55 protein-coding genes (2 of these 55 cut by a window edge) are annotated in these 56,233 nt (G+C 64.3%); 27 read left to right on the forward strand and 28 right to left on the reverse strand.

Going from position 1 to position 56,233, the window contains the following annotated elements; translation table 11 throughout:
• Positions 1-580 carry the 3' end of a PLP-dependent aminotransferase family protein gene (locus tag AAN986_RS02785; protein WP_016449285.1) on the forward strand. It extends 872 nt beyond the left edge of the window, so the window shows 580 of its 1,452 coding nt (coding positions 873-1,452); the start codon falls outside the window, past its left edge; the stop codon is at positions 578-580.
• Between the two features lie 213 nt (positions 581-793).
• On the opposite strand, the gene AAN986_RS02790 is transcribed toward AAN986_RS02785, so the two are convergent.
• The 9 genes from AAN986_RS02790 to motA all read right to left on the reverse strand — a co-directional run bounded on the left by AAN986_RS02790 (position 794) and on the right by motA (position 10,536).
• A complete protein-coding gene (locus tag AAN986_RS02790) occupies positions 794-1,507 on the reverse strand; it encodes an RNA polymerase sigma factor FliA (protein WP_012202528.1) in 714 nt (237 codons plus the stop codon).
• A gap of 5 nt (positions 1,508-1,512) precedes the next feature.
• Complete coding sequence (locus AAN986_RS02795) at positions 1,513-2,394, reverse strand: hypothetical protein (RefSeq protein WP_016449286.1); 882 nt, start codon at positions 2,392-2,394, stop codon at positions 1,513-1,515.
• Positions 2,387-4,000 (reverse strand): flagellar biosynthesis protein FlhF, encoded by a 1,614-nt coding sequence (flhF, locus tag AAN986_RS02800; RefSeq protein ID WP_016449287.1) that lies wholly within the window; start codon positions 3,998-4,000, stop codon positions 2,387-2,389. The genes AAN986_RS02795 and flhF overlap by 8 nt, the downstream gene beginning before the upstream one ends.
• Positions 3,997-6,096 carry a flagellar biosynthesis protein FlhA gene (flhA, locus tag AAN986_RS02805; RefSeq protein ID WP_016454350.1) on the reverse strand — a complete coding sequence of 700 codons (2,100 nt, stop codon included), beginning with the start codon at positions 6,094-6,096 and terminating at the stop codon, positions 3,997-3,999. The genes flhF and flhA overlap by 4 nt, the downstream gene beginning before the upstream one ends.
• Positions 6,093-7,265 (reverse strand): EscU/YscU/HrcU family type III secretion system export apparatus switch protein, encoded by a 1,173-nt coding sequence (locus AAN986_RS02810; protein WP_016449289.1) that lies wholly within the window; start codon positions 7,263-7,265, stop codon positions 6,093-6,095. The genes flhA and AAN986_RS02810 overlap by 4 nt, the downstream gene beginning before the upstream one ends.
• Before the next feature lie 200 nt (positions 7,266-7,465).
• Positions 7,466-8,080: a protein phosphatase CheZ gene (locus AAN986_RS02815; RefSeq protein ID WP_016449290.1), complete on the reverse strand. Its 615-nt coding sequence runs from the start codon at positions 8,078-8,080 to the stop codon at positions 7,466-7,468.
• A 10-nt stretch (positions 8,081-8,090) separates the two neighbouring features.
• Complete coding sequence (gene cheY, locus AAN986_RS02820; protein ID WP_012202534.1) at positions 8,091-8,477, reverse strand: chemotaxis response regulator CheY; 387 nt, start codon at positions 8,475-8,477, stop codon at positions 8,091-8,093.
• Between the two features lie 124 nt (positions 8,478-8,601).
• Positions 8,602-9,651 carry a flagellar motor protein MotB gene (gene motB / locus AAN986_RS02825; RefSeq protein ID WP_047219440.1) on the reverse strand — a complete coding sequence of 350 codons (1,050 nt, stop codon included), beginning with the start codon at positions 9,649-9,651 and terminating at the stop codon, positions 8,602-8,604.
• Between the two features lie 24 nt (positions 9,652-9,675).
• The gene (motA, locus tag AAN986_RS02830; RefSeq protein ID WP_047219439.1) at positions 9,676-10,536 is read right to left on the reverse strand and encodes a flagellar motor stator protein MotA; all 861 of its coding nucleotides are present in this window, start codon (positions 10,534-10,536) and stop codon (positions 9,676-9,678) included.
• 318 nt (positions 10,537-10,854) lie between these two features.
• Here motA and AAN986_RS02835 point away from each other — a divergent pair, with 318 nt between their 5' ends.
• Together AAN986_RS02835 and AAN986_RS02840 are read left to right on the forward strand one after the other, a co-directional pair.
• Positions 10,855-12,501, forward strand: coding sequence for a CDC27 family protein (locus tag AAN986_RS02835; RefSeq protein ID WP_047219438.1), 1,647 nt, complete (start codon positions 10,855-10,857; stop codon positions 12,499-12,501).
• 5 nt (positions 12,502-12,506) lie between these two features.
• A complete protein-coding gene (locus AAN986_RS02840) occupies positions 12,507-13,733 on the forward strand; it encodes a DegT/DnrJ/EryC1/StrS family aminotransferase (RefSeq protein WP_082138153.1) in 1,227 nt (408 codons plus the stop codon).
• Between the two features lie 176 nt (positions 13,734-13,909).
• Here AAN986_RS02840 and AAN986_RS02845 read toward each other — a convergent pair whose 3' ends face one another.
• The 4 genes from AAN986_RS02845 to AAN986_RS02860 all read right to left on the reverse strand — a co-directional run bounded on the left by AAN986_RS02845 (position 13,910) and on the right by AAN986_RS02860 (position 19,235).
• Positions 13,910-16,033 (reverse strand): FkbM family methyltransferase, encoded by a 2,124-nt coding sequence (locus AAN986_RS02845; RefSeq protein WP_349335565.1) that lies wholly within the window; start codon positions 16,031-16,033, stop codon positions 13,910-13,912.
• Positions 16,034-16,112: 79 nt separating this feature from the next.
• A complete protein-coding gene (locus AAN986_RS02850; RefSeq protein WP_047219436.1) occupies positions 16,113-16,838 on the reverse strand; it encodes a class I SAM-dependent methyltransferase in 726 nt (241 codons plus the stop codon).
• 11 nt (positions 16,839-16,849) lie between these two features.
• Complete coding sequence (locus AAN986_RS02855; RefSeq protein WP_047219435.1) at positions 16,850-17,866, reverse strand: ATP-grasp domain-containing protein; 1,017 nt, start codon at positions 17,864-17,866, stop codon at positions 16,850-16,852.
• A 115-nt stretch (positions 17,867-17,981) separates the two neighbouring features.
• Positions 17,982-19,235, reverse strand: coding sequence for a flagellin (locus AAN986_RS02860; protein WP_047219434.1), 1,254 nt, complete (start codon positions 19,233-19,235; stop codon positions 17,982-17,984).
• A gap of 379 nt (positions 19,236-19,614) precedes the next feature.
• Here AAN986_RS02860 and AAN986_RS02865 point away from each other — a divergent pair, with 379 nt between their 5' ends.
• The 7 genes from AAN986_RS02865 to AAN986_RS02895 all read left to right on the forward strand — a co-directional run bounded on the left by AAN986_RS02865 (position 19,615) and on the right by AAN986_RS02895 (position 27,486).
• On the forward strand, positions 19,615-20,784 hold the full coding sequence (locus AAN986_RS02865; protein ID WP_349335566.1) for a flagellin: 1,170 nt from the start codon (positions 19,615-19,617) through the stop codon (positions 20,782-20,784).
• A 203-nt stretch (positions 20,785-20,987) separates the two neighbouring features.
• On the forward strand, positions 20,988-22,157 hold the full coding sequence (locus AAN986_RS02870; protein WP_349335567.1) for a flagellin: 1,170 nt from the start codon (positions 20,988-20,990) through the stop codon (positions 22,155-22,157).
• Between the two features lie 323 nt (positions 22,158-22,480).
• Positions 22,481-23,641, forward strand: a complete 1,161-nt coding sequence (locus AAN986_RS02875; RefSeq protein WP_349335568.1) for a flagellin — start codon at positions 22,481-22,483, stop codon at positions 23,639-23,641.
• Between the two features lie 203 nt (positions 23,642-23,844).
• Positions 23,845-25,005 carry a flagellin gene (locus AAN986_RS02880; RefSeq protein WP_349335724.1) on the forward strand — a complete coding sequence of 387 codons (1,161 nt, stop codon included), beginning with the start codon at positions 23,845-23,847 and terminating at the stop codon, positions 25,003-25,005.
• A 312-nt stretch (positions 25,006-25,317) separates the two neighbouring features.
• Positions 25,318-26,694 carry a flagellar filament capping protein FliD gene (gene fliD, locus AAN986_RS02885; protein ID WP_047219518.1) on the forward strand — a complete coding sequence of 459 codons (1,377 nt, stop codon included), beginning with the start codon at positions 25,318-25,320 and terminating at the stop codon, positions 26,692-26,694.
• A 66-nt stretch (positions 26,695-26,760) separates the two neighbouring features.
• Positions 26,761-27,174 carry a flagellar export chaperone FliS gene (fliS, locus tag AAN986_RS02890; RefSeq protein WP_047219519.1) on the forward strand — a complete coding sequence of 138 codons (414 nt, stop codon included), beginning with the start codon at positions 26,761-26,763 and terminating at the stop codon, positions 27,172-27,174.
• Between the two features lie 12 nt (positions 27,175-27,186).
• Positions 27,187-27,486 (forward strand): flagellar protein FliT, encoded by a 300-nt coding sequence (locus tag AAN986_RS02895; protein WP_047219520.1) that lies wholly within the window; start codon positions 27,187-27,189, stop codon positions 27,484-27,486.
• Positions 27,487-27,642: 156 nt separating this feature from the next.
• On the opposite strand, the gene AAN986_RS02900 is transcribed toward AAN986_RS02895, so the two are convergent.
• The 12 genes from AAN986_RS02900 to flgB all read right to left on the reverse strand — a co-directional run bounded on the left by AAN986_RS02900 (position 27,643) and on the right by flgB (position 39,645).
• Positions 27,643-28,935, reverse strand: coding sequence for an HDOD domain-containing protein (locus AAN986_RS02900; protein ID WP_016449306.1), 1,293 nt, complete (start codon positions 28,933-28,935; stop codon positions 27,643-27,645).
• Between the two features lie 21 nt (positions 28,936-28,956).
• On the reverse strand, positions 28,957-30,153 hold the full coding sequence (flgL, locus tag AAN986_RS02905) for a flagellar hook-associated protein FlgL (protein ID WP_047219521.1): 1,197 nt from the start codon (positions 30,151-30,153) through the stop codon (positions 28,957-28,959).
• Between the two features lie 19 nt (positions 30,154-30,172).
• Positions 30,173-32,149 carry a flagellar hook-associated protein FlgK gene (gene flgK / locus AAN986_RS02910; protein WP_047219522.1) on the reverse strand — a complete coding sequence of 659 codons (1,977 nt, stop codon included), beginning with the start codon at positions 32,147-32,149 and terminating at the stop codon, positions 30,173-30,175.
• Between the two features lie 14 nt (positions 32,150-32,163).
• The gene (gene flgJ, locus AAN986_RS02915) at positions 32,164-33,144 is read right to left on the reverse strand and encodes a flagellar assembly peptidoglycan hydrolase FlgJ (RefSeq protein ID WP_016449309.1); all 981 of its coding nucleotides are present in this window, start codon (positions 33,142-33,144) and stop codon (positions 32,164-32,166) included.
• Positions 33,141-34,289, reverse strand: coding sequence for a flagellar basal body P-ring protein FlgI (locus tag AAN986_RS02920; RefSeq protein WP_016449310.1), 1,149 nt, complete (start codon positions 34,287-34,289; stop codon positions 33,141-33,143). The genes flgJ and AAN986_RS02920 overlap by 4 nt, the downstream gene beginning before the upstream one ends.
• A 20-nt stretch (positions 34,290-34,309) precedes the next feature.
• Positions 34,310-35,017, reverse strand: coding sequence for a flagellar basal body L-ring protein FlgH (locus AAN986_RS02925; protein WP_012202559.1), 708 nt, complete (start codon positions 35,015-35,017; stop codon positions 34,310-34,312).
• A gap of 201 nt (positions 35,018-35,218) precedes the next feature.
• Positions 35,219-36,001: a flagellar basal-body rod protein FlgG gene (flgG, locus tag AAN986_RS02930; protein ID WP_012202560.1), complete on the reverse strand. Its 783-nt coding sequence runs from the start codon at positions 35,999-36,001 to the stop codon at positions 35,219-35,221.
• Positions 36,002-36,023: 22 nt separating this feature from the next.
• Positions 36,024-36,764: a flagellar basal body rod protein FlgF gene (locus tag AAN986_RS02935; protein WP_016449311.1), complete on the reverse strand. Its 741-nt coding sequence runs from the start codon at positions 36,762-36,764 to the stop codon at positions 36,024-36,026.
• 29 nt (positions 36,765-36,793) lie between these two features.
• Complete coding sequence (gene flgE, locus AAN986_RS02940) at positions 36,794-38,059, reverse strand: flagellar hook protein FlgE (RefSeq protein ID WP_016449312.1); 1,266 nt, start codon at positions 38,057-38,059, stop codon at positions 36,794-36,796.
• A 40-nt stretch (positions 38,060-38,099) separates the two neighbouring features.
• Entirely contained in the window at positions 38,100-38,762 is a 663-nt protein-coding gene (locus tag AAN986_RS02945; RefSeq protein WP_016449313.1) for a flagellar hook capping FlgD N-terminal domain-containing protein, read from the reverse strand.
• Between the two features lie 34 nt (positions 38,763-38,796).
• Positions 38,797-39,201, reverse strand: coding sequence for a flagellar basal body rod protein FlgC (gene flgC / locus AAN986_RS02950; RefSeq protein ID WP_016449314.1), 405 nt, complete (start codon positions 39,199-39,201; stop codon positions 38,797-38,799).
• 30 nt (positions 39,202-39,231) lie between these two features.
• Positions 39,232-39,645, reverse strand: a complete 414-nt coding sequence (gene flgB, locus AAN986_RS02955; protein ID WP_013800365.1) for a flagellar basal body rod protein FlgB — start codon at positions 39,643-39,645, stop codon at positions 39,232-39,234.
• Between the two features lie 234 nt (positions 39,646-39,879).
• On the opposite strand from flgB, the gene flgA reads away from it, so the two are divergent.
• The 3 genes from flgA to AAN986_RS02970 all read left to right on the forward strand — a co-directional run bounded on the left by flgA (position 39,880) and on the right by AAN986_RS02970 (position 41,491).
• Positions 39,880-40,644: a flagellar basal body P-ring formation chaperone FlgA gene (gene flgA, locus AAN986_RS02960; protein ID WP_016449315.1), complete on the forward strand. Its 765-nt coding sequence runs from the start codon at positions 39,880-39,882 to the stop codon at positions 40,642-40,644.
• A 78-nt stretch (positions 40,645-40,722) separates the two neighbouring features.
• Positions 40,723-41,043, forward strand: coding sequence for a flagellar biosynthesis anti-sigma factor FlgM (flgM, locus tag AAN986_RS02965; protein ID WP_016449316.1), 321 nt, complete (start codon positions 40,723-40,725; stop codon positions 41,041-41,043).
• 76 nt (positions 41,044-41,119) lie between these two features.
• Complete coding sequence (locus AAN986_RS02970; protein ID WP_016449317.1) at positions 41,120-41,491, forward strand: hypothetical protein; 372 nt, start codon at positions 41,120-41,122, stop codon at positions 41,489-41,491.
• Positions 41,492-41,879: 388 nt separating this feature from the next.
• Here AAN986_RS02970 and fliE read toward each other — a convergent pair whose 3' ends face one another.
• The gene (gene fliE / locus AAN986_RS02975) at positions 41,880-42,197 is read right to left on the reverse strand and encodes a flagellar hook-basal body complex protein FliE (RefSeq protein ID WP_016449318.1); all 318 of its coding nucleotides are present in this window, start codon (positions 42,195-42,197) and stop codon (positions 41,880-41,882) included.
• A gap of 177 nt (positions 42,198-42,374) precedes the next feature.
• On the opposite strand from fliE, the gene fliF reads away from it, so the two are divergent.
• From fliF to fliR, 13 genes are all read left to right on the forward strand, one after another.
• On the forward strand, positions 42,375-44,075 hold the full coding sequence (fliF, locus tag AAN986_RS02980) for a flagellar basal-body MS-ring/collar protein FliF (protein ID WP_026062017.1): 1,701 nt from the start codon (positions 42,375-42,377) through the stop codon (positions 44,073-44,075).
• Positions 44,076-44,101: 26 nt separating this feature from the next.
• Positions 44,102-45,097 carry a flagellar motor switch protein FliG gene (fliG, locus tag AAN986_RS02985; protein WP_012202571.1) on the forward strand — a complete coding sequence of 332 codons (996 nt, stop codon included), beginning with the start codon at positions 44,102-44,104 and terminating at the stop codon, positions 45,095-45,097.
• A complete protein-coding gene (locus AAN986_RS02990; RefSeq protein ID WP_016454330.1) occupies positions 45,090-45,980 on the forward strand; it encodes a FliH/SctL family protein in 891 nt (296 codons plus the stop codon). Before fliG ends, AAN986_RS02990 begins: the two co-directional genes overlap by 8 nt.
• Positions 45,970-47,388, forward strand: coding sequence for a flagellar protein export ATPase FliI (fliI, locus tag AAN986_RS02995; RefSeq protein ID WP_016449321.1), 1,419 nt, complete (start codon positions 45,970-45,972; stop codon positions 47,386-47,388). Before AAN986_RS02990 ends, fliI begins: the two co-directional genes overlap by 11 nt.
• A 56-nt stretch (positions 47,389-47,444) precedes the next feature.
• Positions 47,445-47,909 (forward strand): flagellar export protein FliJ, encoded by a 465-nt coding sequence (fliJ, locus tag AAN986_RS03000; RefSeq protein ID WP_016449322.1) that lies wholly within the window; start codon positions 47,445-47,447, stop codon positions 47,907-47,909.
• A gap of 3 nt (positions 47,910-47,912) precedes the next feature.
• Entirely contained in the window at positions 47,913-49,388 is a 1,476-nt protein-coding gene (locus AAN986_RS03005) for a flagellar hook-length control protein FliK (protein WP_016454328.1), read from the forward strand.
• Between the two features lie 254 nt (positions 49,389-49,642).
• Complete coding sequence (locus tag AAN986_RS03010) at positions 49,643-50,215, forward strand: flagellar basal body-associated FliL family protein (protein WP_016449324.1); 573 nt, start codon at positions 49,643-49,645, stop codon at positions 50,213-50,215.
• 18 nt (positions 50,216-50,233) lie between these two features.
• Entirely contained in the window at positions 50,234-51,238 is a 1,005-nt protein-coding gene (gene fliM / locus AAN986_RS03015) for a flagellar motor switch protein FliM (RefSeq protein ID WP_016449325.1), read from the forward strand.
• Complete coding sequence (gene fliN, locus AAN986_RS03020) at positions 51,228-51,659, forward strand: flagellar motor switch protein FliN (RefSeq protein WP_016449326.1); 432 nt, start codon at positions 51,228-51,230, stop codon at positions 51,657-51,659. Before fliM ends, fliN begins: the two co-directional genes overlap by 11 nt.
• 10 nt (positions 51,660-51,669) lie before the next feature.
• Entirely contained in the window at positions 51,670-52,005 is a 336-nt protein-coding gene (locus AAN986_RS03025) for a flagellar biosynthetic protein FliO (RefSeq protein WP_012202579.1), read from the forward strand.
• The gene (gene fliP / locus AAN986_RS03030; RefSeq protein WP_016449327.1) at positions 51,998-52,783 is read left to right on the forward strand and encodes a flagellar type III secretion system pore protein FliP; all 786 of its coding nucleotides are present in this window, start codon (positions 51,998-52,000) and stop codon (positions 52,781-52,783) included. The genes AAN986_RS03025 and fliP overlap by 8 nt, the downstream gene beginning before the upstream one ends.
• Before the next feature lie 24 nt (positions 52,784-52,807).
• Positions 52,808-53,077 (forward strand): flagellar biosynthesis protein FliQ, encoded by a 270-nt coding sequence (gene fliQ, locus AAN986_RS03035; protein ID WP_012202581.1) that lies wholly within the window; start codon positions 52,808-52,810, stop codon positions 53,075-53,077.
• 29 nt (positions 53,078-53,106) lie between these two features.
• Positions 53,107-53,877 (forward strand): flagellar biosynthetic protein FliR, encoded by a 771-nt coding sequence (fliR, locus tag AAN986_RS03040; RefSeq protein WP_012202582.1) that lies wholly within the window; start codon positions 53,107-53,109, stop codon positions 53,875-53,877.
• A gap of 48 nt (positions 53,878-53,925) precedes the next feature.
• Here fliR and AAN986_RS03045 read toward each other — a convergent pair whose 3' ends face one another.
• Both AAN986_RS03045 and AAN986_RS03050 read right to left on the reverse strand, forming a co-directional pair.
• Entirely contained in the window at positions 53,926-54,555 is a 630-nt protein-coding gene (locus AAN986_RS03045; RefSeq protein ID WP_016449328.1) for a response regulator transcription factor, read from the reverse strand.
• A gap of 39 nt (positions 54,556-54,594) precedes the next feature.
• Positions 54,595-55,743, reverse strand: coding sequence for a response regulator (locus AAN986_RS03050; protein WP_349335569.1), 1,149 nt, complete (start codon positions 55,741-55,743; stop codon positions 54,595-54,597).
• Between the two features lie 119 nt (positions 55,744-55,862).
• On the opposite strand from AAN986_RS03050, the gene AAN986_RS03055 reads away from it, so the two are divergent.
• Positions 55,863-56,233, forward strand: the 5' portion of a protein-coding gene (locus tag AAN986_RS03055) for a hypothetical protein (protein ID WP_016449330.1). It continues 76 nt past the right edge of the window; only the first 371 of its 447 coding nucleotides appear in the window; the start codon lies at positions 55,863-55,865; its stop codon lies beyond the right edge, outside the window.

Raw genomic sequence — 56,233 nt, forward strand, 5'->3', positions numbered from 1 at the left:
GCGATTCGGCTTCTACGTGGTGGAGGACGATACCTATGGCGAGATCGCGCCCGACCACGCCGCACGCATGACCGTGCTGGACCGCCTGGGCCACAGCATCTACGTGAGCGGCTTCGCCAAGCTGCTGGCACCCAACTGGCGCGTGGGCTATCTGGCGCCGCCGCCTGCGCTGGTGGAGCGCCTGGTGGACACCAAGCTGCTGTCCACGCTGACCACCCCCGCACTGACGGAACGCGCCCTGGCCCACTGCATGGACCAGGGCCAGCTGCGCCGCCATGCCGAGCGCCTGCGCCAGCACCTGGCCCAGGCCCGCATGCGCAGCGTGGCACTGGCCCAGCAGGCCGGAGCCCGCTTCGCGGCCGAGCCGGCCGGCATGTTCGGCTGGGTGGACACCGGCGTGGACACCGAAACCCTGGCCCAGCGCCTGCTGGACGCCGGCTACTTCATCGCCCCCGGCTCCATGTTCCACGCCGGCCGCCAGCCCAGCACCTGCATGCGCATCAACTTCGCCACCACGCAGGAACCCGCCTTTTGGCGCATCTTCGAACGCGAAGTCCAGGCCATGCGCGGCAGCGCATAGAAAAGGGAATGGGGCAGGGAAGGGAGACGTCGGAGAAGATCGGCATCGCCCCGCAAATCCAGATCAGACCAGGCGCACGGCGCCAAAAACCGACGAGGCCCAAAGCGAGGGACACCGAGCAAGGGCCGCCCCGCCGCGAGGGTGTCGTCCCCCTCCCCCGCGAAGCGGGTAGAGAGGGGGAAGGCGCGTCAGCGCCTCAGGGGGTGCCCCCAGTCAATGCGCCCGCATCTTCGTACGCAGGCGCGCAATCGCCTGGCTGTGCAGTTGGCACACACGCGATTCGGTCACGCCCAGCACGGCGGCGATTTCCTTGAGGTTCATGTCGTGCTCGTAGTACATGCCCATGATGTACTGCTCGCGCTCGGGCAGGGCCTTGATGGCTTCGACCAGGGCCACGCGCAGGCGGTGGTCGCGCAGCAGCGCAAAGGGGTCGGCGCCGCTGTCGGCCACGTGGCGTTCGAGGAAGTCCTCGCCCTCGTCGCCGCCTGACATGTCTTCCAGGTAGACCAGTTGCGTGCCGCGCACCTTGCCCAGCAGCGACTGGTAGTCGTCCAGGTCCATGCCCAGCTCGTCGGCGATCTCGGACTCCAGCGGGGTGCGTCCCAGGCGCTGCTCCAGGCGGTGCAGCGCGTGCTCTATGTCCTTCTGGCTCTTGCGCGAGCTGCGGCTCATCCAGTCGCCCTCGCGCAGTTCATCGAGCATGGCGCCGCGGATGCGCTGGCTGGCGAAGGTCTCGAATTGCACGCCCTGCTCGCTCTCGAAGCGGGACAGGGCTTCGGCCAGGCCGATCATTCCGACCTGTATCAGATCATCAAGCTCCACATTGGGAGGCAGCTTGGCGATCATGTGCAGCGCGATCCGGCGTACCAGGGGTACGTGCCGACGGATCAGTGCATCGCGGTCGAGTTGGCCTTTGGCGGTGTACATGGCAGTCAGTGGCTCCAGGCATGGGATGCAGGCAGCGGTGCGTAGCCGGCGGCCAGGTCCTGGCCGCCATGCGGCAATACGCTGCCCGCATGGTTGAGCAACTGCAGCGCCAGGCGCTGCAGGTCCGGTGCATGGTGCAGGCGCACGGGCAGCAGCCCGGGCGCGTGGCCCAGATGGCGCTGTGCGCAGCGCAGCAGCGCGTCGATCTGTGACTGGCGCCGTTGCGCATCCTCGGCCTGGCTGCGGGCACCGGTCTGTCCGCGGCGCCAATCGTAGCTGGTCACATCCACGGGGTCAGCGCCGGGCAGCAGCGGCGCCAGCAGGCAGCGCAGGCCGGCATGCACGGCCAGCTGCTTGAGCTGGCGGTAGCAGCCCAGCACGCGGGGGCCGTGTTCGGGCAGCACCATCAGCGGGTGCACGGCCTGGCCGGGCAGATTGCGGGCCAGCGTGTCGGCATCGGCATACAGCATGACGATGGCATAGCCGCGCACATGGCGCTGCAGCCATTGCATGGGCGTCATGCCGGCTTGCCGTGCCTGCAGGGGCAGCAGCTCCAGGCCCTGGCGGGCAGGCAGCACGGCCACCGAGCTGTGGCGGGGGTCGGGGTGCAGGCCGGTACGGGCCTGCCAGGCGCTTTGCTGCAGCAGCTGGGCCAGGCCAGGCGCGTCGGCCGCCTCGCCCTGGCTGGCATCGAGCACAAGGACAGGCATGCCCAGGCGCTGCAGGCTGGCGCAGACCGGCCACAGCAGAGATTGCTCGGACTGACCTTCAGGGTCGGCCGCCGTGTCGCGCAGCATGGCCAGCACCCGCAGGCTGGACGGTGCTGCGGCGCCGGGCTGGCCGTGCAGGCCCAGGCCCTGGTGCAGCTGGGGGAAGGTCTCAAGCATGGCTGACCTCGCTGTCCATGGTGCTGGGGCTGGACGGGGTGAAGAAGAAGTCCAGGTCCAGCGCCTTGGGATCGAAGGCCGAGCGGGTGGAGGCGCGCATGGAGGCGGAGACCAGCTGCTGCGCATCGGCGCGCTCCCAGTCTTCGGGCACGCGCTGGCCGTTGGTCACGCCGCGCAGCTGCATCTGGTGGCGGATCAGCGTGTCCACCGAGGGGCCCAGCTTCACGGCCTCGTCCACCTTGGTGAGGATGGCCTGGCTGGAGCCGCGTGCCTTGAAGGCCTGCATCACATCGTCCAGCGCATCGCCCTGGCCGGCCGCGTTCACGGCCAGCAGCTTTTGCACGCCGGGCAGGTCCAGCAGGTCCAGGATTTCGTCCTTGCGCGGATCGCGCGGGGCCACGCCCGTGGTGTCGATCAGCACCAGCTGCTTGTTGGCCAGCAGGCCCAGCAGGTCCTGCAGCGCGGCGCGGTCATGGGCCAGGTGGGCGACCATGCCCAGCATGCGGCCGTAGGAGCGCAGCTGGTCGTGGGCGCCGACGCGGTAGGTGTCCAGGGTGATCAGGCCGACGCTGGAGGCGCCGTACTTGGCCGCGCACAGGGCCGCCAGCTTGGCCGTGGTCGTGGTCTTTCCCACGCCGGTGGAGCCCACCAGGGCGAAGACGCCGCCTTGCTCGTACAGCGGCTCCTGGCCGGCGTCGGTGCGCAGATTGCGTTCCAGCACCTGCATCAGCCAGCGCACGGCGTCGCCGGCGGACAGGTCCTGGGGCATGTGCTCGACCAGGGCGCGGGCCAGCACGGGGGAGTAGCCCGCGCGGATCAGCTTGTGCGTGAGATTGGCGTGGATGGGGTTCTGGCGCGTCTGGCCCAGCCAGGTCAGGGTGTTGAAGCGCTCTTCGATCAGGTCGCGCACGGACTGCAGCTCATCGCGCAGCGCCTGGGAGGCCATGGCTGGAGCGGGTTCGCTGCGCAGGGGCTCGCGCAGCGGCGCCTCGGCGCTGGCGCGCAGCGGATTGTGGCGGGCCACGGAAGGCGCGGGCTGTGCCTTGAACGGCTGCTGTGCGGCCATGGGGGCGGCGGCCGGCGCTTCGCGCAGGGCGTCGCCCAGGCTGCGGCGCTGGGCAAAGCTGGGCAGGGGCTCGTCGACGCCGGCCTCGTGACGGCGGCGCAGCATGCGTTCGCGCACGTAGTCCTGGAAGGACAGGGTGCTCATGGCCAGTTGCTCGGTGTCTTCCTGCACGCTCTGGCGCAGGCCGGCGGGCTCGGCACCATCTGCCGACAGCGAGGCTGCCAGCGAAGCCGCCTGTGAGGGCGCCGGCGAAGCCTGCTGTGCCGTGCGCGGCTGGGTATGTGCCTGGATCAGCTGGGCCTGCAGCTGGGGACGCAGGCCCGTGGTCTCCTCGGCCGAGCGGCGCTCGATGGCTTGCTGCAGCGGCGTGCTGCTGGCGGCGGCCTTGCTGTGCTCCAGCGTGTCCTCGGCCGTGGCCATGACCTCGACGCCGTCGGGCGTGCTGCGGTTGGACAGGATCAGGGTGCCCGCTCCGAAAGCCATGCGCGCCTTGGCCAGGGCCTCGCGGGAGGTAGGGGCGTAGAAGCGTTTGATGTTCATGCGGATGCACCTTTAAGAATCGAGCCGATGCGGATGGTGTGCGTCTCGGGGATCTCGCTGTGGGCGAGAACCTGCAGACGCGGCGCCACGCGGCGCACCAGGCGGGCAATGGAGTTGCGGATGGAATCGGGGACCAGCAGGCAGGCAGGCAGGCCCAGCTCTTCTTGCTGGTTGGCCATGTCGGCCGCCTTCTGGGTGAGGATCTCGGCCACGCCGGGATCCAGTGAGGGGGCGCCGGGGTTGGACAGGGCCTGCACCAGCAGGCGCTCGAGTCCGGGCTCGATGGCGATGACGTTCAGCTCGCGGGTCGGGCCGTAGATCTGCTGGACGATGGACGGCGACAGCGCAATGCGCACGCGGCGGGCCAGCTCGACGGGGTCCTGGGTGGTCGAGGAGTGCTCGGCCAGCGTCTCGATGATGGTGCGGATGTCGCGGACGTGCACCGAGTCTTCCAGCAGCAGCTGGAGCACTTTCTGGAACGTCGTGATGGACACCATTTTCGGAATGACTTCTTCGATCAACTTGGGAGCCAGCTTGGCCACATGCTCCACCAACTGCTGCGTCTCGGTACGGCTGATCAGCTTGGCGGCATGCACTTGCATCAAGTGTGACAAATGGGTGGCCATCACGGTTTCCGAATCAACCACGGTAAAGCCTGCCATTTGTGCCGCTTCCTTCTGGCGTTCGTCGATCCAGTGGGCGGGCAGGCCGAAGGCCGGGTCGGTGGTCTGGGTGCCGATCAGCGGGGTGCTGATGCCGCCCGGATTGATGGCCAGGAACATGCCGGGGAAGGCCTCGCCCTCGCCCACCATCACGCCGCGCAGGGTGATGCGGTAGGCGCTGGGCTTGAGCTCCAGGTTGTCGCGCACATGCACGGCCGGGGGCAGAAAGCCCACTTCCTGTGCGAACTTGCGGCGCACGCCCTTGATGCGGGTCAGCAGGTCGCCCTGGCGGCCCTTGTCCACCAGGGTGATCAGGCGGTAGCCCAGCTCCAGGCCCAGCAGGTCCACGGGCTGCAGGTCGTCCCAGGTGGCTTCGCCGTCGCTGGGCGCGGCCACGGGGGCGGGGGCCTGGGTTTGCTGGGCGGCGCGTTCCTGCTGGCGGCGCGAGAGCATCCAGGCCAGCCAGCCCAGCAGTGCGCCCGTGCTCAGGAACACGACGTGGGGCATGCCCGGAATGACACCCAGCAGGCCCAGCACACCGGCCGTGATGCCCAGCACCTTGGGCGACATGAACAGCTGCTGCGCGATCTGCTGGCCCATGTCGGTTTCCTTGCCCACGCGCGAGATCACCATGGCCGCGGCCACCGAGATCAGCAGGCCGGGGATCTGTGCGACCAGCGCATCGCCCACGGCCAGCAGGATGTAGCTGTCGGCGGCCTGGCCGGCCGACAGGCCGTGCTGGATCATGCCGATGGCGAAGCCGCCGATGATGTTGATCACCAGGATCAGGATGCCGGCGACCGCGTCGCCGCGCACGAACTTGCTGGCACCGTCCATGGAGCCGAAGAAGTTGGCTTCCTCCTGCACCTCGGCGCGGCGGCGCTTGGCTTCCTTTTCGTCGATCAGGCCGGCGTTCAGGTCGGCATCCACGGCCATTTGCTTGCCGGGCATGGCGTCCAGGGTGAAGCGGGCCGAGACTTCGGCGATACGCTCGGCACCCTTGGTGATCACCACGAAGTTGATCACCACCAGGATGGCGAACACGATCAGGCCGACCGCGAAGTTGCCGCCGATCAGGAAGTGGCCGAAGGCCTCGATCACCGCACCGGCCGCTCCGGGGCCGGTGTGGCCTTCCAGCAGCACCACGCGGGTGGAGGCCACGTTCAGCGACAGGCGCATCAGCGTGGTCAGCAGCAGCACCGAGGGGAAGGCCGCAAAGTCCAGCGGCCGGATCATGTAGGCCGCCACCATCATCACCATCAGCGCCACGGCAATGTTCAGCGTGAAGAACGTGTCCAGCAGCCACGGCGGAATCGGCAGCACCATCAGCGCCAGGATGGCCACCACCAGCAGCGGCGCCATCAGGCCCTGGGCGAACCTGGTGTTCTCGCCCGACCACATCGATTGCAGGGATTGGAGCGGATTCGTCGTCATGGAGCAGTACCTTCAGTGGTCGCGGCGGCGGGCGCGCGGCGGCCCTGGTGCGGATCGAGTTCGGCGGGCACGGCGGGTTCGCCGAGATCGCCAGGCATGGGGCCTTCGCCGCGCAGCGCGGCCTTCAGGCGGTAGACATAGGCCAGGACCTGGGCCACGGCCGTGTACAGCGCGGCGGGAATGGCCTGGTCCAGGTCGGCGTGCGCGTACAGGGCGCGCGCCAGCATCGGGGATTCGAGCACCGGTATCTTGTGGGCGCCCGCGACCTCGCGGATCTTCAGCGCCACCAGGTCCGTGCCCTTGGAGATGACCTGCGGGGCGGCCATGGTCTTTTCGTCGTAGCGCAGCGCCACGGCATAGTGCGTGGGGTTGGTGACCACGAAGTCGGCGCGCGGCACGGCGTTGACGCTGGCACGGTCGGCGATCTCGCGCTGCTTCTGGCGGATCTTGCTCTTGATCTGCGGGTTGCCGTCGGACTCCTTGTGCTCCTGCTTGACTTCCTCGTGGCTCATCTTCAGGCGCGACTTGAACAGGTAGGCCTGCAGCGGCACGTCGATCACGGCCATCAGGAACACCACCAGCAGCAGCAGGGCCACGCCGCTGGCCAGCCACTGCCCGGTCATGGTCAGCGCCATGGCCGAAGGCTGGGAGGAGATGGCGGCGATCTCGGCGATGTGGCTGCTCAGGAACTTCCAGGCCACGAAGGAGAGGATGGCCGTCATCGCCACCATCTTGGCCACGGTCACCATCTGCTGCTTGGAAAACAGATTGGTCAGGCCCGACAGCGGGTTGAGGCGGTTGAACTGCGGCTGTATGGGCTTGAGGCTCAGGATCCAGCCGCCGGCCAGCATGCCCGACAGCACGGCCGCGGCCGTGGTCACGGCGGCAACGCCCAGGGAAATCTTCAGGCCCAGGCTGCCCATGGACAGCATGCGCTCCATCATCAGGGCCGGGGTCTTGGCCGTGTGCGCGTCGAACGCCAGTTGCTGGGCCAGTGCCATGCGCAGGTGCTGGATCAGGGGCTCGGCGCCCATCAGCATCATCAGCGCGCCCGTGCCCAGGATGGCCAGGTGGGACAGGTCCCGGGAGCGCGCACCCTGGCCGTCAGAACGCGTTTTCTGCAGTTTGCGTTCGGTGGCTGGCAGGTTTTTGTCTTGGCTGGAGTCCATGGCGCAATGACGGAAGGATTTGCGTCATTGTCGGAACAAGCCGGATGGGCGAAGCCCCGATAAGCAGGGCTCAAGCGGCGCTTATGCGCTGTCTGGGGTGTGGTGCGGCAGGCAGCGGCACGCCGGCAAACCCTTGCCCCGCAGCGGGAAGGGTTGCCGTGCAAATGCAAATGCAAAGGCGCATGGCGCCCCGGGGTGTGTCAGAACCCCAGACTGGCCAGCAGATCGTCCACCTGGGACTGTGAAGTCACCACATCGGGTGTCTTCTCGGGATCGACCACGGGGCCGGCCAGGTGCTCCTTGGGCTTTTCCAGCGGCTCCAGCGCCGTCTGCTGCGGGTTGGGCGAGGTCTGGATGAGCAGCTGCACCAGCTGGTCCTCCAGGTCGGCGGCCAGCGACACCACGCGGGCGATGACCTGGCCCGTGAGATCGTGGAAGTCCTGGGACATCATGATCTCGGTGAGGTGCTCATCGGCCTGCTGCGTGTCCTGCTCGACCTCTTCGAGGAAGTTCATCACCCGGCCCTTGGCCACGGCCGCCACGGGATCCTCGACCAGCTGCGCGCGCATGGCGCGCACGCGCTCGGCCAGCCGGTCCTGCTGGCTCTTGGCCAGCTCGACACGGTTGAGGACCTTCTCGGCGGCCTCTCCGGTCAGCCGCGCAATGTAGGAAAGGCGGCTTTGCGCATCCGGCAGCTCTCCCATGCTGCCGCGCAATCGGTCCGCATAGCCCAGCTCGTTGAGCGAGTCATGCAGCTGGCGCGTGAGAACGCCTACCTTGTAGTGGACGCTGTCGGGGACATCCGGGTTGCTCATGGCGCGCGCCCTACAGGCCCAGCTTTTTGAGGATCAGGTTGACTTTCTCTTCCAGCGTGGCCTTGGTGAAGGGCTTGACGATGTAGCCTGCCGCACCGCCCTGGGCCGCTGCCACGATGTCCTCCTTGCGGGCCTCGGCCGTCACCATCAGCACGGGAAGGTGCTTGAGTTTGTCGTCCTGCTTGATTTCGGTGAGCAGCTGGAAGCCGTTCATGTTCGGCATGTTGATGTCCGTCACCACGAAATCGAACTTGCTGTTGCGCAGCTTGTGCAGTGCCACGACGCCGTCTTCGGCTTCATCGGCTTCGGGAAAGCCGCTCTCCTTGAGCAGATTGCGCACGATGCGCCGCATGGTGGAGAAGTCGTCAACGATCAAAAAACGCAGGGCATTAGCCACGTGAGGCCCTTTCGGTCGGTAGGTGCTCGGTACTGGTAAGAATCCGCCGCGATGGTAACAATATGAAACCTTCTTGGCGCAATGTGGGAATTTTCCTGCTTTTCGGCAGCATCGGGCTCAAACCTTAATTTGTTACACGATCAGGTGACGCGGGCGCCGAAGGGGCGGCTGCGGCTGCGGCTGCGGGCGCGGCGGCAGCGGGCTGCGCGGCAGTCTCGCCGGCCGTGGCTTCGGCTGTGGCTGCATTCGCGGTGCCGCCGCTGCCGCCGGCCAATGACGGCGGCAAGGCGTTGCGCGTCACGGGCCCACGGTGGCCCAGCAGGCGCTTTTCGGCCTCCTGCGTGAGCACGGTGATGGTGATGCGCCGGTTCTGGGGCGCGCGCGGATCGTCGGGCAGCAGCAGGTCGCTGCTGGCCAGGCCCGTGATGCGTGCCAGCTGGTTCAGGGGCATGCCGGCGGCCACCAGCTCGCGGCGCGAGGCGTTGGCGCGGTCGGCCGACAGCTCCCAGTTGCTGTAGCCGCGGTCGGCATTGCCGTAAGGGGCCGCGTCGGTGTGGCCGGACAGGCTGATGCGGTTTTCCGCGCCTGCCAGCGCCGCGCCCACCTCGCGCAGGATGTCGCGCATATACGGTTTGACCAGGGCGCTGCCGCTGTCGAACATGGGGCGGTTTTGCTCGTCCACGATCTGGATCTGCAGGCCGTCGGGCGTCACGTCGGTGCGGATCTGCGAACGGAATTCGTTCAGGCGCGCATTGCTGGTAATCATCGCGTCCACCTTGGCCTTGAGCGCCTTGATGCGGTTGGAGTCCACCTGGGCCTGATCGGCGCGGCCCGAATCGACGCTGGTGCGCCGGTTGGAGCTGTCGGCCGCCTCGGAGCGCCGTACCTGGCCGTGCACCTTGGCCAGGTCGTTGCCGCCGCCGGGAATCACGCTGGAGCTGTTGCCTGCACCGTCGCCGCCGGCCATCGCCACCTTCAGCGGCGAGGAAAAATACGCCGCGATGCCCTGCAGCTCGCCCTTGGCCGTGGAGCCCAGCAGCCACATCAGCAGGAAGAAGGCCATCATCGCGGTCACGAAGTCGGCATAGGCGATCTTCCAGGCGCCGCCGTGGGGCGCATGCGCAGTCTTCTTGACGCGCTTGATGATGATCGGCTGTAACTTTTTCTCTGCCATGGCTTGACGCTGCTGGGTGCAGGATTACTTCTTGCCCTTGACGTGGGTTTCCAGTTCCAGGAAACTGGGGCGTTCGGTAGAGAACAGCACCTTGCGGCCGAACTCGATGGCGGTGGCGGGGTTGTAGCCCTGCATGCTGGCCAGCAAGGTGGTCTTGATGCACTCCAGTTCCTTGGCGGCGTCCTGGGCGCGCTGCTCCACCAGGCCGGCCATGGGCTCCACCAGCGCATAGGCCAGCAAGATGCCCAGGAAGGTACCGACCAGGGCCGAGGCGATCATGCCGCCCAGGACCGAAGGAGGCTGGCCCACCGAGCCCATGGTGTTCACCACACCGAGCACGGCGGCAATGATCCCGAAGGCGGGCAGGGCGCCGGCCAGGCGGGTCAGTGCGTTGACGGGGGCATGGGCCTCGGCGTGGTGGGCCTCGATCTCGCTGTCCATCAGCGACTCGATCTCGTGGGAATTGAGATTGCCCGACACCATCATGCGCAGATAGTCGGTCAGGAACTCCACCACATGGTGGTCCGCCAGCAGCTCGGGGTACTTGGTGAAGATGGGCGACTCGTTGGGTGCCTCCACATCGCCTTCGATGGACATCAGGCCCTCCTTGCGGGCCTTTTGCAGAATCTCGTACAGCAGGGCCATCAGCTCCATGAAGCGGGCCTTGGTGTAGCGCGAACTCTTCATCACGCCAGGGATGGCCTTGGCCGTGGCCTTGAGCACCTTGGGCTGGTTGCACACGATGAAGGCGCCGATGGCGCCGCCGCCAATGGTGATCATTTCAAAAGGCAGTGCCTTGAGAATGACCTGGACGTTGCCCCCGTGCAGCACATAGGTGCCGAAGATGCAACCGAAGGCGACGATGTATCCGATGATGACAAGCATGGGAGTGGATTGTGAGCGCGCGCGGTGGCGTCGTTGGGAAGAAAAGCCGGGTGATTGTTTGTTAGATCGGCAGCTTGATGAGGGGATGTAGGGGGAGTTTGCGGAAAAGCCTGGCTGCGACGGCGGGCAGGCTTGTCACGGACACGTCTGATGCGTTCGTTCTAGGGTGGGAATTGCGGGTGTCGTGGCCGCTTATTCGCAGGCTTGATTTATGGGGCCCCATGCTCCAATGGCCGTGCCGCTAAGAGATGCCGGCCGGCCCGGTTGGACTGGCCAACTGTAGATCTCAGGCTCTGAAACCTCCTTTCCCAGCTATCTATGTCCTCCATTCTTTCCAGCGAGAAACCTGAGCAAGCGTCGGACGAGCTTCTCGATCTCCCTCAGATCCACCAACTGATCCACGACCATCAGTTTGTGCAGGCACTGACGGCCTTGATGCAGCGTGTGGCAAGAGATATGGGCAATTCCAAACTCTGGCTGTTCATAGGGCTTGCCTATACGCGAATGGGCCACTGGAAGCCTGCCATCGGTGCGCTGGAGACTGCCGTACAACTGAACCCCCAGGAAGACCAGGCCAAGATGCTGTTGGCCCTGGCTCTTTTCAGCCTGGGTCGCCAGCAAGAGGCTTGCGAATTGATCGACAAGGTGGTCAAAACTAGCAGCACGAGCCCGCAGTGGATGATGCGGGCTTACTTGCACTCCCATACCGGACGGGATCCCATGAAGGCTCTGGAAGTAGCTCGCGACTGGGGTCGACGCTTTGCCGACCCACTTACGCGGCAGGCCCGGCCTTTGCCGCTGCGTGACCGTAGCCCTCGCAAGAAGCTGAAGATCGGTTATGTGACCGCCGACTTCCGTGAGCATTCGGTGGCATTTTTCATGCTGCCCGTGCTGCGCAATCACGACCACGAGAATTTCGACATTCACGTCTACTACAACGGCCCTTGGGACCATTTCACGCCGCAGCTGCGTGCCTTGGTGCCCCATTGGGAGGATGTGATGGAGCTGTCGGACGAGGCATTGCACAAACGGATCTGCGCCGACGGTATTGATGTGCTGGTGGATCTGTCTGGCTACACCCATGGACATCGCCTTGGTGTCTTCGCCCGACGCGCGGCGCCGGTGCAGGTGACATGGCTGGGATACCTGCAGACGCTGGGCATGAAGGCCATGGACTACCGGCTGGTTTCTCCGGACATGGTCCCAGCGAGCCAATCCTCTTTCTATGCGGAGAAACTGTTCCAGCTGCGCTACTCGTCCAGCTACGCACCTCCTGCCTATGCCCCCCTATGCGAGCTGCCACCGATGCTGCGCAACGGCTATCCCACGCTGATCTCGCTGAACAATTCTGCAAAGATCACAGACGAGATACTGGCCGTTTGGGCGCGCATTCTCGAGATGCGCCAGGACGCTCGTCTGATCATCATGGTCAAGGAGTCTGACGCCAACGCAGCTCAGGCCGGCATGCAGCCTCGCGTGGAGGCGGCAGGAATGCCGCTGGAGAGGGTGTCTGTGCTTCACCAGCAGCCGTTGAACCAATTCATGGAGCTGGGACATATTGCCGACATCATGCTGGACACCGCCCCCATTTCCGCAGGAACCACGGCCTTGCATGCGTTGTGGATGGGGCTGCCCATCGTCACCATAGATGCCCAGCGAGGTGTCGATGCTTCTGGTGCAAGGACATTGCAGGTAGTCGGTGCAGGGGGCGAGATTGTCAAGGACAACGAAGCTTATGTTCAGGCGGCGCTGGCTCTCATGGATGACCCGCAGCGCCTGCAGGCGATGCGCAAGACCATTCGTGAACAGATGCGCGGCTGCGGCTACATGGACTATGCCTCGCGGACGGCTGATCTGGAAAAGGCGTTCCGCCTCATGTGGCTTAACTGGCTGCGTGGAGACCGCAATTCCTTGAGCGTGGACGTCGATCTTGACGCCCTGGTGCAGGAAATCGAAAAGGAGTGACGACCATGTCCGCTACCGGCTTGAACGATTGGGTGCCCCTTCTGCGTCCTGAGCTTCCCAGCCCGCAAATGATGCTGCCGTGGCTGGAGCGCATGCATGCGGCACGGCAATACTCCAATTTCGGTCCCTTGGTGCAGGCCTTGGAGTTCGAGTTGGCCGGTCACTTGGGAGTTACAACGGCCCAGGCGACCACGGTGGCCAATGCCACGCTGGGCCTTGAACTGGTGCTGCAGGCACTTGATCTGCCGCCGGGGTCGCGGGTGCTGCTGCCGGCCTTTACCTTCGTCGCCACAGCCACGGCTGTGTTGCGTGCGGGCCATGTGCCCGTGCTGTCTGACGTGGACGCAGACAGCTGGATGCTTACTCCCAGCCTGGCCCGGCAAGCCTGCGCGCAGACACATGTGGACGCAGTGCTCCCGGTGGCGGCCTTCGGCATGCCGCATGACATGGCTGAATGGCAGTATTTCGAACAGACGACTGGGCTGCCTGTGGTCGTCGATGCGGCCGCAGCTTTCGGCAGCCAGCAATTGAACGGAGCACAGGGCACCTTGGTCTTCAGCCTGCACACCACCAAGAGCCTGCCCGCCGGCGAGGGTGGCTTGATCGTCTCCACCAAGCCAGGCTTGGCCAAACGTGTGCGCCAGCTTTCTAATTTCGGCATCAATCTTGATGCGGGTTCCAACGTGCCTATTGGGGCGCTGACCCTTTGCGGCTCCAACGCAAAGATGAGTGAATACCATGCAGCCATAGGTTTGGCTTCGCTACAGACGTGGAGTGGGCAGGCAGCCTCAAGGCGGGCGCTGATGACGGACATCATGGCCGCGCTGGATATGGCCAGTGGAGGCCAACTACGTTGGCAGACCCAGGGATCAGGTGGACCCTTGCTCGCACCCACTTCGCTTTGCGTGCGTCTCCCGCAAGAAGCTATGCGCACTCAACTCGAGCGCCTCTGTCTGGAGGCCCGTATCACCACGCGTCGCTGGTATCAACCCTTGCTGCAGCATATGCCGGCGTTGCAGCAGCGCTGCCATACATTGCCTTCGCCAAATGCCTTGGCTATTTCTCAGACCCTGATAGGCCTGCCTTTTTTTCTGGGCATGACGCAAGAACAATTTGCGAGGGTCGAGGAGGTGGTTGGCAGTGTTTTTACGCCAGCATCCCTAAGCCATGCAACTCAGGGAGTTCAGAGCCTGGCATCTGTCTCTCTGGCGCAGCCTGGTCGAGTCATGTGATACCGCGCGACATGCGTGCTACGCCTCGTTCCGGACCCTTTTGCGGCTTTCTCGGGCACGTGGAAGTGCATACGCTCTAGGGTGTCTCAAGTGGGCAGACGAGGGCCAAACTGGCCCCCGCTCGTTCTGCCGTATTCTTTTGGATGCAGGCTGATGCCTTGCCTGCATCTCATGGTTCAGGCTTCCGTTTGCGCCTGTTTGTACAGGCTTGTGTGCACCGCGATCATGTCCATTTCATAGCGGTAAAAGACGTATCCCTGATTGAGCAGCTCCGATTGAAGTAAATCGAATTCCTCCGCTTCGAGGTTGACAACCTCGATATTTATTGCGGATGGACGGTACTTGCTGAAATCCAATTGCTTGAAGACCTTGTAGTCGAACCCTTCAGTGTCGATCTGCAGTACGTCAATGCACGGAAGCCGATGTTTCTCCAGAACACTCATCAGTGGATAACACTGGACAGGCTGTTTTTTTACATATTGTCTGTAGTTGTCAAGCTTGCCGTCGACAAAGGTTGACATGCCTTTAAGCCAGTCCGGGAGCTGATGTTTCTTGATGACTTCTGGCTCTACGCGGTAAAGCGTCTTGGTCTCCTTTTTATCGGATATTGCAATATTTTCGAAAATCAGGCCTTTGCAATCACGATAGCTGGACTTGAGGCTCTGCATCATGTCTGGAAGCGGCTCGATAAGAATACCTTGCCAGCCAAAATTCTTCACATATTTGTGGATGGGGTCGTAGCTGACGCCGTCCATTGCGCCCACCTGTACGAACCTAACTGTTTCCTTGCTCTTGCTTAGATAATGGAAGATGTCTTCCAGTTTCCCAAGGTATATGCCCTCATATTTTTCCAGAAGATATTTTTTGTATTCATCGTACCGGCTGGCCCCGGACTTCATTGTCGTGACTGCCCAGTACAGAGAGTCGGCAGTATGGTTGATGTCCACCAGTGTGGAGGCCGGGGGCGCCCAGATTTGTGCGGCATCCCCTGAAACTTGATCCATGCACGCGGACAAGGCCATCTGGTCCAGAAACCATACATGGTTGCTTTTTTTCAAGTTGTTTTCGATGAATCGCGCGACCTCTCTGATATAGCTGCTGGCCGCAGTGCTATTTTTCAGGTATACAAAACCCGCAGGGACCTCCTCCCAGAATGGGACGGCATTGCTGCTGCCATATATGATGTCTGCTGTCAAATCAACGTTGCCAAGCCAGGTCGTCCAGGATTTTCGGAAAAGCCCATCTGCATCCACCACGATCAGTGGTGCATTCAGTCGTTGGAGCACCTGGTTTGCCGCAACAAACCTGCGGCTTGCAAAATCCACACGTATCTTGGTCGCATCCGTGCGAATACGTTCCTGGGTAGCTGTGATATGCAGTTCTGGAAGTGCTTGATTCAGCTGCTGCGATTTCCAGAGAACACTGGGATTGGGATTGTAGAGATGGAGGTGGACATCCATTTCTGCGGAATTGGTTTCCTGCAGTGAATAGATGAGTGCCAAAGCATGATCGAAGAAATAGCGTTCGTCGCAGGCGATCAGGACCACGGGCTTTGCCTGACGACTGGGTTCAGGTTCTATAAACCAGTCGATTGCTGTGGACGACGCTTGTGCAGCCTCTTCTTCGGCTGCGAGCGTGGAAAAGTCCATGGGTGTTTCGGGCAGACCTCCCAGCTTGTACATGCAACTCATAGCCATCAGGGTGACCAGGGAGTTTTGAGATTCAAGCTTGTTCTCTATGAGATCCGCCAAGTAGGGTAATGCCTTTTCATAGTCCTTGTCCATCATGTGGATCATGGCAAGGATCTTCTGGAAAGTGCGGTGCTTTTCAGCGATGATGGGGCGCTGGCGTGCGATGTCTAGCACGGTTTGGATGTCGCCGACGCGAAACAGCAGTTGGGCGGCAATGGTGAGGTAGTGGTCGTTCGGGTCCAGAGTGAGGACCTTCATCAGTCCTTCCCATAGCGCCTTGGCGTAGGATGGTGGGAACTTTTGCTGTATGCCGTTGTTGTTTTTGTCCAGAGCCATATTGGCTTGGCAGATCAGCACCAGCAGCATTTTCAGCGCCTTGTCCTGATTTTCCCCCAAGCCTGAGGGAGTGCTCAGTAAATGATCCAGCAAGCGGGTGACATCACATGAGCCGGTCTGGACCAGATGCATGATAACGTCCTTGGATATGCCTCCTATGGCCGGGAAGCTGAAATCTTGGCTCAGCGTGTCGCGGTAATATTGGTGCATTGCTCCTGCGGCATACGTTGTGTTGGACGGTGCTGCAGAGGGGCTAGGGTGGGATGGGTTCATGCGATTCATGGATGGTTGGCTGCTGGCTATATGCAAAGGCCATCAAGACCTGGCAAGAATTGGACGTAAACCGTGTGATTTAGGCAGCGTGCCTGGGTGTGCCTACACAAAGCAGACGTTCGCTGCTGTTCAGGTATTGCATTCCGGAAATCTTCAAGTAACTCCGAAGGAGAAGGGGGTGGGTAATGCCCATCTTGATCAGCCAATCCTCATGGCGGCGCTTGCCTTTGCCTACAGGAATAACCTGCACATCATCACACACCTCGCTCATCAATGCAGTGAGGTCTTCCACATGAAAGAATCGCACATCATAAAGTGGATCGTCTTTTTTCAATCTGTCGAAATAATCCACGAATTGCCGGTTGTGTGCATTGTGAACAGTCGCAAACATGCGTTTCCCCGTGATGCGTGCTTGTTCTTGGGCAAGTTTCCTGATGTTCTCATCAGAAAAAAGCACCCAGAATCCATTGTGATAACTGACATCAAAGAATTGGTTATCAAACGGCATCTCAAATGCACTCATCTGGTGTATTTTCTCTTTAAACTCCGGAAAATTGGCCTTGGCGCGTTCGATGGATTCTCCAGAAAAATCCATTCCATGGCAGTCCAGGCCGGCGCGCCGGAGCGCCGCCATGTCACGGAAGCTGCCTGCCGCCATTTCCAAGATCTTTCGCTCGTCCGAGTGCATCAACGCACGCATATAGTGTGCATGCCGGAGATCTTTTTGATAATGGTCGAAAATCGTGGACCACTTTGAATCCCAGGCAGATGCTGTGGATGTTTCGTCAAGGTTCTTCAGCTGCATAGAGGAGAGATTCAGCGGCTTATGGTGGCTGTGTAGTGCCGGGTGATGATCGGAGAGTCCAGCGGTGGATGGAATTCCTCCAGAGTCTGGGCGTCGGAGGAAAAGCAGGCTAGATGGTTTTTGACCATGTCATAGCCAAACATTCTGCTGAAGCCGACACCGGCGGAGAATCGGGGATTGATATCCATGAGCAGCGAGGAATCCCCGGAAGGCTCTTTTTCTTTGCCGGATGCGTCCGGCCAGAGAAATTCAATGTTGATGCAGCCGTTGGTGTCCAGGCGCTCTGCGACTCTTTGGGCGAGCGCGCACAAGTGAGGGGCTGGCATCATCTGCACCGTGGTGCCTGCGCCGTTTGACGTGCGCAGCAACTCGACTCGGCTGGCGGCGGCCCACTTGCCTGTCGAGCGTTGGCGAACGATATCCACCACGCAGACCCTACCCGCCAGAAGTGGCTGAATGATGTAGGGCTGGCCTTGGTATTTGGTTCGAAAGTGCTCAAGGTCGCGGACATCGTCCAGCCGCACGAGACCTTCGCTGCTTCTGCCCAGGCGTGGCTTTGCAATCAGCGGGAAAGGCAATGCATCTGTTCCCGCATCCATAGGCAGCCAAGTGGGAATCACTGGAATATCACCCGCCTGCACGCACTGCTGGTATGCCAGCCACTTGTCCCGGCAGGCCTTGATGGCATGGGGTGGGGCGATGCATAGGGTGACGCCCTCGGCGGCCAGTACCGTCTCGAGGTCCGACAAGACGTCAACTTCAGGATCGGTCAGGGGGAGGATATGCGTGACGGTATGCTCGCGGCATATGAGGAGCAAGGCAGCGAGGAAGGCTTCACGCAGCGAGGCAGGCGGCACCTGATGGAATGCATCCACTAGACAAGCGGCATGAATCCACGCGGCTGGGCTGGCGTTCGTGCCCACGATCGAGCATCCGGGAATGTCGCGAAGCGACGCGATCACCGCAGCGGCTGAGAGCGAGCCGATGGCCGTGACCAGATAGCAGGGTTTTCTTTGTGCGGCGTCCATGGTGTGGGTAAGCCCAGGCGCATGGGCCGTGAGGTCATGACCGCATTTTGGCGACGGCTGGACTGTTTGCGGCGGTCCGTAAGGCTGGCACTACGGATCCGCCTCTTGCTTGAGATCAGCCCTGCAGAAGCTTCAGAACGTTCTGGGGCAGCTGGTTGGCCTGCGCCACCATGGCCGTACCCGCCTGCTGCAGGATCTGCGTACGGCTCAGGTTCGCCGTTTCCTTGGCAAAGTCGGCATCCACAATGCGGCCCCGGGCGGCAGACAGGTTTTCCACCTGGATGTCGATGTTGTTGACCGCGTTTTCAAACCGCGTCTGCATGGCGCCAAGGGTGGCGCGTGCGCTATTGACCTGATCTACAGCGCTGTCGATCTTTTTGAGCGCGACCCAGGCGCCTGCCTGTGTCGTCACGTCGATGTCTTCAATGCCCTTGTCATCGAGGATGGAAGAGGTAGCCGTACCGCCGGCGATGCTGAGGTCGACCGTAGACGCGCCCGTCAGCTCCGTAGTAAAGCCCCCAAACTCCACTGCCACGGGTTGACCATTGGCGTCGAGCTTGCCGGACATGATTTCCACTTTGTAGTTTTCGGTGCCATCTATCTTGGTCAGATAGGCCGTGACGCCAGTGTCGGCAGACTTGTTGTTGATGGCCGTCACGATCTGGCCCAGGCGTTCCTGGCGGTTGCTGGCAGAGTCGATTTGCTCCAGCGGCACCACGGTGGCGTTGGGTGTCGTGCCTACGGTGACGGATAGAGTGCCAGCGGCAATCGCGTCGTCATAGTCCGAAAGCGTGGTGTTGGCCGTGGTGTTGGTGGTACTGACTGCCGCAGCAGAAGAGGAGGCGAACGACACCGACGACAGTTGGGAAGAGCGTGTGTCTGCCAAGGCGCCCAGTGTCACGTTGTCGCCAGAGTTGGCCCCGACCTGGAATACCGCACCGGCAAAGCTACCGTCCAGAATTTTTCGACCGTTGAAGTTTGTCTGCTTGGCCACTCGGTCGATTTCCGCGGACAGCTGGCTGACTTCAGCCTGCAATGCCTCACGGTCGCTTTTGCTGTTGGTGGCGTTCGAGGCTTGCACAGCCAATTCACGCATGCGCTGCAGCATGTCGCCCACCTTGCCCAGTGCGCCTTCGGCCGTCTGCGCCAGCGAGATGCCGTCGTTGGCATTGCGTGCGGCCACGGTCAGGCCTCGTACCTGCGTATTCATGCGCTCCGAGATGGCCAGGCCGGCTGCATCGTCCTTGGCGCTGTTGACACGCAGGCCCGAAGACAGGCGCTGCATGGTGGTATTCAGCGAACTGCCCGAGAGGGCCAGGTTGCGCTGTGCGTTGATCGAAGCAAGATTCGTATTGATAGTGGCGGCCATTGCTGTTTTTCCTTCAGAAAAGGCAGGTTGCATCGCATCGCTACAGAAACCATGAGCACGGATGAGCGACAGGCAACGCTAGCGATGGGCTATTTTTCAATGAGGGGCCTTCGCTCATATCGCAGATAAGCGTGCGTTTTGCCCCTTATTCCCGGGCTTCCGGCGTGTGCCGAAGCCCCGTTCGGCCCATGCCTGCCCTTGCCAACACAAGCAAGGCCCACAAAAGCCCTAAAGAACTCCTGACGCGGCCCGATAACAGCTTTGTACGGGGCAGGCCTGCAGGCGACAAAGCTGGCAGCAGTGCACATAGACACGGCCGCAAGCCCCGGCAAACCAAGCAAATTCTTCATCCTTACCGTCAGTTCCAAAGGACCCGATCATGGCAATGACCATCAACACCAACGTCGTCTCGATCAACGCGCAGCGCAACCTGGGCCTGTCCGGCAGCTCGCTGGCCACGTCCATGCAGCGCCTGTCCTCGGGCCTGCGAGTCAACAGCGCCAAGGACGATGCAGCCGGCCTGGCCATCTCCGAGCGTATGAGCACTCAGGTGCGTGGTCTGGCGGTGGCCTCGCGCAATGCCAATGACGGGATTTCTCTGGCGCAGACGGCCGAAGGCGCACTGGGCAAGGTGGGCGACATGCTGCAGCGCATGCGCGAGCTGTCTGTTCAGGCCTCCAACGCCACCAACAGCAAGAGCGATCGTGAAGCGCTGCAGTCCGAGCTGGTGCAGCTGCGTGACGAAGTGGACCGTGTGGCCAAGACCACCACGTTCAATGGCCAGAAACTGCTGGAGGGCAGCTTCTCCGGGGGCGTGTTCCAGGTGGGTGCGAATGCGGGCGACAACATCACGGTGGGCGCGCTGGCCAACATGAAGGTGGCCGACCTGGGCAACTCTGCCTACAGCACGGGTTCGATCAGCGGCACTTCCGTGACGCCCGCAGCTGTTACTTCGGCTTCGGTGAGTATCACCATCCAGGGAGCTACCGCTTCGGCCGTGGCCACGATTGAGGCCGATCCCAACGCAACGCAGACGGAGCTGACGGGCCGCACCATTGCCGCCATCAATGCCAAGACCGCTGACACCGGCGTGACGGCCTTCCTCAGCGAGGACGGCACGACGATCGATCTGCGCGCTACTGCCGCTCCGACGGGCACTACAGGCACCACAGCATCCATCACGGTCGGCGCGGCTGCGGCGACGAATCTGACGGCCATCACGACAGCTGCCGGCAAGGGCATCGACAAGGTGGACATCTCCACGCAAGCCGGTGCTTGGGAAGCCATGCAGCGCATCGACAACGCGCTGGACAAGGTCAACTCCGCACGCGCCGACCTGGGTGCCATCCAGACCCGCTTCGAGAAGTCGATCGAGAACATCGACTCCATGAACGAGAACATCTCTGCGGCACGCGGCCGCATCGTGGACGCCGACTTCGCCAAGGAAACGGCGAACCTGAGCCGCACGCAGATCCTGCAGCAGGCTGGCACGGCCATGGTAGCCCAGGCCAACCAGCTGCCTCAGCAAGTGCTGAGCCTGCTGAAGTAAGAACAAGGCCTGGACGGCGGTGGCTCGCTGCCGTCCGGGTCCGGAACTTGAAGAACGCATGCGAGGCTTGGCCATAGCGGCGTTCTTCTTGCAAGAACGGGTAGCCGGAACTGCCTGGAAACGGGTGCCGGGAAGGCGGATGCAGAAAAGATCGGCCGGCCGGATGCCAAAGAAACGAGCATTTGAAGAAGGGGAATACCACTATGGCTATGACCATTAACACCAATGTTGTGTCCATCAACGCACAACGCAACCTGGGTCTGTCTGGCAGTTCGCTGGCTACCTCCATGCAGCGCCTGTCTTCGGGCCTGCGTGTCAACAGTGCCAAGGACGATGCAGCCGGCCTGGCCATCTCCGAGCGCATGAGCACCCAGGTGCGCGGCTTGGCCGTGGCCTCGCGCAATGCCAACGATGGCATCTCGCTGGCACAGACGGCTGAAGGCGCGCTGGGCAAGGTCGGCGACATGCTGCAGCGCATGCGCGAGCTGGCGGTGCAGTCGTCCAACGCGACGAACAGCAAGAGCGACCGTGAGGCGCTGCAGTCGGAGCTGTCTCAACTGCGTGATGAGGTGGACCGTGTGGCCAAGACCACCACGTTCAATGGCCAGAAGCTGCTGGAAGGCAGCTTCACGGGTGGCGTGTTCCAGGTGGGTGCGAACTCTGGCGACAACATCAGCGTGGGCTCGTTGGGCAACGTGAAGGTCGACAGCCTGGGCAACTCCTCGTACAGCGTGGGCTCGATCAGCAGTTCCGCCGTGACGCAGGCGTCGGTGACGTCCGCCTCGGTGAGTCTCACGATCCAAGGTGCCACCGCCTCTGCCGTGGCCACGATCGAGCAAGACGCCAATGCGACGCAGACCGAGGTGACCGGTCGCACCATCGAAGCCATCAACGCCAAGACCGCTGATACCGGCGTGACGGCCTTCCTCAGCGAAGACGGCACGACGATTGAGCTGCGCGCCACGGCAGCGCCGACGGGCACGACGGGCACGACCGCATCGGTGGCAGTCGGCACGGCGGCTGCAACGAGTCTGACGGCCATCACAACCGCTGAGGGCAAGGGCATCGACAAGGTGGACATCTCCACCCAGTCTGGCGCGTGGGAAGCCATGCAGCGTATCGACAACGCCATCGACAAGGTGAACACGGCGCGCGGCGACCTGGGCGCACTGCAGACCCGCTTCGAGAAGGCTGTGGAGAACATCGACATCCAGAACGAAAACATTTCCGCAGCGCGCAGCCGGATCACGGATGCCGACTTTGCCAAGGAAACGGCGAACCTGAGCCGTACGCAGATCCTGCAGCAGGCTGGTACGGCGATGGTGGCCCAGGCCAACCAGCTGCCCCAGCAGGTGCTGAGCCTGCTGCGTTGATGGAGGAGCTTGCTGGCGCCGTCTCGATGAGGGCCAGCGCTGGCAAGCTTGGATGAGTTTGCTTTTTGATGGCAGCCCTGCTCGCGCATGGCTGCCTTTTTTATTTCAGATCGCACTGTCATTCGCCGTGCGTGGCGATTCCTGCACGAAGAGGTGTCGATGCAAGAAAGCGCTAAAGAACTATCGCCATGGCCCGATAACACATTTGTACGGAGCAGGCCTGCAGGCGACAAAGCTGGCAGCAGTGCACATAGACACGGCCGCAAGCCCCGGCAAACCAAGCAAATTCTTCATCCTTACCGTCAGTTCCAAAGGACCCGATCATGGCAATGACCATCAACACCAACGTCGTCTCGATCAACGCGCAGCGCAACCTGGGCCTGTCCGGCAGCTCGCTGGCCACGTCCATGCAGCGCCTGTCCTCGGGCCTGCGAGTCAACAGCGCCAAGGACGATGCAGCCGGCCTGGCCATCTCCGAGCGTATGAGCACTCAGGTGCGTGGTCTGGCGGTGGCCTCGCGCAATGCCAATGACGGGATTTCTCTGGCGCAGACGGCCGAAGGCGCACTGGGCAAGGTGGGCGACATGCTGCAGCGCATGCGCGAGCTGTCTGTTCAGGCCTCCAACGCCACCAACAGCAAGAGCGATCGTGAAGCGCTGCAGTCCGAGCTGGTGCAGCTGCGTGACGAAGTGGACCGTGTGGCCAAGACCACCACGTTCAATGGCCAGAAACTGCTGGAGGGCAGCTTCTCCGGGGGCGTGTTCCAGGTGGGTGCGAATGCGGGCGACAACATCACGGTGGGCGCGCTGGCCAACATGAAGGTGGCCGACCTGGGGAATTCCTCATACGCCTCCGGCACGGCCGCCATCGCTGGCATTTCAGCGACTGCAGCCGATGTCTCGGTCACCGTGACCGGAAAGCTTGGCAGCAGTACCTTCACCGCGGTGGCCACCGATGCCAACTCCACGGACAAAGAAACCGTGGGCAAGGTGATCGCCGCCATCAATGCCAAGACGGCCGACACCGGCGTGACGGCCTTCCTCAGCGATGACGGCAACACCATTCAATTCCGTGCCGAAGCGGATGCCGCTGGCGATGCCTCCGGCGTGGCTGTCACCATCACTGGCGCCACGGTGGGCGCGATTACGGCAACGACCGCCGCTGAAGGCAAGGGCATCGACAAGGTGGACATCTCCACGCAAGCCGGTGCTTGGGAAGCCATGCAGCGCATCGACAACGCGCTGGACAAGGTCAACTCCGCACGCGCCGACCTGGGTGCCATCCAGACCCGCTTCGAGAAGTCGATCGAGAACATCGACTCCATGAACGAGAACATCTCTGCGGCACGCGGCCGCATCGTGGACGCCGACTTCGCCAAGGAAACGGCGAACCTGAGCCGCACGCAGATCCTGCAGCAGGCTGGCACGGCCATGGTAGCCCAGGCCAACCAGCTGCCTCAGCAAGTGCTGAGCCTGCTGAAGTAAGAACAAGGCCTGGACGGCGGTGGCTCGCTGCCGTCCGGGTCCGGAACTTGAAGAACGCATGCGAGGCTTGGCCATAGCGGCGTTCTTCTTGCAAGAACGGGTAGCCGGAACTGCCTGGAAACGGGTGCCGGGAAGGCGGATGCAGAAAAGATCGGCCGGCCGGATGCCAAAGAAACGAGCATTTGAAGAAGGGGAATACCACTATGGCTATGACCATTAACACCAATGTTGTGTCCATCAACGCACAACGCAACCTGGGTCTGTCTGGCAGTTCGCTGGCTACCTCCATGCAGCGCCTGTCTTCGGGCCTGCGTGTCAACAGTGCCAAGGACGATGCAGCCGGCCTGGCCATCTCCGAGCGCATGAGCACCCAGGTGCGCGGCTTGGCCGTGGCCTCGCGCAATGCCAACGATGGCATCTCGCTGGCACAGACGGCTGAAGGCGCGCTGGGCAAGGTCGGCGACATGCTGCAGCGCATGCGCGAGCTGGCGGTGCAGTCGTCCAACGCGACGAACAGCAAGAGCGACCGTGAGGCGCTGCAGTCGGAGCTGTCTCAACTGCGTGATGAGGTGGACCGTGTGGCCAAGACCACCACGTTCAATGGCCAGAAGCTGCTGGAAGGCAGCTTCACGGGTGGCGTGTTCCAGGTGGGTGCGAACTCTGGCGACAACATCAGCGTGGGCTCGTTGGGCAACGTGAAGGTCGACAGCCTGGGCAACTCTTCTTACGCGACGGGCACGGCTTCGTCCACAGCTATTTCCGCCACTACTGCGGATGTCCAAGTTTCCATTACGGGCAAGCTGGGTACGGTCACCACGTTCACGGCTGTTGCCGTTGATGCGAACTCCACGGACAAGGAGACTGTCGGCAAGGTCATTAACGCGATCAATGCCAAGACCGCTGATACCGGCGTGGTGGCCTACCTGAATGAAGATGGCAGTACCATTGATTTCCGCGCACAGGCTGACACCGATGGAACCGCAACCGGTGTCGCTTTGACCATCACTGGCGCTACAGCTACGTTCACTGCCATTTCGACCACTGAGGGCAAGGGCATCGACAAGGTGGACATCTCCACCCAGGCCGGCGCGTGGGAAGCCATGCAGCGTATCGACAACGCCATCGACAAGGTGAACACGGCGCGCGGCGACCTGGGCGCACTGCAGACCCGCTTCGAGAAGGCTGTGGAGAACATCGACATCCAGAACGAAAACATTTCCGCAGCGCGCAGCCGGATCACGGATGCCGACTTTGCCAAGGAAACGGCGAACCTGAGCCGTACGCAGATCCTGCAGCAGGCTGGTACGGCGATGGTGGCCCAGGCCAACCAGCTGCCCCAGCAGGTGCTGAGCCTGCTGCGTTGATGGAGGAGCTTGCTGGCGCCGTCTCGATGAGGGCCAGCGCTGGCAAGCTTGGATGAGTTTGCTTTTTGATGGCAGCCCTGCTCGCGCATGGCTGCCTTTTTTCCTTTTGCGGGCGAGATACGAAAAAGCGCTCAAGTTTTCGCTGATCCTGCCGTCAAGCAGGCATGGGTCCCGGAGACCGTGCCCAGCACAAAGCGCATGCTGGCAAGGTCTCGTGCCGCTTTTCGGGCTTTTGACGTTCCAGCCTTCGTTCAGAATCGGCGGTATTCATTGGCATGGGCTTGTCCGTCCTGTGCCGTCAAGGAGCATGAAATGGCTATTTCCTCTATTGGTATCGGCAGCGGCCTGAAGGTCACGGAAATCATCTCCCAGATGGTTGATCTTGCGAAGAAGCCGTTGGATGGCCTGCAGACCAAGGCCAAGACCATCGATGCCCAGATATCGACCTATTCCAAGATCAAGTCGCTGACCAGCACACTGGCCGATGCTGCTGCCAAGCTGACACGTGACAGCGGCTGGAACGCAATGACCGTGAAGTCCAGCAACACGGCTGTATCCATGACGGTGACAGGCATCACCAGCCCCTCGGTTTACGATATCGGCGTGGGCCAGCTGTCGCGCGCTCAGACGTCCGTAAGTGACGCACGTGTGGTTGACTCCAAGCTGGGAACGGCGGGAACATTGACCATCGCCCAAGGCACGAAATCCTGGGGAATCGACTATACGGCCAGCGATACTTTGACGACGCTGGCTGCGAAAATCAACGACAAGGGTGCCGGCGTAAAGGCTGCGGTGATGCGCGATGCCTCCGGCAATGAGCGCCTGATGCTGACGTCCAAAGAGACCGGTGAGAAATCCGCTTTTACGACGACGGGACTGAATTTCACCATACCACCCGGACAGTCGGCCCAGAACGCCAAGATCACCATCAATGGGGTGGAACAGGTGTCTGAGACCGACAACTTCGACAACATACTGCCCGGGCTGAAGATTTCTGTGAACGAAATCACTACGGCAGGCAAGGATGCGCGCGTCTCGATCGCCAGCGACAAGGAAGCGATCAAGAAGAATCTGCAGGAATTCATTGATGCCTACAACGCGGTCAACGAATTGCTGTCCAGTTCCACCAAGAGCATGCGATCCGTGGATGGCAAGGTCACGGCCTCGACCAATCCCGACAACGAAAGCGAGGGCGTGCTCCAGGCTGACTCGTCGACGGTGAACCTGCAGAACGCCTTGCGCTCTCTGACGACAGGAACGGCCTCCAACGCGTCTGGCGCGTTCACCCGACTGGCTCAGGTGGGCATTCAGATGCAGCAAGGTGGTGCGCTGAAGATTACCGATACGACCAAGTTGGACAAGGCTCTGGAGTCGCCTGATGCCATCAAATCGCTTTTCGCCGCCAAATCCTCCAGCGACGGCACGGGCGGTGGCATCGCTGTGAATTTCAAGAAATTCACTGACGAGCTGCTGTCCTACGACGGCACACTCAACAGCAAGAGCGACTCGCTGAAAAAGAGATCGACAGCAAACCTGGATGAACAGAAAAAGGTCAACCAGAACGCTGCCACTCTGGAGGCACGGATGACGCGTCAGTACACGGCGCTGGACAAGCAGATGGCATCCATCTCCGCGCTGAGCACCTACATGACTCAGCAGGTTGCCAGCTGGAACAAGAGCTCCTCCTAAAAAAACATTTGATATTGGAGACCGGCTGTCGATATACAAGGCAAGCCGTTGATAAGGATGTCCCCTATGTATACCCCTGCTTTTTCCCGTGCCGCGAGCGCCTACCGGCAGGTCGGTGCGCAGTCTGGCGTGGAGAGTGCTTCACCCCACCGACTCATCCAGATGCTGTTCGAGGGCCTGTTGCAAAACCTCAATGCAGCGCGGGGTTCGATTCTGCGCGGAGAGGTCGAGGCCAAGGGCACCCAGCTGGGGCGTGCCATCCGGATTCTGGAAGAGGGTCTCAAAGGCGGTCTCAATCGTGAGCAAGGCGGTGAGTTGGCGATGAACCTGGGCGCCCTGTACGACTATTGCATCCAGCGTCTCACCCATGCCAACGTGCGCAACGATGCGGAGGCCGTGCAGGAGGTCGTGGCCTTGGTCGAGCCGGTTGCCCAGGGCTGGCAGGCCATTGCCACTTCGCCGGAAGCGGCTGCACAGTAACGCCATGCGTTTATGGAGCACACATTGATCGATTTCTATCGCGCCATAGAAGACAGCAGCGCCAAGATGCTGCAGGCGGCCCAGAACAAAGACTGGGAGGGAGTAGCGCGTTACGAAGGCACTTGCGCAGTCTTGATCGAGCAACTGCGCATCAAGGCCCATGACGAGCCGCTGGCGCCTGAGCAACGCAAGGAGAAGGCCCGCATCATGCAGCGCATCCTGCGCAACGATGCCCAGATCCGCACGCTGGCCGAGCCCTGGCTGGCACAGTTCGAGCACATGTTCGACGGTCAGCCCCACGCCATGCATTGAGCCATGGCCTGACGGCGGCAGCTGCATCTGCAGCTTCCTGCCGGACATGAAAAAACCGCCTGAGATCCAGGCGGTTTTTTCATGGGTGGAATCTGCGGATGGCAGCGGCCGCAGATCAGGCCGCAGGTTCGGCCGCTGCGGGTCGCCGTATATCGATCAGGCCGCCGGCGCGGGCTGCACCTGCAGTTCGCTGAGCATGCGCAGCAGGTTGCGGTTGACGTCCTCGATCTCGAAGTCGTTGTCTTCGCGCAGCTGGCGAATCGGTGCGGGATCGTCGGATTCCAGCGCAATGGCCATCATCAGGGCCGGCGCGTAGGGGCCGGTGCGCGTCACGGCCGCGTCGAAGACGCGTTCGGACAGCGGTACGCGGCGCAGCACGGTGGGCAGGGGCTCTCCCAGCAATTGGTCCAGCTGCGAGAACAGGCCCAGCAGATAGACCTCGCGCTGCAGGTCGTGGCTGATGCCGGCTTCGATCAGGCGTTCGGTCAGGCTGGCGCGCAACCGGATGGCGGTGCGCACGGGTATCAGGCTGGGCTCGGTGCAGGCGTGGGGCAGCTGGTCCGACAGCCAGCGCTGCAGCGTGCCGTAGCCCAGCATCACCAGGCCGCGGCGCAGCGAGTCCACATTGCCCCGCAGGCCCAGGGCCGCGGAGTTGGTGTAGAGCATGAAGCGATAGGCCAGGATGGGGTCCTCGCCCAGGATCTGCTCGAAGGCTTCCAGCGATTGCTCGGCATCAACGGCACGCATCAGCGCAAGCACGGTGTCGCGGCTGGGCAGGGCGGGGTGATGGCGCTGGGCATGCAATGCATCGGCCACGGGCCAGCCGGCGATGGCGCCCGCATGGAAGCTGTCCAGGCACAGATCGGCCAGGGCCAGGCTTTCCAGCCCTTCATACATCTGGCCGCCCAGCAGCTGCAGGGGGGGCAGGGTGGGGGCGGGCCTGGCGGCCTGCTTGAGGGCCTGGAGCTTGGTCGGCGCTTCGGCGGCCTGCGCGGCCTGCTGCAGCGCCAGAACGGTCTGGTTGGGCATGCCCGAGGCGCCTTCGGGCGGCAGGTGCAGCAGGCTGCTGGCAAACCAGTGGGCGGCCTGGGCATCGGGCACGTCGGACAGCGGGCCGCGCCAGACCAGCATCAGGCCGCGCGCATGGGCCTGGCGCACCAGGTCATAGATGGCGGAGTCCTGCAGCCAGTCGCCGCGTACCTCGATCCAGGGGCTTCCCTTGGAGGCGTTCTCCAGCAGGTCGCACAGCACCTGGCGGGATTGGGGCGACAGCAGCACCGGCGGCGACTGCGTGCCCCAGGTCTCGCGCAGTATGCGCAGCAGGTGGGCCACGTCGGCCTGGACGCCGGGCTCCTCGTGAAGATAAAGCTGCACGCCCGCCAGACGGCGGGCCTGGTTCCAGAGCGGCCTATAGCCGAGGGTCAGAGAGCTCAGGACGGACTGGACCATGGATGCATGCGCGGGCGGTTATCAGTTGATGAAGTTGAACAGTGACAGTTTCTGGATCGAGGCGTAGGACTGCAAGGCCGCCTGCAGTCCTACCTTCTGCATGTCCACTTCCGAGAGGGCCTTGATCATATCTATGTCTTCGGCGCGTGAGCGGTCTGCCTCGAGTTGAACTTCACGGTCCAGCAGGCCATCTTCAATGCGGTCGGCACGGTTGAGCAAGTCACCGGCCAGGCTGCGTGCCGAGTGCAGGCGGCTCATACTGGAATCGATCTCGGTCAGGCCTCGGCCAATGGCCTGGGTGAGTTCTGGCTTGGCGCTGCCGTCGGCGTTGGCTCCATTGCGCACAGCATCAATCACACGGTCGACCACGCTGAATACATCGGAGCGCGTGCTGTCCTGCAGCACGAAGCCGTCGCCCGCCTTGGGTGTTCCAGAAACAGTGACACGCATGCCCTGGATCTCGATGGCATCACCCGATTTGAAGGGGCTGAAGGTGGCTCCGTTGTCGGCACTGTATTGCAGGTTGCCGCTGGCATCAGTGGAAAATTTCACGGTGATGGGGCGTGTCGCTGCTGCGGCGGCGGCAGGATCGGTGATGGTGCCCACATCGGTCCAGAATTTTCCGCCACCGGCCGTGTCCAGGCTGACCTGGTAGACGCCGTTTCCTGTGGGAACGTTCATCCATGCGGCAGCGCCGTCGATGGAGTTGGCAATGCCGCTGTCGTTGCTGCCTGCCTGGCCGGGCTGGCCCACGAAGTTGTATCCCTGAATTGGCTGGTCGGCGCTGTCCAGGCCTCGGAACAGTGGCAGGCCATTGGTGTCTTTGCGATTGGCGTAGGCCACCAATTGCTCACGAAGGCTGGTCATTCTGGCCAACAGAGTGTCGCGAGATTGCTGATCGAATGAACCGTTGCCCGCGTTCACTAGCAAGTCCCGAAGCTCCTGCATGGCGGAGTGAGCCTCGCCGAGCGTCGACTCGGCATTGGTCATGATGTTGCGCTGCGCATCCAGCGAACGCTGGTCTGTTGCGGTGCGCGTCAGCCGGGTCTGAGCGCGCTCGGCCTGGGCCGCTGCCACGGGGTCATCGCTGGCGCGCAGCACGCGTTTGCCGGCAGTGGTCTTCTCCATCAGTTCCACGAGGTTGCTCTGGCGCGATGTGAGGTTGCGCACCGTGTTGTCGTACATGTTGGCCGTGCCAATGCGTGCGATGTTGCTCATGTTGGATCTCCTCGCGAAATTAGCGGCCCACGGCCTGAAGCACACTGTCGAAAATGCCCTGCGCCACTTGCAGCATCTTGGCCGAGGCCTGATAGGACTGCTGATACTGCAGCAGCTTGGCCGCCTCTTCATCGAGGTTCACGCCTGACACCGCCGTACGGTCTGCCTCGAGGTTGGAGGCGATGGTCCCGGAGAGCTTGGCTGCGTAAGTGGCGCTCTGGGTGCGCGCGCCTACCTGCGCGATCGCGCTGGAGAATCCATCGCTGAGTGAAGTACTCTTGTCGAATACCTGCTTGTCGCGCAGGTCCAGGAAAGCCGATCCGTTGCCCGCGTTTCGCAGATAGCTGTCGCCATATTGCGGATCCAGTGCATTGCCCACGCGCAGGGAATCTCCATGGTGAGGGGTTCCTGTAAGGGTAACGGACCAGCCGTCGACCGTGATGGGCTCGCCCGATACATAGGGATGTGCGACACCGTTGCCCGATGCCGCGCCCGTGAAGCTGTAAGTGACGGCACCGGTTGTCGCATCCACCTGAAAGCTCAACTGCACTCCAGAAGGAGTTGGAGGCAGTGCTGAAGTGGGCGACAGCATTTTCAGCGAAGTCATCTGCAGATTGCCCTTGTTGCCTTCAGCCATGCCGGCGGTGATGGGATTGGCAATTGCCAGATCCCGGGCAGACGATACAAGCGCCTTGAAGTCGTGAGCGGCGGCAGAAAAAGGCTGGAACAGCACGCTCTGGTTGGCCGCGCCTGGCGCGGATATCTCGAAGCGCAGTCCATCCACCGTGGTGTTTGCAAGGTCGGTGACGTTGGCGAACTCCGTGGTCTTGTTGTCCGACAGCCGGACCAGGGAGAGGGCCCCCCCGGTCTTGAACACCACTTTGTAGTCGGACGCGGCATAGGCCGTGTAGTCCAGCGCAGCCTTGGGATTGCTGGTGGAGGTTTGGTCGACGAACTGCACCTGTGCGGTGATGCCAGAGATCGTCGTGCGGCCCGCTATGGCCGTGGGTACCGTGAACAATGCTGTGCCGCGCGTGCCATCCTGTGTCAGGCCGCTTTGGTGCTGGGTATTCATGGCTGCGCCCAGGGCGGCTGCCATGCGCCCGAGCAGGTTGCGGCCTTCCGAGAGATCACTACCCTGGAATTGGAGCAGGCCGGCGATTTCACCGCCTCCGAGCATTCCAGGCGAGAGCTCCACATCCGTCCCGCCGGATTGCTTGAAGTACAAGGTCATCTGGCCACTGCCGGGGTATTGGGACGATTCCCTGACTTCTAGCTTGGCCGCATTCTGGCCCAGTACCAGCGGCTGGCTTCCACCCACGAACAGGCTGATGGAACCGTCATCAGCCGGAATCTGAGTGGTCTGGACGTACTGGTTCATGTCGCGCACCAACTGGTCACGCTGATCCAGCAGATCGTTGGGTGCATGGCCTGTGGCAATGGACTGGCTGATCTGCCCGTTGAGCGTTGCGATCTGGCTGGCAAGGCTGTTGACCACGGTCACGTCATTGCCCATCTGCTGGCGTGTGTTGTAGTCCAGCTCCTCCAACTGTGCAGAGGACGAGCGAAAGCGGGCCGCCAGTTCGTTCATGCGGGTCAGCACCACGCTGCGCGCCGTCGGATCCGTGGGTGCACCGACGATGTCGGCGAACGAATTCATCATGTCCGTGATGGCCGCGCCCAGGCCGGTCTTGCCGCCGCTGAACACTTCCTGCATCTGCGCCAGCGAGGTGGCGCGCGCCGAATCGGCCGCCGACACGGCGCTGGCCGTGGCCGCCTGGCGGTTCAGCAACTCGTTGAAGTTGCGCAGGATGGTGTTCACATCCACGCCATTGCCGATGTAGCCGCTGCCCATGTTCTGGCCCGGCGAGGTCTGGAAGGCCACGCTCTGGCGCGAGTAGCCGGCCGTGTTGACGTTGGCGATGTTGTGGCCGGTGGTCTGCAGGGCGATCTGATTCGCCATCAGGGCGCGGGATCCGACGTTCAAAAGGCTCATGGCGTGTTCTCGGTTTAGGCTTGTGCGCGTGCCGCGCTCTGCACGGCGCTCTGGATGGCGCGGCTGAGCTTGCTGGCGTATTCGGGATCGGTGGCGTAGCCGGCTTTCTGCAGCTCGGTCGCATAGGCCAGGGCCGAGTCGGTCTTGCCCATGGCTTTCTCGTAGCGCGGATTGCTGGTGATCAGCCGCGCATAGTCGCGGAAGGACTCCTCGTAGGAGCCGTAGGCGCGGAACTTGGCTGTGACCTTGCGCGCCACGCCGTCGATGTATTCGGTGGTCGTGACCTCGGCGACCTTGCCCGTCCAGCCCTTGCCGGCCTTGATGCCGAAGAGGTTGTGGGCATTGCTGCCATCGGCGTTCTTGATCTCGCTCTTGCCCCAGCCGGTCTCGTGGCCGGCCTGGCCCAGCATGAAGGCGGCCGGAATGCCGCTTTCCTGCGCCACGCGCGCCGCAGCGTCGCCATGGTGGGCCACGAAGTTGTCGCGGCCCTTGGGCGCGGGTGCGTAGGCGTTGACGGACTGGGCCGCGCTGCTGCGGCTGCCGCTCCAGGCGCCGATGGCAGCGGTGCCGCCGGCGGCGCCATTGGCATTGGTGGCCGTGCTGCGCCAGGCGATGCGGCTCATGCTCAGCGTGGAGGGCACGGAGATCTCGGCATCCTCGGCGGCTTCCGAGCCCATGGTGCGGGCCAGCTGGCGCGTGATGGCATCCGACAGTCCGCCGGGCTGGCCCGACATGGCCACCGACAGCTGCTGGTCCAGCATGTCGGTGCTGAGGTTGCCCTGTGCGCTGTCGAGCAGGCCGGACTTCATGGTCGCCTCGCGCATGCTCTTGATCATCTCGCGCATGAACAGCGATTCCAGCTGTTTGGCGGTTTCCTTCGCGGCCTGCGGGCTGTTCTCGCCGGCCGCGAACTTGAGTGCGTTGAGGGACCGGGCGTCGGCCGCCAGCGCATTGCTGGCCGCAGTCTGCGATCCATTGGGAAGTGCGATGCTCATATCACCTCCAGTTCGGCGTTGAGAGCGCCTGCGGCCTTGATGGCCTGCAGGATGGCCAGCAGGTCCTGGGGCGTGGCGCCCAGCGTGTTGAGTGCGCGCACCACGTCGGTGAGCTGCGGGGAGCCGGGCATGTTGATGATGTTGCCGGGCTCCTGCTTGATCTGGATGTCGGACTTCTGGGCCACCACGGTCTGGCCCTGCGAGAAGGCGCCGGGCTGGCTGATCACCGGCGTGGTGCTGATGGTGATGGCCAGGTTGCCGTGGGCGATGGCGCAGGGGCCCAGGGTCACGGCCTGGTTGAGCACGATGGAGCCTGTGCGTGCGTTGATCACGACCTTGGCCGAGGGCTTGGAGGTCTCGATCGGCATCTCCTGGATCTCGGCAATCATGCGCACGCGCGATCCCGGGTCCTGGGGCGCGGATACGCGCACGGTGCGCCCATCCAGCGCCTGCGCCACGCCCTGGCCCATGCGCTGGTTGATGGCGCGCACCACCTTGTCGGCGGTCTGGAAGTCGGTGGCGTTCAGGCCCAGCGTGATGCTGTCGCCTTCGTTGATCGGGGTGGGAACGGCGCGTTCGACCTGGGCGCCCTGCGGCACGCGGCCCGCGCTCAGGTGGTTGATCTGTACCTTGGAGCCGCCGGCCGAGGCGCCGGCGCCGCCGACCACGAGGTTGCCCTGGGCCAGCGCGTAGATCTCGCCGTCGGCACCGCGCAGCGGCGTGGTCACCAGGGTGCCGCCCTTGAGCGACTTGGCATTGCCCACGGAGGAGACGACCACGTCGATGGTCTGGCCTGGCTGGGCAAAGGCCGGCAGCTCGGCGGTGACGATCACGGCCGCCACGTTCTTGAGCTGCAGCTGGCCCGCGTTGCCTGTGGCGGGCAGCGAGATGCCCATCTGCTCCAGGTAGTTGGCCAGGGCCTGCTTGGTGTAGGGCATCTGGGTGGTCTGGTCGCCCGTGCCGTCGAGGCCGACCACCAGGCCGTAGCCGGTCAACTGGTTGCTGCGCACGCCCTGGATGGCAGCGACCTCCTTGATGCGTGTTGCATGCGCCGGCAGGGTCAGCATGCTGGCGCCGAGGGCGGCTGCAACCCAGAAGGGGCGCTGCGCTTGGCGCAATGTCAGGAGCATGGACAGTACTTTCATGCTGTCCATTCTCCGGAGAATCAGAACGGCATAACGTTCAAAAAGAACCGGGACAACCAGCCAATTGACTGCGCTTCCCCGGCCTGCCCGCGGCTGCGCGATTCCACGCGCACGTTGGCCACCTGGGTCGATGCGACCAGGCTGCCGGGCTGCATGGTGCGCGGGTCCACCGTGCCCGTGAAGCGCAGCACATCCACGTTGTGGTTCACGCCGATCTGCTTTTCTCCGGCGATCACCAGATGGCCGTTGGGCAGCACATCGACCACCGTCGTGCTGATGGCGCCCGTGAACGTGTTGTCGCTGGACGTCGAGCCCGAGCCCGTGTAGTCGTTGTTGTTGTTGAAGCCGATGTTGGAGCGGTCCTTGAGATTGGCCAGCGCATTGCCCGAAAACAGCGGCAGCGCCGAAATCCCGGCCGTGGTCTTGTTGGACCGCTTGAGGCCCGAATCCGACTTCTGGCTGGCCGTCACACGCTCCACGATCTGCACCGTCACCAGGTCCCCCACCAGGCGCGCACGCCGGTTCTCGAAGCCGGGCCGGTAGCTGGCCGCGTTGAACAGGCTGCCCGTGGGGCTGCCCGCCACCGGGGCGGGCTGCGGCAGCACCGGCGGCGCCGTGGACGGCATGTCCACCGGCGGCGGGTCATTGAGCGTCGTGCAGCCCGACAGGACTGCCGCCAGCGCCAGGCACGTGCCCGTCGCGGAAAGGGAGAAGGTTCGTTGGGTCATGGCGATGTTCCCGGTGTTTCAGTGATCCATGCTTCGCATGAACCTGGCGAGCCATAGGCATGTGGCGCGACCCCGGAGACCGGCGCGGCCCAGGTCAGGGACGCCGAGCAAGGGCCGCCCCGCAGCGAGGGCGTCGTCCCCCTCCCTCGCGAAGCGAGTAGAGAGGGGGAAGCGGCGAAGCCGCTCAGGGGGAGAGATCAATTACAACTGCGCCAGCTTGGCCAGCATCTGGTCCGACGTCTGGATGGCCTTGGAATTCATTTCATAGGCGCGCTGGGTCTGGATCATGGTCACCAGCTCCTGCACCACGTTCACGTTCGAGCCTTCCAGGTAGCCCTGCTTGATCATGCCCATGCCGTTGACACCGGGCTGGCCCTGCTGGGGCTGGCCCGAGGAAGCGGTTTCCGTGAACAGGTTCTGGCCGCGCGGCTCCAGGCCGGCCGGATTGATGAACTGGCTCATCGCGATGTTGCCCACCTGCTGGGGCGCGGCCTGGCCGGCCATGGTCACGCTGACCACGCCCTCGGGGCTGATAGACACCTTGGTCGCGCCCTGGGGAATGGTGACGCCGTTGGCGATGGGCATGCCGCTGGCAGTCACCAACTGGCCCTGGGCATCGACCTGGAAGGAGCCGTCGCGGGTATAGGCCGTGGTGCCGTCGGGCATGTTGACCTGGAAGAAGCCGTTGCCGTCGATGGCCACGTCCAGCGCATTGTTGGACTGCTGCAGGGCGCCCTGCAGGAAATTGCGCGAGGTGGCCACCGTGCGCACGCCCAGGCCCAGGTGCAGGCCCGTGGGCAGCTGGTTCTGCTCGGTGGTCTGGGCGCCCGACTGGCGCAGGTTCTGGTAGATCAGATCCTCGAACACCGCGCTGGCGCGCTTGTAGCCCGTGGTCGAGACGTTGGCCAGGTTGTGGGAGATCACATCCAGCTGGGTCTGCTGGGCTTCCATGCCGGTCTTGGAGATGAACAGCGAATTGATCATGGCGTTTTCCTTTTCAGTGCTTTCAGCCGTTCATGCTCAAGAGTTGGCTGGCCGTCTTGTCATTGGTTTCTGCGGTCTGCAGCAGGCGCATCTGGGTCTCGAACTGGCGGGCGGCGGCAATCATGCCGACCATGGTCTCCACCGAATTCACGTTCGAGCCTTCGATGGCGCCCGACAGCAGGCGGGCGTTCTCGTCGTTGGGCAGCGGCTCGCCGTTGCCCGTGCGGAACAGGCCGTCGTTGCCGCGCACCAGCGCAGCGTCCTCGGCCGGCGTGGCCAGCTTGACGCGGCCCACGGCCACGGGCAGCTGGTTGCCGGTCTTGGCGGTCAGCGTGCCGTCGGAGCCCAGGGAAATCGTGGACTCGGGCGGAATGTCGATGGGGCCGCCGCCGTCCGACAGCACGGCCTGGCCGTTGCTGTTGACCAGCTGGCCCTCGGGGGAAACCTCGAACACGCCATTGCGTGTGTAGGCTTCCTGGCCGTCCAGGCCCTGGACGGCGAACCAGGCGCGGCCCATGGCCATGGCGTCCAGTGCGCGGCCCGTGCGCTGGGTGGGGCCGGGCGTGTCCACGTAGCCGGAGGTTGCTTCCAGCGCGAACACGCGCGTGCCCGCGCCGCTGCCCTGCAGGGGCACGGAGCGGAAGGTGGACATTTCGGCCCGAAAGCCATTGGTGCCGGCATTGGCCAGGTTGTGGGCCAGCACGGACTGACGCTGCGCCGCTGCGTTGGCGCCCGTCATGGAGGTGTAGATGATGCGGTCCATGCCGGCTCTCCTGACTCAGTTCTTGGCTATCAGCGCAGGTTCACCAGGGTCGAGAAGACCTGGTCCTGGGTCTTGATGGTCTGGGCATTGGCCTGGTAGGCGCGCTGCGCGGTCATCATGTTCACCAGCTCGGCGGTCAGGTCCACGTTGGAGTCCTCCAGCGCGCCCGAACGCAGCGAGCCGAAGGTGCCCGACTCGGCCGTGCCGTTCAGCGCCGGGCCCGAATCGGCGGTCTCCACCCACTTGTTGTCGCCCACGGCACCCAGTCCCTGGGTATTGGTGAAGGCGGCCAGGGCGAGTTGGCCTTCGGTGCGCGTCACACCGTTGGAGTAGGTGGCCACGATGGAGCCATCGTTGCCGACGTTGATGCCGGTGAGCGCGCCAGCGGTATAGCCGTCCTGCTTGAGGCTGCTGACCGCGAACTTGGTGCCGAACTGGGAGACATTGGAAAAGTCCAGCGTCACACTGACGGAGCCCGGGGTTGGCGAATTGGGATTGTTGGTCTGGATGGAGGCAACCGCAGGGCTGGGAGCGACTGTCTTGAGCTTGCCTGCAGCGTCAAAGGTCAGTGTTGCCAGCAAGGTCGCTGTCTTGGGCGGGTTTGCCGTAGGGTCATCAAGGCCGTCATAGACCTTCCAGGTATTGGCGGTCGCGTCCTTCTCGAAGTACATCTGCACAGGTGTGGCCACGCCTTGGCTGTCATAGACATTGACCGATGTGCCATAGGTGGCGCGAGGAGTGGCCGGGATCGGTGGCGTTTTGGTGGCATCGCCTGCAGCCACGGTGGCACGGGCATCGAGGTTGAGATTCACGTCGATCTTGGTCGTGGTCTTGGCCGCGATCGGCTGGCCCGAGGGGAAGACCATGGGCACGGGCTGGCCGCCGGCCAGCACCTTTCCCGTGGTGGCGTCCACGGGGTAGCCCATGACGTTGTCGCCCTGCACGGTCTTGAGGTTGCCCTGCTTGTCCAGGCCGAAGTTGCCGGCGCGCGTATAGGCCGTGCTGCCGTCGGGCTGGCGCACGACGAAGAAGCCGTTGCCGTTGATGGCCACGTCCAGGTTGTTGCCCGTGGTGGTGATCGGACCCTGGCGGAACTGCTGGGTCACGGCGGCCACATTGACGCCGATGCCGCTGTTCTGGCCGCTGGCCGAGCCGACGGCGCTGGCCACGGCCTCGGCGAACTCGGCGCGCGAGGACTTGAAGCCCGTGGTGTTGGCGTTGGCGATGTTGTGGCCGATCACGTCCAGGTTCTTGCTGGCGGCGTTCAGACCCGAGAGGCCTTGTTGGAATCCCATGGTGTGCTCCTGCGATGGTTTGGGGTGTTTGGTGCGGTGTTCAGTACACGGCCTTGACGGAGGTGTAGGCGACGTTGGTGCCGTCGTCCAGCTCCAGCGTCAGCTTGCCGTCGGTGGTGCCCGTGGCAAGCACCGCGTGGGGCGACAGCGTGGTCGAGGCCACGGCCTTGTCGGCATTCGTGGCCTGCACCGTGTAGCGCAGCTGGCTGGCATCGCCCGTGTACTTGCTGCCGTCCCAGGTGAAGTAGTTGCGGCCCGCGGTGCCGCTGCCCAGCTCGACGGTGTCCACCAGCTCGCCGCCGGCCGTGGTGATCTGCACCTTGACATCGGCGGCCGGGCCTTCGAGGTCGAAGGCCGCCGTATAGGACTTTTCCTTGCCCACGCCCAGGGTGTTGCCCTCGGTCAGCACGGTGCGGCCGATCATCTGCGTGCCCTGCAGCACCTGCATGGCCGTGAACTGGCCGGCCATGCTTTCCATGGTCTTGTTCAACTGCTGGATGCCGGTGACGGTGTTGATCTGCGCCATCTGCGAGGTCATCTGCGCGTTGTCCATGGGATTCATGGGATCCTGGTTGTTCAACTGCGCGACCAGCAGCTTCAGGAAGCGGTCCTGCGCTGCTGCGGGGTCGGTGTTCGAATTGCTCGTGGTGTTCTTGCTGTTGAGGTCGGCCGTGCTGGCGACGCTGCCTGCGCCATAGATCATGGGAGTGGCTCCTGGAATGTGGTGCGGACGGGGCTCACTGGCCCATCTGCAGGGTTTTGAGCAGCAGCGACTTGGTCGTGTTCATGACCTCGACGTTGTTCTGGTAGGAGCGCGAGGCCGAGATCATGTTGACCATCTCGTCCACGGCGCTGACGTTGGAATGCGTCACATAGCCTTCGGCATCGGCCAGCGGGTGCTGGGGATCGTGGATGCGGCGGCCCGGCGTGTTGTCCTGGCTGATGGCGCTGACGCGCACGCCCGAGGAGCCTTCCTCGCCCATGGGCACGGTCTGGAAGACCACCTGGCGCGCCTGGTAGGCCTTGCCGTCGGGGCCGGCCACGGCATCGACGTTGGCCAGGTTCGAGGCCACGACGTTCAGGCGCTGGGACTGGGCGCTGACGGCACTGCCGGAGATGCTGAAGATGGAGAACATGGACATGGGAAAGCTCCTGTGATCTGTGGCGCCGGCTTACTGGCCCTGGATGGCCGACAGCATGGTCTTGGCCTGGCCGTTCAGAAAGCGCAGCGTGGCTTCGTAGCGCACGGCGTTGTCGACGAAGTTGGCGCGTTCGCGGTCCAGGTCCACGGTGTTGTTGTCCATGTTGGTCTGGGCCTGCACCGAGTAGCCGAGATGGCTTTGCGCGCTCTGCCCCGAGGCGGCGGCAGGCAGCGGAATGTGGCCGCCCTGGCTGACGCTGGCCAGCGTCATGGGCGAGGGGCCGGAGGTGACGGCCGTCAGCGCCTCGCGGAAATTGAAGTCGCGTGCCACATAGCCCGGGGTGTCGGCATTGGCGATGTTGCTGGCGATTGCACGCTGGCGCTCGGCGCGCAGCACCAGCGCCTTGCTCTGGAAGTCCAGTCGTTCAGTCATCTTGTCGAGCATGTCGGCCTCGCCCTCTGGGATTTGCGGTGATCGGTTGACGAAATGGCGGCAGCCCACGGACTGCGGCATGCGTCGATTATGGAAATCGGGCCCGAACGCTAAAGCGCAAAGAAAGCGCGTTTGCCTGCGCAGTTCGGCGCTTCGGAAAACGGCGCCCGCCCTATATTTGCTGGCATCGCTCCATGTATCCCGCCCATCCTGACGGGGTGCCGGAGCAAGTCAGGAGCCCCAGCCATGTCGAACTTCAGCACCGCCCATCCGCCTTCCGCCGCCCGAGCCTTCGCCCGCGCCGCCGCATGCGCTGCGCTCGCCGCTGGAGCATCGCTGGCAGGCAGCGCGTTCGCGCAGAACGCGCCCGATGGCGCGGCCCAGCTCAGCCAGATCGGCCAGCGCTTTGCCGACGAGGCCCTGCAGCAGGGCATGGCCGGTGCGGGCGCCCTGCCCCTGCGCATGGAAGTGCAGATGGGCCAGCTCGATCCCCGCCTGCGCCTGGCCGCCTGCGCCAAGGTCGAGCCCTATTTGCCCGCAGGCTCGCGCCTGTGGGGCCGTACCCGCCTGGGCCTGCGCTGCCTGCAGGGCGCCGTGGCCTGGAATGTGTTCCTGCCCATCACGGTCAAGGCCTGGGGGCCTGCCTGGGTGCTGCAAAACGGCGTGCCTTCGGGCCGCCCGCTGTCGGCCGACGACGCCGTCCAGGCCGAGGTGGACTGGGCCGAGGATTCGGCCGCCGTCTACGCCAACCAGCAGGACTGGGTGGGCCTGGTGGCTTCCCGCCCGCTGGCCGCAGGCCAGGCACTGCGCCAGAACATGCTGCGCACGCCGGCGCTGTTCGCGGTGGGTGCCGAAGTGCGTGTTCTGGTCAATGGTGGTGGTTTTTCTGTCACATCGTCGGGCAAGGCCATGTCTGCCGCCGGCGAAGGCCAGACCGTGCGGGTTCGCATGGATAATGGCCGGCTCATCTCCGGGGTGGTGAATCCCGAGGGCGTGGTGCTGGTGCAGTAAAAAAACCTCAAGTTTTGTTCCAGGCAGTCGAAAGCTAGGCACAGCGCCTTACGCCGCCAGGGCGATTGGAGAATCAAGATGAAGATAGGTCAAAAACCGGAACTGCCCGCCGCTGCCTCCCAGGCCGCCGCCAAGCAGCCCAAGACAGCCAGCGCCATTGCCAGCGAGGAATCCTCCGCACAGGCCCAGCCTGCCAAGGCGGCCGGTGTTCCCGTGTCGTTCTCGAACTCGGCCCGCGCACTGGACCAAACTGGTCGTGCCACCGCCGACTTCGATGCCAACCGCGTCAAGGAAATCCGCGAAGCCATTGCCAACGGCACCTTCCGCGTGAACGCCGACGCCGTGGCCGACAAGCTGCTGGCCAACTCCGAGGAATTCCTCTCGCACTCGCGCGTCTGAGCGCGGGTTCGGTTCTTTCTCTGTTTTTTCCTTCCGGCGCGAGCACGCGCTTTCTTTTTTCAGCAAGGCCTGACCCATGACTCTCAGCGAGATGCTCGATTCCCTGGACGCGGTGGTCCGGATGGTGTCCGCCTCGCTGCAATCGAAGGATGCGGTCGCGCTGGAGCAGTCCAGCACCCGGCTGCGCGATGCCATGGCTGCGTTTTCCGAACTGGCCCGCCGCTTCAGCGCGGCCGACTGGACGCAGGAGCTGCGCGAGCGCGCCCAGGCACTGGGCGAGCAGATGGCCATGCAGCGCGACCAGCTGGCGCGCATGGCGGTGGTGGCCCAGCACCAGGCGGCGGCGCTGATTCCCCAGGCTTCGGACCAGGCCACGTATGGACGTGACCTGTATGGACACCCTCACGCCGGACCGGGCAAGGCGCGCATCTACCACTCGGCCAGCTGAAGCAGCCTCCTTCTTCCTTTTTTCCTGTCCTGATCAACCCTTCGGCATGCGTGCCCGAGGGTTTTGTCTTTTCCGGGGTGGCGTCGGCGTGACGCGCCTGCCGGCCGGTGCAGGCAGGGCTGCGCATCGGAAGGCGACCCTCCATGCGCGGGAGGAGGTCACGCTTGCTGAAAAAGACGGGGTGCTTTGGGCCGTGCGGTGACGGGCGGCCAGGAATGGGGAGGGTGGGCAAAGGCCCGGTTCGGCGAAAGCGGAACAACGCCTTGAAGAAGGCCGGATCCTGCGCGTGCCGGAAAGACGCAGCCATGCGATGGTGCGCGCAAATGCTGTTGGGTCTGCGGTCTGCGGTTTGGGTGGGCAAAGAGGGTCCGGCCGGGGCCGGACGTCCTCAGACCTGCATGTTCATCACGTCGGTATAGGCCTGCACGAGCCGGTTGCGCACCTGCATCGTGGCCTGGAAGCCGATCTGTGCCTTTTGCATGGCGATCATGGTTTCTTCGAGGCTGACGGCCGGGTTCTCCAGCTGCACTTCACGCTGCAGCTGGCTGGAGTGGTTCTGGGCTGAACTGACGGACTGCAGCGCGCCTTGAAGGGCCTGGCTGAAGCCGCCAGCCGCCACTTTGGTCGATGCGTCGCCTGCGCCCACGCCTTTGGGGAGCTGGGTGCCGTACAGGGGAGAGGTGGTACTGGGGATGCGAAGGTCCATGACACATTCCATCGGAGTTAGCAAGATGACGAGATCGTAGGTCGGCAGGGTTTTCGCATCCGGGCAAATAGAAGGTCAAACGGCGCGCTTATCGGGCGAATGTGAAGCGGCGGACTTCGAATAATCGACAGCACGCTAGGGTCCTGTGTGTGCAGGGCTCGAACACCTGGAACCAAGATGTCTGCTGTCGCTGAAATCCCTGTCCCCCAAGCCACTCCCGTCCCCCAGCCTGCCCTGCAGCAGCGCTGGACGGCCATGGACCGTGGCCAGCGCCTGCGTTGGGGCGCGATCGCCGTGCTGCTGGTTGTCGCCGTGGGGGCGGCGGCCATGTTCTACCGCCAGCCGGACTACAAGGTGCTGTTCTCCAATCTGAGCGACAAGGATGGCGGCGCCATCGTCGCCCAGCTGTCGCAGATGAACGTGCCATACCGCTACACGGAAGGCGGCGGCGCCATCCTCATCCCGTCCGACCGCGTGCACGATGTGCGCCTGAAGCTGGCCACCCAGGGCCTGCCCAAGGGTTCGGTGACGGGCTTCGAGTTGATGGAAAACAGCAAGTTCGGCATCACCCAGTTCCAGGAACGCCTGAATTTCCAGCGCGGCCTCGAAGGCGAGCTGACGCGCTCCATCCAGGCCCTGGCCGCCGTGCAAAGCGCACGCGTGCATCTGGCCCTGCCCAATCAGAACGGCTTTTTCCGCGAGCAGCAAAAGCCTTCGGCCTCGGTGCTGCTGAGCCTGTACCCCGGCCGCGTGCTGGACCGCACGCAGATCGCGGGCATCGTGCACCTGGTGGCCTCCAGCGTGCCCGAGATGGCGCCCACGGCCGTGAGCATCCTGGACGATTCGGGCAAGCTGCTGTCGCAGTCGCCCGACGGCAACGCCAACGCCGTGGACATGCAGCAGCTGAACTACACCCAGCAGATCGAGCAGCAGTACGTGCGCCGCATCCTGGATATCCTGGAGCCTGTGGTCGGCAAGAACAATGTGAAGGCCCAGGTCTCGGCCGAGATGGATTTCAGCCAGACCGAATCGACCTCGGAGCAGCACCGCCCCAACCAGTCCTCCGACGCGGGCGTGGTGCGCAGCCAGCAGGTGGTGGAGAGCACGGGCGAGCAAAAGCCGCCCCAGCCCACCGGCATCCCCGGCGCCACCAGCAACCAGCCGCCCCAGAACGCGTCCGCGCCGGTCAATGGCGCCAATCCCGCACCCCAGGCGGCCGATGGACAGAACGCCGTGCGCTCTGCCAGCAAGCGCGAGTCCATCACCAACTACGAAGTGGACAAGACCGTGCGCCACACACGCGGCAGCACGGGCAGCATCAAGCGCCTGACGGCCGCCGTGGTCATCAATGCGCCCCTGGTGGCGGCCGCTGCGCCGAATGCAGCCGGTGGCGCCACCGATGCCGCCACCGTTGCCGCCGCAGCGCGCGGCCTGACGGCGGCGCAGCAGGCGCAACTGCTGACCCTGGTGCGCGAGACCGTGGGCTACAGCGCCGAGCGCGGTGACTCCGTCAACCTGGTCAGCACCCCCTTTGTGCAGGACGAAGCGCCGGCCGAGGTGCCGCTGTGGCGCCAGCCCGAAGTGCTGGACATGGCCCGCAGCCTGGGCGTGCCCATCGGCCTGGCCCTGTTCGGCGCCATCTTGCTGCTGGGCCTGGTGCGCCCCATGCTCAAGGGCCGCAAGACGGCTGCCGTGGGCGGTCAGCTCAATGCCATCGAGGGCGAGCAGCTGGACCGTCCGGCGCTGGCCGGACCTGCTGTCGATCTGTCTCCCACACAGGAGCAGGTGCGCCTGGAGCAGGCGCGCCAACTGGCCAAGCAGAACCCGATCGCGGTGGCCAACATCGTCAAGACCTGGATCAACGGCGAGGCCACCTGAGCCTGCCAAACACGGATTGCTGAGATATGGACGAACGAGGCCTGAACGACGCCGCCATCTTGCTGGTCTCCCTGGGCGAGGAGGAAGCGGCCGAGGTGTTCAAGCACCTCACACCCAAGGAAGTGCAAAAGCTCGGCGAGACCATTGCGCACATGCGCGGCGTCTCGCGCGAGAAGGTGGACTTCGTCATCAACCGCTTTGCCGATGACGCGGCCGCGCAAAGCCTGCTGGTGGACGACGCCAGCGGCTATGTGCGCTCGGTGCTCAAGCGCGCCCTGGGCGACGACAAGGCCGCGCTGCTGATCGACCGCATCCTGCAGGGCGGCGATGTCTCCGGCATCGAAAGCCTGAAGTGGATGGACCCGCTGTCGGTGGCCGAACTGCTGCGCGGCGAGCATCCGCAGATCGTGGCCGCCATCCTGGTGCACCTCGAGCACGAGCAGGCTGCTGCCGTGCTGATGCAGCTGCCCGAACGCTTTCGCAGCGAAGTCATGCTGCGCGTGGCCACGCTGGAAGGCATTCAGCCGACCGCGCTCAAGGACCTCAACGAAGTGCTGTTCCAGGTGCTGGCCGGCGGCGACAAGATCCGCAAGACCTCGCTGGGCGGCGTCAAGACGGCGGCCGAGATGATCAACAACCTCGGCGGCAATGCCGACGTGGCCGTGCTGGACACCATCCGCAACTACGACCCGGACCTGGCCCAGAAGATCATGGACAAGATGTTCGTGTTCGACGACCTGGTCAAACTGGACGATCGCTCGGTGCAGCTGGTGCTGCGCGAAGTGGTGTCCGAGACGCTGATCATCGCGCTCAAGGGCGGTTCGATGGAAGTGCGCGACAAGATCCTGGCCAACATGTCCATGCGTGCGGCCGAGTCGCTGCGCGAGGACCTGGAAGGCCGCGGCCCGATGCGCCTGTCCGAAGTGGAAGCGCAGCAAAAGGAAATCCTGAAGGTGGTGCGCCGTCTGGCCGAAGAAGGCCAGATCACCATCGGCAGCGGCGCGGAGGACAGCTATGTCTAGTGGGATGAATTCGCGCTTCATTCCCTCCGAGGAGATTGACGAGCGCCAGGTGGTGCAGTGGCGCTTTGGTGCCGTGGACCACATGGGCGGCCTGCAAAGCCTGCCCGGCCTGCCGAACATTCAGGGCGCCCCCGATGCACAGGCTGCACCCGGTGGCGCCGGCATGGCGCGCACACCCGCTTCCTCGTCCGGCTTCCACAGCCTGTCGCTGCCCGGGCGCTCCGATGCGCCCCGGCTGGACGCCGATTCCATGGTGCTGGATGTCGACGCCGACACGCCAGGCACGGCGGCATCCACCCCCGCCGTGGACGAGGAGCGGCTGCATGAATTGCTGGAGCAGGCACGCGCCGAAGGCCATGCCGAGGGCCTGGAGCAAGGCCGCCAGGAAGCCCGGCAGCAGTGGCAGCAGCACATGGATGACTATGTCTCCGGCACGGGCCGAGAGACGGCGCAGCGCGTGGACGCGCTGCTGTCCGGCCTGGACGCCGGCTTCAAGCAGCTGCAGGCGGATGCGGCGCAGGAATTGCTGAACCTGGCCTGCGACATCGCGCGCCAGGTGGTCCGCCAGGAGCTGCGCAGCCAGCCCCAGGCCCTGCTGCCCGTGGTGCGCGAGGCGCTGGACATGCTGGCCTCCGACGGCCGCGCCGCCACCGTGCGCCTGAACCCTGCCGACTTCGCCGTGCTGGACGAGGCGCTGCGCGCCGAGCATGGCGCCCAGTCCAAGGTGCAGTGGATCAGCGACGCTGGCGTGGCCCAGGGCGATGTGCGCGTGGAATCGGGCGGTGCCCAGGTCGATGCCGGCATGGACAAGCGCTGGCGCCGCGCCGTGGCCGCGCTGGGCCTGGTCTCCACCTGGTATGACGGAGAACGCGATGCCGGTTGATGCCTCCCTGGCCGATGCAGGCAAGCCCTGGCAGCAGCTGCTGTCCAATGCCCGCGCCCGCCTGCACAGCGACATTCCGCTGGAAACCCACGGCACGCTCACGCGCCTGACCGGCCTGGTGCTGGAGGCCACGGGCCTGCAGGTGCCGGTGGGCTCGCAGTGCTGGATACGCCAGGCAGGCCAGGACCCGGTGCTGGCCGAAGTCGTCGGCTTTGCCGGCGAGCGTGCGTTCCTGATGCCTGCGGGCGACATCCAGGGGCTGTCCAGCGGCGCCATCGTGACGCCGGCCGAACCCTTTGTCGCCCCGCTGCGCTTTGGCGACGGTCCCGAAGAGCCCGTGTCCATGGCGGCCGGCGTGCTGCGCCTGCCCATCGGCAGCGGCCTGCTGGGCCGTGTCGTGGATTCGCAGGGGCAGCCGCTGGACCATGGCGGGCCGCTGGCCGACGTCACGGCCGATCTGCTGGACCGCAACCCCATCAACGCCATGGACCGCGACCCGGTGCGCGAGACGCTGGACACCGGCGTGCGCTCGCTCAACGCCCTGCTCACCGTGGGCCGGGGGCAGCGGCTGGGCCTGTTCGCAGGCTCGGGCGTGGGCAAGTCCGTGCTGCTGGGCATGATGGCGCGCTACACCCAGGCGGACGTGATCGTCGTCGGCCTGATCGGTGAACGCGGCCGGGAGGTCAAGGAGTTCGTCGAGGACATCCTCGGCGCACAGGACCGCAGCCGCGCCGTGGTGGTGGCCGCGCCGGCCGATGCGCCGCCGCTGCTGCGCATGCAGGGTGCCGCCTACGCCACGGCCATTGCCGAGCATTTCCGCGACAAGGGCCAGCATGTGCTGCTGCTCATGGATTCGCTGACGCGCTATGCCATGGCCCAGCGCGAGATCGCGCTGGCCATTGGCGAGCCACCGGCCACCAAGGGCTATCCGCCGTCGTGCTTTGCCAAGCTGCCGGCCCTGGTCGAGCGCAGCGGCAACGGCCTCAACGGCGTGGGATCGATCACGGCCTTCTACACCGTGCTGTCCGAGGGCGACGACCAGCAGGACCCGATCGCCGATGCGGCACGCGCCATTCTGGACGGCCACGTCGTGCTGTCGCGGGCGCTGGCCGAGTCGGGCCACTACCCGGCCATCGACATCGAGCAATCGGCCTCGCGCGTGATGCACAACGTGGTCTCGCGCGAGCACTTCGAGCTGGCGCGGCGCTTTCGCGCTGTCTATTCGCGCTACCAGAAGGGCCGGGACCTGGTCCAGGTCGGCGCCTACATGGCGGGCTCGGACCCGCAGATGGACGAGGCGATACGGCTGCAGCCGGCCATGGCGGCCTTTCTGCAGCAAAGCATGTTCGAGTCGGCTTCCATGGACGAGAGCATCTCGGGCATGGCCGCCGCGCTCGGTGGTCAGTGATGCGGTGACGCGGCACTGAGATAACGCAACAGCGAACACAGGGAGGAAAACCCGGTATGTCGTCCTTGAATGCCTTGATGGTGGCCATCGATGCCGCGTCGCGCAAGCGTGACGAGGCGCGCCAGGCGGTGCAGGAGCGTCAGCGCTCGCAGCAGGCGGCGCAGGCGCAGATGGACCAGCTGCAGCACTACGTGCAGGAAATGCAGGCACGCTGGGGCGTGCAGCAGAACCAGTCCGTGCAGCCCGAAGTCATGTTCCACCAATACCAGTTCATGGACCGCCTGCAGCACGCCATCGGCCTGCAGACACGGGTGCTGGCCGACCTGGCCATCCGCCTGGAGGCCGCGCAAAAGGCCTTGATGGCCTGCGAGCTGCGGGTCAGCAGCCTGCGCAAGGTGGTCGAGGTGCGCCGCCGCGACCTGGCGCTGGGCCAGATGCGCCGCGAGCAAAAGGAAACCGACGAACGTGCGGCCATCCAGTTTTTCCGCCGCAGCTTCGGGCTGACATTCCAGGAGGCTTGACGCATGTCCACCAACCAGATCGAACAGCGCGCCGACGCGCGCAGCGCCATGCAGCGCACCATGGAGGGCGTGCGTTCCGCGCGCGCGGCGCAGCCGCCGTCCAATGAGCAGGCCGCAGGCTTTTCCTCGCTGCTGGCCGCCATGGATGGCATTGGCGGACTGCCGGACCTGGGCCAGGTCCTCGGCGATGAAGGGGCCGGCGCGCTGGCCAACCTCAAGGGCGCAATTCAGGGCAGCCTGAAGGATCCGGCTGACCTGTCCGGCCTGGCGCAGGGGCTGCTGCAGACGCAATTGCCGCTGCAGCCCCAGGCGGAGACGGCCGATATGGCCACTTCCGCGCAGGCCGATGCCATGCTGCTGGCCGCCAACGGCCAGGCGCCCTGGCTCAGCCTGGTCGGGCAGACCGCCCACCTCGATGGCAAGGGCGACCGCGACATGCTGCAGGGCGTGGCGGGCGACTGGTTGTCTGGCCGGGGCAGTGCCGCCATGCTGGCCTTGCGCCAGGAGCAGGGCGTGGTGGCGCATGCCGCCTTCATGGCGCCGCAACCTGCAGCGGGCGATGCCGCAGGCGCGGCGCTGGCCGCGAACGCCAACACGGCGGCGCTGGCTGGCGCAGTCGATGCCGCTGCAGCCGGCACGCCCGCCGATACCGCTGCGCGCCAGGGCGCCCAGGCACAGACACAGGCGGCCGATGTGCTGGCCGCCGTGCAGTCCGATACGGCGCTGACGGCCGCCGCAGCGCGCACGGCATCTGCAGCCCAGGCCACGCATGAGCACACACCCCAGGCGCTGGCGCCCGGCGTACGGCAGGACGCGGCCCTGGCGTCGGGCATTGCGCTCAACGGCATGGCGGCGGTGCGGCCCGCGGAATGGCGCGGCCTGTTCGAGCGAGCCCGCGAAGGTGGCACCGGCTCCGCAGAGTCTGCCGCCAACGGATTGCATGGGGTTGCAGCCGCCGTGGGCGCGGCCCACGCCGGCCAGTCCCTGGGACAGCAGGCCGCCGGACACAATGGCGCAGCCTTGGCCCAGCCCGACGCCCAGGCACAGCCGGGCAACTCCACCGAGCGCGAGCAGCAGGTGTCCGAGCAGGTGGCCTTCTGGGTGCACAACAAGAGCCAGAACGCCTCGCTGTCTGTCGAGCATGAGGGCAAGGCCATCCAGGTGCAGGTCAGCCTGCAGGGCAACGAGGCCCATGTGCGCTTTGGCGCCAGCGAATCGCAGGCGCGGGAATGGCTGGGCAACGGTGCCGACCAGCTGCGCGAGCTGCTGCAGGCCCAGGGCCTGCAACTGGCCGGCGTCAGCGTGGACGCGGGTGGCCAGTCCGGCAATGGCGAAGCGGGGGGGCGCCAGGGCGCGGATGCCCAGGCGCGCCAGGGCCGCGTGAGCGCCATGGTCGATGCCGCCGGCGTCACGGGCGGCAATGGCGCCGCACAGGCTGGTGGCCGCGCGGCGGCAGGCGGGGTGGATCTGTTCGTCTGATTCTTCCTGCGCTTCTTGCGGGGCGGCGCATGCGCCGTTTTCCGGGTTTTCAGAACAGGCCGGGTGGCGACAAGCTGCCCGGCCTGTGGCGTTTGGGGGCCATCAAGCCAGCGAGAAACCGGGGTTTCATGCGCTTATTCAGGCCATGGCCCGAGGTCCAATCGCCGAATAATTCCTGCCATGGGCCTGCTGCGTCATGGCGCCGCGCATGATGCGCGAGCGCGTGGCGGTCCCGCTCACCCAGAGGAATTCCAGTGTCTGCCACACCCAATGCCGCCAACAATGCAGCTCCCGCCCCGGCCAAGGGCAAGAAGCTGATCGTGCTGATCGTCATCATCGCCGTCCTGGCCATAGGCGCGGCCGCTGCCTTCATCCTGCTGTCCAAGCGGCACAGCAATGCCGATGAGGAGGAGGGCGGCTCCAGCAAGGCGGCCGTCACGGTTCCCACCTTCCTGCCGCTGGACAGCCTGGTGGTCAATCTGTCCGACCCGGGCGGCGACCGCTTCGTGCAGATCGGCATCACGCTGGAGCTGGCCGACGAGAAGACGGCCACTACGGTCAAGCAGTACCTGCCCAGCATCCGCAACGGCATCCTGATGCTGGTGTCCCAGCGCACGGCCGAGGAGTTGCTGGAGCGCGACGGCAAGGAACGCCTGGCTGCCGACGTGCTCAACGAAGTGTCCGCACCGCTGGGCTACGGCAACCAGGCCAAGGCCAAGAAGCGCAGTCGCGACGAGGATGCAGAGGACGAAGATGGCGAGCGCCGCCGCTCCCCTGGCAAGAACCCCGTGCGCCGCGTGCTGTTCTCCAGCTTCATCATTCAGTAACCGGGGAGGCAAGGCGCCATGAGCGATTCGTTTCTCTCCCAGGAAGAAGTCGATGCCCTTTTGGAGGGCGTGACCGGCGAGAGCCAGAAATCCACGACCGAGGAGGTCGAGGCGGGCATCATCCGCCAGTACGACATCTCCAGCCAGGAGCGCATCGTGCGCGGGCGCATGCCGACGATGGAGATCGTCAACGAGCGCTTTGCCCGCAACTTCCGCATCGGCCTGTTCAACTTCATCCGCCGCAGCCCCGAGGTGTCGGTGGGCACGGTGTCGGTGCAGCGCTACAGCGCCTTCCTGCGCGAGCTGGTGGTGCCCACCAACTTCAACATCGTCGCCATCCGCCCGCTGCGCGGCAGCGGCCTGGTGGTCTGCGATCCCTCGCTGGTGTTCGGCGTCATCGACACGCTGTACGGCGGTACGGGCCGGCTGCAGACACGCATCGAAGGGCGGGATTTCTCGCACACCGAGCAGCGCGTGATCAACCGCCTGGTCAACGTGATCTGCGAGGAATACAAGAAGGCCTGGCACGGCATCTATCCGCTGGAGCTGGGCTACCAGCGCTCGGAGATGCAGCCGCAGTTCGCCAACATTGCCACCCCCAGCGAAATCGTCGTGTCCACGGCCTTCCAGCTGGAGATCGGTGACATCTCGGGCTCCATCCACATCTGCATGCCCTATGCGACGCTGGAGCCCATCCGTGATGTCCTGTACTCCTCCACGCAGGGCGACTCCATTGAAGTGGACCGCCGCTGGGTCAAGGTGCTCAAGCGCGAAATCCAGGCCGCCGAGGTGACCCTGGTGGCCGAACTGGCGCGCGCCGACGCCACGGTGGAGCAGCTGCTGGCCATGCGCCCCGGCGATTTCATCGAACTCGACCGCGAGCCGCTGATCCGCGCCTCCATCGGCGGCGTTCCGATTTTCGAGTGCCAGTACGGCACTCACAACGACAAGTATGCAATCCGTGTCGAGCACTGCCTGCGCGGTGCCGATGCTGGCTGGATGGGAGAAAACAATGGCAACTGAAGACACGCAAAAGCCCGCTGGCGACGATCCGTTCTCGGGATGGGCAGAGGCATTGGACGAGCAGCGCGAGCGCGACGCCAAGCTGGAGGCGGAACAGGGCGGCCCGCTGACGGGCGAGCCCGTGCGCCCCTACGCCGGTGGCGGCGACGTGCCGGTCAACGACATCAACATGGTGCTGGACATCCCGGTGCAGCTGTCGGTGGAACTGGGCCGCACCAAGGTGCCGATCAAGTACATCCTGCAGCTGGCCCAGGGCTCGGTGGTCGAACTCGACGCACTGGCCGGCGAGCCCATGGACGTGCTGGTCAACGGCTACCTGATCGCCCAGGGCGAGGTGGTGGTGGTCAACGACAAGTTCGGTATCCGCCTGACCGACGTGGTCACGCCGTCCGAGCGCCTGCGCCGGGTCAGCCGTGGCTGAGAGCGCCGGCATGGGCCCGCTGTGGCCGACCCTGCTTACGGTCGTGGCCCTGGTCACGGCCATGGCTGCTCTGCCCTGGCTGCTGCGCCGCTTTCAGCAGCGCACGGCTGCGCTGCGTGGCGCAGCCGGCCTGCAGTCGCGGGTGCTGGGCGCCGTGGGCGTGGGCCCGCAGCAGCGGGTGGTGACGGTGGAAGTGGGCGAGGGCGCGCAGACCGTGCGGCTGGTGCTGGGCGTCACGGCGCAAAGCATCCAGTGCCTGCATGTGCTGCAGGCCCCGGCCCCTGCTGATTTTTCGGCTGCGATGGCGCAAGCGCGCAGCCTGCCTGCGGACGGTGCGAATGTCTGAATATTCCTGCAAGCGCCCGGCGCGCACGCTGAGCCAGGCCGCCGGCGCCGCAGCGCTGGCGCTGTGCTGCGCCACGCCCCTGGCCTCCTGGGCGCAGGGCGCGCCCGCCAGCCTGCCGCTGGTCATCGGCCAGGGCAGCGGTGGCACCAGTTTTTCGGTGCCCATCCAGACCCTGCTGTTCTTCACGGCGCTGTCGTTCCTGCCGGCCATCCTTTTGATGATGACGGGCTTCACCCGCATCGTCATCGTGCTGTCGCTGATGCGCCAGGCGCTGGGCACGCAGTCGGCGCCGCCCAACCAGGTGATCATCGGCCTGTCGCTGTTCCTGACGCTGTTCGTCATGGGACCCACCCTGGACCGCGTGTACCAGGAGGCCTATGTGCCCTACACCACGAATGCCGCGACCTTCGAGCAGGCCATTGAAAAGGCCGAGGCGCCCATGCGCGACTTCATGCTCAAGCAGACGCGCCAATCGGACTTTGCGCTGTTCGCGCGCCTGGCCAAGCTCGAAGCCGGCGTCACCGCAGAGACCGCGCCGCTGCGCGTGCTGGTGCCGGCCTTCGTGACCAGCGAGCTGAAGACGGCGTTCCAGATCGGCTTCATGATCTTCATCCCCTTCCTGGTCATCGACATGGTCGTGTCCTCGATCCTGATGTCGCTGGGCATGATGATGCTGTCGCCCGTGCTGGTGGCCCTGCCGTTCAAGCTCATGCTCTTCGTGCTGGCCGATGGCTGGAACCTGCTCATCGGATCGCTGGCGGCCAGCTTCGCCGTCTAGTCCCGTTTTATTGGAAATCCTTCCATGACCTCCCAATACGTGCTCACCTTCGGCCGCGAGGCACTGACCTTGCTGCTCATGATCTCCATGCCCGTGCTGGGCGTGGTGCTGGCCGTGGGCCTGGCCGTCAGTGTCTTCCAGGCGGTGACCCAGGTGCATGAGGCCACGCTGGCCTTCGTGCCCAAGCTCATCTCCGCCGTGCTGGTGTTTGCCATTGCCGGTCCGTGGATGCTGAGCACGCTGGTGGATTTCATCCGCCGCACCATAGAGACCATTCCGCAGGCGGTGGGCTGAGCCCTTCGCCGCGCGCAGGAAACGCCGCCGTGATCACCTTCAGCGAAGCCCAACTGGTGGCCTGGCTGTCGCCAGTTCTCTGGCCGTTTCTGCGCGTGCTGGCCATGTTTTCCGTGGCTCCCGTGTTCTCGCAGCGCGTCATTCCCATGCGGCTGAAGATCGGCCTGGCCTTCCTGGTCGCGGTGTGCGCGCAGCCCGTGCTGGGCGACCAGCCCGTGATCGGCATCAACTCGCCGCAGGCGCTGGGGACGCTGATACAGCAGGTCGGCGTGGGACTGGCCGTGGGCTTTGCCGTGCGCCTGGTGTTTGCCGCCGTGGAGGTGGCGGGCGAGGTGGTCGGCCTGCAGATGGGCCTGAACTTCGCCAGCTTCTTCGATCCCACGACCAATGCCCAGCTCAGCGCCGTGGCGCGCTTCATGGTCCAGATTTCCACGCTGCTGTTCATCGTCATCAACGGACACCTGCTGGTGCTGATGGCCGTGCTCAAGAGTTACGAGGCGTTTCCTGTGGACGGCAGCTTCCTGCAGGCCATCAACCAGATGCGGCTGCACGAGATGGGGGCGGCGGTCTTTGCCAGCGCCTTCTGGATCGCCCTGCCCATGGTCGCCATGCTGCTGTTCGTGAACCTGGTGCTGGGCATCATTTCGCGCGTGGCACCGCAGATGAACATCTATGCCGTGGGCTTCCCGGTCACGCTCACCGTGGGCCTGACGGGATTGATGGCCACGCTGCCGCTGCTCGAGCAGCCCCTGGTCGCCTTGCTGCAGCGCGGCATCGCGGTGTTTGGCACCTCAATGTAAGCAGTTGTGAAAAACAACAGATTTTCCGCTCTGCCGGCCGCAAAAGCCTCAGATCAGCTGGTTGTGGATGGCGTAGGCCGTGAGTTCGGCGTTGCTGCTCATCTGCAGTTTTTCCAGCACGCGCGCCCGGTAGACGCTGACGGTCTTGGGGCTGAGCATCAGCTCGGTGGCAATGTCGGTCAGCCGCTGCCCGGCCGCGATCTTGATCAGCGTCTGCAGCTCGCGCTCGGACAGGCTTTCATGCGGCACCTGGGGTGCGGGCTGGGCCAGGCTGTCGGCCAGCATCTGGGCCACTTCGGACGTCAGGTACTTGCGGCCCGTGGCCACCGTGCGCACGGCCTCGATCAGCAGCATCGGATCGCCCGCCTTGTTGGCATATCCCTGGGCGCCCGCCTTGAGGCAGCGCAGCGCGTACTGGTCCTCGGGGTACATGGAGACCATGAGCACCTTGATCAGCGGATGGGTCTCGCGCACGCTGGCCAGGGCCTCCAGGCCGCTGCGGCCGGGCATGTTGATGTCCAGCAGCAGCACGTCGCAGGCGGCGGTGCGCAGCTGTTCACGCAGCTCGGCATAGCTGCCTGCTTCTGCGGTGACGCTGATGTCCACTGCCTCGGCCAGGGTGTCGCGGATGCCCCGGCGCAGCACCGCATGGTCGTCGCACAGCACCACGTGGATCAAAGTCGGCCTCCTGGAAAAAGGGTCACGCCGCCATGGCGTTCAGCATTCATTGCCCGGGATATTAGGGCAAGCGCCGCCATCGTCCAGCGGAATGGAGACGATGACCGAGGTTCCGCGTCCGGCTTGACTGCTGACATCCAGCCAGCCCCGAACGGTGCGCGCGCGCTCGCCCAGACCGCGCAGGCCGAAGGATTCGGGCTTGTCGCGGGCGCCGTCGGCCAGGCCCACGCCGTCGTCCGTCACCTCCAGCGTGAGAAAACCTTCGCGGTCCGAGAGATCGATGTCCACATGGCGCGCCTGGGCATATTTGCCGACGTTGGTCAGCGCCTCCTGGGCCGTGCGGTAGGCCACCACCTGGATGTCGGGCGCGATGTCCATGCTTTCGCGGTTGCTGCGCACACGGGTGGGTACGCCCGTGCGGCGCTCGAAATTCTCGGCCAGCCACTGGACGGCGGCCACCAGTCCCTGGTCCAGCACGGGCGGGCGCAGGTTCATCATGATGCGCTGGCTGGCGCCCAGCGCGTGCTCCAGCATCTCCAGCGCAGCCAGCGCATGCTCGCGCAGCCCGCCCTCGGGCGCATTGCGCGCGATCCAGGCCACGTCGAACTTCACCGAGGTCAGCGAGCCGCCGATGTCATCGTGGATCTCGCGGGCGATGCTGGCGCGCTCGCGCTCGGTGGAGGTCTGCAGGTGCTCGGTCAGGTCGGCCAGGCGCCGCTCGGACGCCGCCAGCTCGGCCGCCGCGCGCCGGCGTGCCAGGCGGGCCTCGTGCACTTCCAGCGCATGCGAGACCACATGGGGCAGGCGCGTGATGTGGTCCTTGAGCAGATAGTCGCTGATGCCCTCGCGCATCACATCCACGGCGGCCGACTCGCCGATGGCGCCGGACAGCAGCACGAAGGGCGGATGCCCGGGCTGGCGGCGAACCAGCTCCCAGGCATCCAGCGCCGTGAAGCCGGGCAGGTGGTAGTCGGCCAGGATGAGGTCGAATGCCTGGTTGTGCAGCGCAGCTGCGGCATCATCGAGCGTGTCGACCACGACAATCTCGCAGACCAGCCCGCCGCGCAGCAGGCTCAGCCGCGCCAGCGCCTGGTCGGCGGCGGAATCCTCGATGTGCAGTATGCGCAAGGGCTTGTGCGGTGGTCTGGCATCCCCGGGGGCGCTATCATGAGATACATTTTGGAACATAAATGCAAATGGTCGTGTACACCAAGGGATGCGCGGCATTCCCGTGAACGATTGACAAGGGTTGGCCGTGCTGCAAGGCACGGCGCACGTTGGGCTGAAACGCTGGTGGTGGAGTAACAATGCAGTCAATGCACAAGCCTTCGGGCGAGCCTGCCGTCCCCATGCCCGTCATGGTGGCCGCAGACCTGCAGGATGCCTTGCTGGTGGCGATGCGCGATCTGCAGCGCCTGGAAGGCCTTCTCAATCACGCAACGCAGAACCTGCTGGACCGTTTCGACGAGACCCATGGCCAGCTGGCCGGCGAGGCGCTAGCCGCCTTGCCCCAGCTCGATGCCGCCCGGTCCACGTTGAGGCTGGCGGTGACCGAGTTGCAGTTTCACGACATGTCCTCCCAACTGATCGCCCATATTACGAAGATTTTGCAAGGCTGCGCGTTCCAGTTGGCCGCAGCCACCATGGGTGTGGACGAGGGAGAGGACGATTCCCTGGG

Source organism: Delftia sp. DS1230 (assembly GCF_040112715.1).
Classification (GTDB): Bacteria; Pseudomonadota; Gammaproteobacteria; order Burkholderiales; family Burkholderiaceae_C; genus Comamonas; species Comamonas tsuruhatensis.

Coding starts and splice junctions, on each gene's coding strand:
- fliE (WP_016449318.1), bottom strand. CDS start 42,197: ATGGACCTTCGCATCCCCAGTACCACCTCTCCCCTGTACGGCACCCAG.
- fliP (WP_016449327.1), top strand. CDS start 51,998: ATGTCTGAATATTCCTGCAAGCGCCCGGCGCGCACGCTGAGCCAGGCC.
- flhA (WP_016454350.1), bottom strand. CDS start 6,096: ATGACGACGAATCCGCTCCAATCCCTGCAATCGATGTGGTCGGGCGAG.
- fliG (WP_012202571.1), top strand. CDS start 44,102: ATGGACGAACGAGGCCTGAACGACGCCGCCATCTTGCTGGTCTCCCTG.
- AAN986_RS02895 (WP_047219520.1), top strand. CDS start 27,187: ATGGAGCACACATTGATCGATTTCTATCGCGCCATAGAAGACAGCAGC.
- AAN986_RS02990 (WP_016454330.1), top strand. CDS start 45,090: ATGTCTAGTGGGATGAATTCGCGCTTCATTCCCTCCGAGGAGATTGAC.
- flgK (WP_047219522.1), bottom strand. CDS start 32,149: ATGAGCCTTTTGAACGTCGGATCCCGCGCCCTGATGGCGAATCAGATC.
- AAN986_RS02790 (WP_012202528.1), bottom strand. CDS start 1,507: ATGTACACCGCCAAAGGCCAACTCGACCGCGATGCACTGATCCGTCGG.
- AAN986_RS02855 (WP_047219435.1), bottom strand. CDS start 17,866: ATGGACGCCGCACAAAGAAAACCCTGCTATCTGGTCACGGCCATCGGC.
- fliF (WP_026062017.1), top strand. CDS start 42,375: ATGTCTGCTGTCGCTGAAATCCCTGTCCCCCAAGCCACTCCCGTCCCC.
- AAN986_RS02795 (WP_016449286.1), bottom strand. CDS start 2,394: ATGCTTGAGACCTTCCCCCAGCTGCACCAGGGCCTGGGCCTGCACGGC.
- AAN986_RS03050 (WP_349335569.1), bottom strand. CDS start 55,743: ATGTTCCAAAATGTATCTCATGATAGCGCCCCCGGGGATGCCAGACCA.
- AAN986_RS02900 (WP_016449306.1), bottom strand. CDS start 28,935: ATGGTCCAGTCCGTCCTGAGCTCTCTGACCCTCGGCTATAGGCCGCTC.
- fliI (WP_016449321.1), top strand. CDS start 45,970: ATGCCGGTTGATGCCTCCCTGGCCGATGCAGGCAAGCCCTGGCAGCAG.
- fliN (WP_016449326.1), top strand. CDS start 51,228: ATGGCAACTGAAGACACGCAAAAGCCCGCTGGCGACGATCCGTTCTCG.
- AAN986_RS03025 (WP_012202579.1), top strand. CDS start 51,670: ATGGGCCCGCTGTGGCCGACCCTGCTTACGGTCGTGGCCCTGGTCACG.
- AAN986_RS02815 (WP_016449290.1), bottom strand. CDS start 8,080: ATGAGCAACCCGGATGTCCCCGACAGCGTCCACTACAAGGTAGGCGTT.
- fliS (WP_047219519.1), top strand. CDS start 26,761: ATGTATACCCCTGCTTTTTCCCGTGCCGCGAGCGCCTACCGGCAGGTC.
- AAN986_RS02925 (WP_012202559.1), bottom strand. CDS start 35,017: ATGACCCAACGAACCTTCTCCCTTTCCGCGACGGGCACGTGCCTGGCG.
- AAN986_RS02870 (WP_349335567.1), top strand. CDS start 20,988: ATGGCTATGACCATTAACACCAATGTTGTGTCCATCAACGCACAACGC.
- AAN986_RS02810 (WP_016449289.1), bottom strand. CDS start 7,265: ATGGACTCCAGCCAAGACAAAAACCTGCCAGCCACCGAACGCAAACTG.
- AAN986_RS02850 (WP_047219436.1), bottom strand. CDS start 16,838: ATGCAGCTGAAGAACCTTGACGAAACATCCACAGCATCTGCCTGGGAT.
- flhF (WP_016449287.1), bottom strand. CDS start 4,000: ATGAACATCAAACGCTTCTACGCCCCTACCTCCCGCGAGGCCCTGGCC.
- fliM (WP_016449325.1), top strand. CDS start 50,234: ATGAGCGATTCGTTTCTCTCCCAGGAAGAAGTCGATGCCCTTTTGGAG.
- AAN986_RS02865 (WP_349335566.1), top strand. CDS start 19,615: ATGGCAATGACCATCAACACCAACGTCGTCTCGATCAACGCGCAGCGC.
- motA (WP_047219439.1), bottom strand. CDS start 10,536: ATGCTTGTCATCATCGGATACATCGTCGCCTTCGGTTGCATCTTCGGC.
- flgG (WP_012202560.1), bottom strand. CDS start 36,001: ATGATCAATTCGCTGTTCATCTCCAAGACCGGCATGGAAGCCCAGCAG.
- fliD (WP_047219518.1), top strand. CDS start 25,318: ATGGCTATTTCCTCTATTGGTATCGGCAGCGGCCTGAAGGTCACGGAA.
- flgA (WP_016449315.1), top strand. CDS start 39,880: ATGTCGAACTTCAGCACCGCCCATCCGCCTTCCGCCGCCCGAGCCTTC.
- fliQ (WP_012202581.1), top strand. CDS start 52,808: ATGACCTCCCAATACGTGCTCACCTTCGGCCGCGAGGCACTGACCTTG.
- flgC (WP_016449314.1), bottom strand. CDS start 39,201: ATGTCCATGTTCTCCATCTTCAGCATCTCCGGCAGTGCCGTCAGCGCC.
- flgB (WP_013800365.1), bottom strand. CDS start 39,645: ATGCTCGACAAGATGACTGAACGACTGGACTTCCAGAGCAAGGCGCTG.
- AAN986_RS02945 (WP_016449313.1), bottom strand. CDS start 38,762: ATGATCTATGGCGCAGGCAGCGTCGCCAGCACGGCCGACCTCAACAGC.
- AAN986_RS02875 (WP_349335568.1), top strand. CDS start 22,481: ATGGCAATGACCATCAACACCAACGTCGTCTCGATCAACGCGCAGCGC.
- AAN986_RS02860 (WP_047219434.1), bottom strand. CDS start 19,235: ATGGCCGCCACTATCAATACGAATCTTGCTTCGATCAACGCACAGCGC.
- flgJ (WP_016449309.1), bottom strand. CDS start 33,144: ATGAGCATCGCACTTCCCAATGGATCGCAGACTGCGGCCAGCAATGCG.
- AAN986_RS02935 (WP_016449311.1), bottom strand. CDS start 36,764: ATGGACCGCATCATCTACACCTCCATGACGGGCGCCAACGCAGCGGCG.
- AAN986_RS02880 (WP_349335724.1), top strand. CDS start 23,845: ATGGCTATGACCATTAACACCAATGTTGTGTCCATCAACGCACAACGC.
- motB (WP_047219440.1), bottom strand. CDS start 9,651: ATGGCAGAGAAAAAGTTACAGCCGATCATCATCAAGCGCGTCAAGAAG.
- fliJ (WP_016449322.1), top strand. CDS start 47,445: ATGTCGTCCTTGAATGCCTTGATGGTGGCCATCGATGCCGCGTCGCGC.
- flgL (WP_047219521.1), bottom strand. CDS start 30,153: ATGAGCAACATCGCACGCATTGGCACGGCCAACATGTACGACAACACG.
- AAN986_RS02845 (WP_349335565.1), bottom strand. CDS start 16,033: ATGAACCCATCCCACCCTAGCCCCTCTGCAGCACCGTCCAACACAACG.
- flgE (WP_016449312.1), bottom strand. CDS start 38,059: ATGGGATTCCAACAAGGCCTCTCGGGTCTGAACGCCGCCAGCAAGAAC.
- AAN986_RS02920 (WP_016449310.1), bottom strand. CDS start 34,289: ATGAAAGTACTGTCCATGCTCCTGACATTGCGCCAAGCGCAGCGCCCC.
- flgM (WP_016449316.1), top strand. CDS start 40,723: ATGAAGATAGGTCAAAAACCGGAACTGCCCGCCGCTGCCTCCCAGGCC.
- AAN986_RS02840 (WP_082138153.1), top strand. CDS start 12,507: ATGTCCGCTACCGGCTTGAACGATTGGGTGCCCCTTCTGCGTCCTGAG.
- AAN986_RS02835 (WP_047219438.1), top strand. CDS start 10,855: ATGTCCTCCATTCTTTCCAGCGAGAAACCTGAGCAAGCGTCGGACGAG.
- AAN986_RS03005 (WP_016454328.1), top strand. CDS start 47,913: ATGTCCACCAACCAGATCGAACAGCGCGCCGACGCGCGCAGCGCCATG.
- AAN986_RS02970 (WP_016449317.1), top strand. CDS start 41,120: ATGACTCTCAGCGAGATGCTCGATTCCCTGGACGCGGTGGTCCGGATG.